Origin of the sequence: Bradyrhizobium sp. BRP56 (assembly GCF_020194035.1) — a bacterium.
GTDB classification, from domain to species: domain Bacteria; phylum Pseudomonadota; class Alphaproteobacteria; order Rhizobiales; family Xanthobacteraceae; genus Bradyrhizobium; species Bradyrhizobium australafricanum.
Genome location: NZ_JADYVV010000042.1, coordinates 1 through 55022 on the forward strand (window position 1 = coordinate 1; position 55022 = coordinate 55022).

General features: G+C 65.5%; 58 protein-coding genes, 1 tRNA gene and 1 pseudogene (1 of these 60 running past the window's edge). 30 read left to right on the forward strand and 30 right to left on the reverse strand.

Annotated elements, in window-relative coordinates; genetic code table 11:
• The 5 genes and pseudogenes from I6F38_RS26500 to I6F38_RS26520 form a co-directional block, all read left to right on the forward strand.
• Positions 1–187, forward strand: a pseudogene (locus tag I6F38_RS26500) (transposase); the annotation flags it as partial.
• A gap of 173 nt (positions 188–360) precedes the next feature.
• A complete protein-coding gene (locus tag I6F38_RS26505) occupies positions 361–597 on the forward strand; it encodes a hypothetical protein (protein WP_038377734.1) in 237 nt (78 codons plus the stop codon).
• Between the two features lie 11 nt (positions 598–608).
• The gene (locus I6F38_RS26510) at positions 609–797 is read left to right on the forward strand and encodes a zf-TFIIB domain-containing protein (RefSeq protein WP_225162449.1); all 189 of its coding nucleotides are present in this window, start codon (positions 609–611) and stop codon (positions 795–797) included.
• A 113-nt stretch (positions 798–910) separates the two neighbouring features.
• Positions 911–3823, forward strand: a complete 2913-nt coding sequence (gene uvrB / locus I6F38_RS26515; RefSeq protein ID WP_225162407.1) for an excinuclease ABC subunit UvrB — start codon at positions 911–913, stop codon at positions 3821–3823.
• 3 nt (positions 3824–3826) lie between these two features.
• Positions 3827–4243, forward strand: coding sequence for a pyridoxamine 5'-phosphate oxidase family protein (locus I6F38_RS26520; protein ID WP_225162408.1), 417 nt, complete (start codon positions 3827–3829; stop codon positions 4241–4243).
• Between the two features lie 27 nt (positions 4244–4270).
• On the opposite strand, the gene I6F38_RS26525 is transcribed toward I6F38_RS26520, so the two are convergent.
• The 4 genes from I6F38_RS26525 to I6F38_RS26540 all read right to left on the reverse strand — a co-directional run bounded on the left by I6F38_RS26525 (position 4271) and on the right by I6F38_RS26540 (position 7120).
• Positions 4271–4771: an N-acetyltransferase gene (locus tag I6F38_RS26525; RefSeq protein WP_225162409.1), complete on the reverse strand. Its 501-nt coding sequence runs from the start codon at positions 4769–4771 to the stop codon at positions 4271–4273.
• A 269-nt stretch (positions 4772–5040) separates the two neighbouring features.
• Positions 5041–5235: a hypothetical protein gene (locus I6F38_RS26530; RefSeq protein ID WP_038387371.1), complete on the reverse strand. Its 195-nt coding sequence runs from the start codon at positions 5233–5235 to the stop codon at positions 5041–5043.
• A 113-nt stretch (positions 5236–5348) separates the two neighbouring features.
• The gene (locus I6F38_RS26535; protein ID WP_225162410.1) at positions 5349–5582 is read right to left on the reverse strand and encodes a hypothetical protein; all 234 of its coding nucleotides are present in this window, start codon (positions 5580–5582) and stop codon (positions 5349–5351) included.
• Between the two features lie 419 nt (positions 5583–6001).
• Positions 6002–7120, reverse strand: a complete 1119-nt coding sequence (locus I6F38_RS26540) for an alpha/beta fold hydrolase (RefSeq protein WP_225162411.1) — start codon at positions 7118–7120, stop codon at positions 6002–6004.
• Between the two features lie 313 nt (positions 7121–7433).
• Between I6F38_RS26540 and I6F38_RS26545 the strand changes: the two genes are divergently transcribed.
• From I6F38_RS26545 to I6F38_RS26570, 6 genes are all read left to right on the forward strand, one after another.
• A complete protein-coding gene (locus I6F38_RS26545; protein WP_057019035.1) occupies positions 7434–7904 on the forward strand; it encodes a nuclear transport factor 2 family protein in 471 nt (156 codons plus the stop codon).
• Positions 7905–7964: 60 nt separating this feature from the next.
• Positions 7965–8225, forward strand: a complete 261-nt coding sequence (locus I6F38_RS26550) for a hypothetical protein (protein WP_137479000.1) — start codon at positions 7965–7967, stop codon at positions 8223–8225.
• A gap of 284 nt (positions 8226–8509) precedes the next feature.
• Positions 8510–8944, forward strand: a complete 435-nt coding sequence (locus I6F38_RS26555; RefSeq protein ID WP_026193357.1) for a nuclear transport factor 2 family protein — start codon at positions 8510–8512, stop codon at positions 8942–8944.
• Between the two features lie 213 nt (positions 8945–9157).
• A complete protein-coding gene (locus I6F38_RS26560; protein ID WP_225162412.1) occupies positions 9158–10099 on the forward strand; it encodes a hypothetical protein in 942 nt (313 codons plus the stop codon).
• A gap of 155 nt (positions 10100–10254) precedes the next feature.
• The gene (locus I6F38_RS26565; RefSeq protein ID WP_050382841.1) at positions 10255–10677 is read left to right on the forward strand and encodes a hypothetical protein; all 423 of its coding nucleotides are present in this window, start codon (positions 10255–10257) and stop codon (positions 10675–10677) included.
• Between the two features lie 227 nt (positions 10678–10904).
• Positions 10905–11045, forward strand: a complete 141-nt coding sequence (locus I6F38_RS26570) for a hypothetical protein (protein WP_225162413.1) — start codon at positions 10905–10907, stop codon at positions 11043–11045.
• A gap of 208 nt (positions 11046–11253) precedes the next feature.
• Here the strand turns inward: I6F38_RS26570 and I6F38_RS26575 are convergent, their stop codons facing one another.
• From I6F38_RS26575 to I6F38_RS26585, 3 genes are all read right to left on the reverse strand, one after another.
• On the reverse strand, positions 11254–11397 hold the full coding sequence (locus tag I6F38_RS26575; protein WP_016841369.1) for a hypothetical protein: 144 nt from the start codon (positions 11395–11397) through the stop codon (positions 11254–11256).
• A gap of 172 nt (positions 11398–11569) precedes the next feature.
• The gene (locus I6F38_RS26580; RefSeq protein WP_225162414.1) at positions 11570–12052 is read right to left on the reverse strand and encodes a MaoC family dehydratase; all 483 of its coding nucleotides are present in this window, start codon (positions 12050–12052) and stop codon (positions 11570–11572) included.
• A gap of 8 nt (positions 12053–12060) precedes the next feature.
• Positions 12061–12519 carry a MaoC family dehydratase gene (locus tag I6F38_RS26585; protein ID WP_225162415.1) on the reverse strand — a complete coding sequence of 153 codons (459 nt, stop codon included), beginning with the start codon at positions 12517–12519 and terminating at the stop codon, positions 12061–12063.
• A 316-nt stretch (positions 12520–12835) separates the two neighbouring features.
• On the opposite strand from I6F38_RS26585, the gene I6F38_RS26590 reads away from it, so the two are divergent.
• Positions 12836–13132 (forward strand): DUF4282 domain-containing protein, encoded by a 297-nt coding sequence (locus tag I6F38_RS26590; protein WP_028340592.1) that lies wholly within the window; start codon positions 12836–12838, stop codon positions 13130–13132.
• A gap of 153 nt (positions 13133–13285) precedes the next feature.
• Positions 13286–13432, forward strand: a complete 147-nt coding sequence (locus tag I6F38_RS26595) for a hypothetical protein (RefSeq protein ID WP_162832441.1) — start codon at positions 13286–13288, stop codon at positions 13430–13432.
• A gap of 187 nt (positions 13433–13619) precedes the next feature.
• On the opposite strand, the gene I6F38_RS26600 is transcribed toward I6F38_RS26595, so the two are convergent.
• A complete protein-coding gene (locus I6F38_RS26600) occupies positions 13620–14300 on the reverse strand; it encodes a ParA family protein (RefSeq protein WP_028336032.1) in 681 nt (226 codons plus the stop codon).
• Between the two features lie 34 nt (positions 14301–14334).
• Between I6F38_RS26600 and I6F38_RS44070 the strand changes: the two genes are divergently transcribed.
• Positions 14335–14469, forward strand: coding sequence for a hypothetical protein (locus I6F38_RS44070; RefSeq protein WP_276573515.1), 135 nt, complete (start codon positions 14335–14337; stop codon positions 14467–14469).
• Positions 14470–14482: 13 nt separating this feature from the next.
• Here the strand turns inward: I6F38_RS44070 and I6F38_RS26605 are convergent, their stop codons facing one another.
• The 5 genes from I6F38_RS26605 to I6F38_RS26625 form a co-directional block, all read right to left on the reverse strand.
• Positions 14483–14800, reverse strand: a complete 318-nt coding sequence (locus I6F38_RS26605; protein ID WP_016841357.1) for a hypothetical protein — start codon at positions 14798–14800, stop codon at positions 14483–14485.
• A gap of 222 nt (positions 14801–15022) precedes the next feature.
• On the reverse strand, positions 15023–15352 hold the full coding sequence (locus I6F38_RS26610) for a hypothetical protein (RefSeq protein ID WP_225162416.1): 330 nt from the start codon (positions 15350–15352) through the stop codon (positions 15023–15025).
• Between the two features lie 164 nt (positions 15353–15516).
• Positions 15517–15593, reverse strand: a tRNA-His gene (locus I6F38_RS26615).
• A gap of 188 nt (positions 15594–15781) precedes the next feature.
• A complete protein-coding gene (locus tag I6F38_RS26620; RefSeq protein ID WP_225162417.1) occupies positions 15782–16216 on the reverse strand; it encodes a phasin in 435 nt (144 codons plus the stop codon).
• A gap of 271 nt (positions 16217–16487) precedes the next feature.
• Positions 16488–16886 (reverse strand): phasin family protein, encoded by a 399-nt coding sequence (locus tag I6F38_RS26625; RefSeq protein WP_092085090.1) that lies wholly within the window; start codon positions 16884–16886, stop codon positions 16488–16490.
• Between the two features lie 355 nt (positions 16887–17241).
• Here I6F38_RS26625 and I6F38_RS26630 point away from each other — a divergent pair, with 355 nt between their 5' ends.
• Entirely contained in the window at positions 17242–21150 is a 3909-nt protein-coding gene (locus tag I6F38_RS26630; RefSeq protein WP_225162418.1) for a PAS domain-containing protein, read from the forward strand.
• A gap of 162 nt (positions 21151–21312) precedes the next feature.
• The gene (locus I6F38_RS26635; RefSeq protein ID WP_225162419.1) at positions 21313–22140 is read left to right on the forward strand and encodes a metallophosphoesterase; all 828 of its coding nucleotides are present in this window, start codon (positions 21313–21315) and stop codon (positions 22138–22140) included.
• On the opposite strand, the gene I6F38_RS26640 is transcribed toward I6F38_RS26635, so the two are convergent.
• Positions 22079–22564, reverse strand: coding sequence for a cyclic nucleotide-binding domain-containing protein (locus I6F38_RS26640; protein WP_225162420.1), 486 nt, complete (start codon positions 22562–22564; stop codon positions 22079–22081). The genes I6F38_RS26635 and I6F38_RS26640 overlap by 62 nt on opposite strands.
• A gap of 131 nt (positions 22565–22695) precedes the next feature.
• Positions 22696–23490 (reverse strand): alpha/beta fold hydrolase, encoded by a 795-nt coding sequence (locus I6F38_RS26645; protein ID WP_225162421.1) that lies wholly within the window; start codon positions 23488–23490, stop codon positions 22696–22698.
• Positions 23491–23644: 154 nt separating this feature from the next.
• On the opposite strand from I6F38_RS26645, the gene I6F38_RS26650 reads away from it, so the two are divergent.
• The 3 genes from I6F38_RS26650 (at position 23645) to I6F38_RS26660 (ending at position 27270) form a co-directional block, all read left to right on the forward strand.
• Positions 23645–24298: a GntR family transcriptional regulator gene (locus tag I6F38_RS26650; protein ID WP_075969134.1), complete on the forward strand. Its 654-nt coding sequence runs from the start codon at positions 23645–23647 to the stop codon at positions 24296–24298.
• A complete protein-coding gene (locus tag I6F38_RS26655; protein WP_225162422.1) occupies positions 24295–25824 on the forward strand; it encodes an aldehyde dehydrogenase in 1530 nt (509 codons plus the stop codon). The genes I6F38_RS26650 and I6F38_RS26655 overlap by 4 nt, the downstream gene beginning before the upstream one ends.
• A 78-nt stretch (positions 25825–25902) precedes the next feature.
• Positions 25903–27270, forward strand: coding sequence for an MFS transporter (locus tag I6F38_RS26660; RefSeq protein WP_028336020.1), 1368 nt, complete (start codon positions 25903–25905; stop codon positions 27268–27270).
• Positions 27271–27328: 58 nt separating this feature from the next.
• Here the strand turns inward: I6F38_RS26660 and I6F38_RS26665 are convergent, their stop codons facing one another.
• The 6 genes from I6F38_RS26665 to I6F38_RS26690 form a co-directional block, all read right to left on the reverse strand.
• On the reverse strand, positions 27329–28312 hold the full coding sequence (locus tag I6F38_RS26665) for a carbon-nitrogen hydrolase family protein (protein WP_225162423.1): 984 nt from the start codon (positions 28310–28312) through the stop codon (positions 27329–27331).
• A gap of 13 nt (positions 28313–28325) precedes the next feature.
• The gene (locus tag I6F38_RS26670) at positions 28326–28853 is read right to left on the reverse strand and encodes a tautomerase family protein (RefSeq protein WP_057019026.1); all 528 of its coding nucleotides are present in this window, start codon (positions 28851–28853) and stop codon (positions 28326–28328) included.
• A gap of 103 nt (positions 28854–28956) precedes the next feature.
• Positions 28957–29964, reverse strand: coding sequence for a helix-turn-helix domain-containing protein (locus I6F38_RS26675; RefSeq protein ID WP_225162424.1), 1008 nt, complete (start codon positions 29962–29964; stop codon positions 28957–28959).
• A 350-nt stretch (positions 29965–30314) separates the two neighbouring features.
• Complete coding sequence (locus I6F38_RS26680) at positions 30315–30959, reverse strand: GNAT family N-acetyltransferase (RefSeq protein WP_225162425.1); 645 nt, start codon at positions 30957–30959, stop codon at positions 30315–30317.
• Position 30960: 1 nt separating this feature from the next.
• The gene (locus I6F38_RS26685; protein ID WP_018268725.1) at positions 30961–31611 is read right to left on the reverse strand and encodes a 3-oxoacid CoA-transferase subunit B; all 651 of its coding nucleotides are present in this window, start codon (positions 31609–31611) and stop codon (positions 30961–30963) included.
• A gap of 24 nt (positions 31612–31635) precedes the next feature.
• Positions 31636–32343, reverse strand: a complete 708-nt coding sequence (locus tag I6F38_RS26690; protein ID WP_016842309.1) for a CoA transferase subunit A — start codon at positions 32341–32343, stop codon at positions 31636–31638.
• A gap of 244 nt (positions 32344–32587) precedes the next feature.
• On the opposite strand from I6F38_RS26690, the gene I6F38_RS26695 reads away from it, so the two are divergent.
• The 4 genes from I6F38_RS26695 to I6F38_RS26710 all read left to right on the forward strand — a co-directional run bounded on the left by I6F38_RS26695 (position 32588) and on the right by I6F38_RS26710 (position 38009).
• Positions 32588–34552, forward strand: a complete 1965-nt coding sequence (locus I6F38_RS26695) for an AsmA family protein (RefSeq protein ID WP_069280107.1) — start codon at positions 32588–32590, stop codon at positions 34550–34552.
• 160 nt (positions 34553–34712) lie between these two features.
• Positions 34713–36098: an ABC transporter substrate-binding protein gene (locus I6F38_RS26700; RefSeq protein WP_225162426.1), complete on the forward strand. Its 1386-nt coding sequence runs from the start codon at positions 34713–34715 to the stop codon at positions 36096–36098.
• 193 nt (positions 36099–36291) lie between these two features.
• A complete protein-coding gene (locus I6F38_RS26705) occupies positions 36292–37161 on the forward strand; it encodes a sugar ABC transporter permease (RefSeq protein WP_092085065.1) in 870 nt (289 codons plus the stop codon).
• On the forward strand, positions 37158–38009 hold the full coding sequence (locus I6F38_RS26710) for a carbohydrate ABC transporter permease (protein ID WP_016843362.1): 852 nt from the start codon (positions 37158–37160) through the stop codon (positions 38007–38009). The genes I6F38_RS26705 and I6F38_RS26710 overlap by 4 nt, the downstream gene beginning before the upstream one ends.
• Before the next feature lie 114 nt (positions 38010–38123).
• On the opposite strand, the gene I6F38_RS26715 is transcribed toward I6F38_RS26710, so the two are convergent.
• From I6F38_RS26715 to I6F38_RS26725, 3 genes are read right to left on the reverse strand one after another with little or no spacing between them, the layout of a single operon-like run.
• Positions 38124–38939, reverse strand: coding sequence for an ABC transporter permease subunit (locus I6F38_RS26715; RefSeq protein ID WP_225162427.1), 816 nt, complete (start codon positions 38937–38939; stop codon positions 38124–38126).
• On the reverse strand, positions 38939–39853 hold the full coding sequence (locus tag I6F38_RS26720; RefSeq protein WP_225162428.1) for an ABC transporter permease subunit: 915 nt from the start codon (positions 39851–39853) through the stop codon (positions 38939–38941). The genes I6F38_RS26715 and I6F38_RS26720 overlap by 1 nt, the downstream gene beginning before the upstream one ends.
• Positions 39850–40950: an ABC transporter ATP-binding protein gene (locus I6F38_RS26725; RefSeq protein ID WP_225162450.1), complete on the reverse strand. Its 1101-nt coding sequence runs from the start codon at positions 40948–40950 to the stop codon at positions 39850–39852. Before I6F38_RS26725 ends, I6F38_RS26720 begins: the two co-directional genes overlap by 4 nt.
• Positions 40951–41245: 295 nt before the next feature.
• Here I6F38_RS26725 and I6F38_RS26730 point away from each other — a divergent pair, with 295 nt between their 5' ends.
• Positions 41246–42475: a tetratricopeptide repeat protein gene (locus I6F38_RS26730; protein ID WP_225162451.1), complete on the forward strand. Its 1230-nt coding sequence runs from the start codon at positions 41246–41248 to the stop codon at positions 42473–42475.
• A 157-nt stretch (positions 42476–42632) separates the two neighbouring features.
• On the opposite strand, the gene I6F38_RS26735 is transcribed toward I6F38_RS26730, so the two are convergent.
• From I6F38_RS26735 to I6F38_RS26745, 3 genes are all read right to left on the reverse strand, one after another.
• Entirely contained in the window at positions 42633–44099 is a 1467-nt protein-coding gene (locus tag I6F38_RS26735; RefSeq protein WP_225162429.1) for a glycerol-3-phosphate dehydrogenase, read from the reverse strand.
• A 325-nt stretch (positions 44100–44424) separates the two neighbouring features.
• Positions 44425–45948: an ABC-F family ATP-binding cassette domain-containing protein gene (locus I6F38_RS26740; protein WP_225162430.1), complete on the reverse strand. Its 1524-nt coding sequence runs from the start codon at positions 45946–45948 to the stop codon at positions 44425–44427.
• A gap of 354 nt (positions 45949–46302) precedes the next feature.
• Positions 46303–48990 carry an EAL domain-containing protein gene (locus I6F38_RS26745; protein ID WP_225162431.1) on the reverse strand — a complete coding sequence of 896 codons (2688 nt, stop codon included), beginning with the start codon at positions 48988–48990 and terminating at the stop codon, positions 46303–46305.
• 274 nt (positions 48991–49264) lie between these two features.
• Between I6F38_RS26745 and I6F38_RS26750 the strand changes: the two genes are divergently transcribed.
• Positions 49265–50368 (forward strand): NAD(P)/FAD-dependent oxidoreductase, encoded by a 1104-nt coding sequence (locus I6F38_RS26750; RefSeq protein ID WP_225162432.1) that lies wholly within the window; start codon positions 49265–49267, stop codon positions 50366–50368.
• A 96-nt stretch (positions 50369–50464) separates the two neighbouring features.
• Here the strand turns inward: I6F38_RS26750 and I6F38_RS26755 are convergent, their stop codons facing one another.
• Positions 50465–50650 carry a DUF465 domain-containing protein gene (locus I6F38_RS26755; protein ID WP_016847370.1) on the reverse strand — a complete coding sequence of 62 codons (186 nt, stop codon included), beginning with the start codon at positions 50648–50650 and terminating at the stop codon, positions 50465–50467.
• A gap of 240 nt (positions 50651–50890) precedes the next feature.
• On the opposite strand from I6F38_RS26755, the gene I6F38_RS26760 reads away from it, so the two are divergent.
• From I6F38_RS26760 to I6F38_RS26770, 3 genes are all read left to right on the forward strand, one after another.
• A complete protein-coding gene (locus tag I6F38_RS26760) occupies positions 50891–51097 on the forward strand; it encodes a DUF465 domain-containing protein (RefSeq protein WP_016847372.1) in 207 nt (68 codons plus the stop codon).
• A gap of 196 nt (positions 51098–51293) precedes the next feature.
• Entirely contained in the window at positions 51294–51503 is a 210-nt protein-coding gene (locus I6F38_RS26765) for a hypothetical protein (protein WP_028336001.1), read from the forward strand.
• Between the two features lie 30 nt (positions 51504–51533).
• Positions 51534–51785: a hypothetical protein gene (locus I6F38_RS26770; RefSeq protein WP_225162433.1), complete on the forward strand. Its 252-nt coding sequence runs from the start codon at positions 51534–51536 to the stop codon at positions 51783–51785.
• On the opposite strand, the gene I6F38_RS26775 is transcribed toward I6F38_RS26770, so the two are convergent.
• Positions 51780–52505 carry a GGDEF domain-containing protein gene (locus I6F38_RS26775; protein ID WP_225162434.1) on the reverse strand — a complete coding sequence of 242 codons (726 nt, stop codon included), beginning with the start codon at positions 52503–52505 and terminating at the stop codon, positions 51780–51782. The two genes, I6F38_RS26770 and I6F38_RS26775, sit on opposite strands and share 6 nt — an antisense overlap.
• A 145-nt stretch (positions 52506–52650) precedes the next feature.
• On the opposite strand from I6F38_RS26775, the gene purE reads away from it, so the two are divergent.
• Together purE and I6F38_RS26785 are read left to right on the forward strand one after the other, a co-directional pair.
• Positions 52651–53139 carry a 5-(carboxyamino)imidazole ribonucleotide mutase gene (gene purE, locus I6F38_RS26780; protein ID WP_028335999.1) on the forward strand — a complete coding sequence of 163 codons (489 nt, stop codon included), beginning with the start codon at positions 52651–52653 and terminating at the stop codon, positions 53137–53139.
• Positions 53136–54242, forward strand: coding sequence for a 5-(carboxyamino)imidazole ribonucleotide synthase (locus tag I6F38_RS26785; protein ID WP_225162435.1), 1107 nt, complete (start codon positions 53136–53138; stop codon positions 54240–54242). Before purE ends, I6F38_RS26785 begins: the two co-directional genes overlap by 4 nt.
• A gap of 157 nt (positions 54243–54399) precedes the next feature.
• Here I6F38_RS26785 and aqpZ read toward each other — a convergent pair whose 3' ends face one another.
• On the reverse strand, positions 54400–55022 hold the 3' portion of the coding sequence (gene aqpZ, locus I6F38_RS26790; protein ID WP_057019013.1) for an aquaporin Z. 100 nt of this gene lie beyond the right edge of the window; 623 of the gene's 723 nt are visible here — the last part of the coding sequence; its start codon lies beyond the right edge, outside the window; the stop codon is at positions 54400–54402.

A 55022-nucleotide genomic window follows, 5' to 3' on the forward strand; every position in this document is an offset into this window, starting at 1 on the left:
AGGCAAAACCGCGCGCCAACAGAACCCGCATTCAAAGGGATCGCTCGCCTTCGCCGCATGGGTCATCGCTCGTCTTGGCGGCTGGACCGGTTACTATGACAAACCCGGCCCAAAAACCATGCGCCGGGGCCTCGACGACTTCCAGCGCATCAAATACGGCTCGACCCTGAGACTCCAAAATGTGTGAATCGGAGAGCCGCACGCGGGGCGAGGTGAAGCGGAGCTCGCTGCTCGAAGCAAAGTCGACTTTTTCTCCCGGTTCCTTTGCTGGGCGGAAATAAACCCGGCGAGTTGTGAACTGCTTCACATTTAGCGCAACGCGCTCGTGCTTCCTATGAAAAGGGCGTTTCGAGGTCGCACATGATTTACAGCGGTTTTGAGATCAAGTCGTTCGAAGTGGGGAAGGGGCAATGGCACGCCAGGGTTCAACGGGTCGATCAAAGGCCGGTCGTCATCGATGGCATGCTGTTTCCGACGCTCGACATCGGCTTTGCGTGGTCCGATCCGGATGCGGCGATCGCCGACGCGAAGCGGGCTATCGACCGGTTCCCGCAACGCTATGGCATGACAATGCCGGCGGCCGAAGCGTCGGCGTGACCGGCAACGTCGTGGTTGCCGTCCCGCAATGCGAGCCGGATCCGGTCTGGCCGGCGCAGGTCCGCACCAGCTGCCCGGAATGCGCCGCATCGCTTTCGCTGCTGCGCGTGATCCCCGGCCGCGCCGCCGAATACTGGACCATGCGCTGCGACGGCTGCGGCGGGATCCATCTCGACATCGTCGACCTGCCGCGGGCCTGAACTCCGCGACCGCGCGCCCCTGCTGACACCCTGCTGTCAGCAACCTCGCCCGCGCAGCTATCCGGCCGCCGTTTGCCCTTTTCTCGCTGCCGGACTCGTCCCATATTCGGGGCATGGCGAAGACACCGAACACTCCGAAAAAGCCCGGCAAAACCCCCAAATCCAAAGCACACCGGCCCGAGGTCCTCCCGATCGGGCCCGCGCTTGCCGAATTGCTTAATCCCGCGATCAACCGCGGCGATGCCGGCATGGGTTCGGGCACCGGCCTGCAGCCGCCGCCGGACAATTCCTGGGACCGCCGCGCCGGCGGCGAGGCCGCGGCGCATCGCGCGCGGGCGTCGACGCGCGAGACCAGCGAGGACGTCGCAAGGCGCGATACTTCGGGCCTCGGCGAGGCCCCGCAGGCCAATTACGGCACCTCGGCCACCATCCCGACCCTCGATCCGGAACTGGCGCGGCAGCTCGGCCTGCCGACCGCCGAGGACGACGAGGAGGCCCTGGCGCGGCCGCCGCGCAGCAAGATGGAGGCGCTCGGCGTCAAGGCGACCGCCGACGCGCTGGAGAACCTGATCCGCGACGGCCGCCCGGAGTTCCGCAAGGACGACGGCTCGATGCGGGTGTGGACCCCGCACCGCCCGCCGCGCCCGGAGAAATCCGAAGGCGGCGTGCGCTTCGAGATCAAGTCCGACTATCAGCCGAAGGGCGACCAGCCGACCGCGATCGCCGAACTGGTCGAGGGCATCGACCGCAACGACCGCACCCAGGTGCTGCTCGGCGTCACCGGTTCGGGCAAGACCTACACCATGGCCAAGGTGATCGAGGCGACGCAGCGTCCGGCGCTGATCCTGGCGCCGAACAAGACGCTGGCCGCCCAGCTCTATGGCGAGTTCAAGAACTTCTTCCCCGACAACGCCGTCGAGTATTTCGTCAGCTATTACGACTACTACCAGCCGGAAGCCTACGTCCCGCGCACCGACACCTATATCGAGAAGGATTCCTCGATCAACGAGCAGATCGACCGCATGCGCCACTCGGCGACGCGCGCGCTGCTCGAGCGCGACGACGTCATCATCGTCGCTTCGGTGTCCTGCATCTATGGTATCGGCTCGGTCGAGACCTACACCGCGATGACCTTCGCGCTGAAGAAGGGCGAGCGCATCGATCAGCGGCAGCTCATCGCCGACCTCGTTGCTCTCCAGTACAAGCGCACCCAGGCCGACTTCACCCGCGGCACCTTCCGCGTCCGCGGCGACGTCATCGACATCTTCCCGGCGCACTATGAGGACCGCGCCTGGCGGGTGAACCTGTTCGGCGACACCATCGAGACGATCGAGGAGTTCGATCCGCTCACCGGCCACAAGCAGGACGAGCTCGAATTCATCAAGATGTACGCCAATTCGCACTATGTGACGCCGCGCCCGACGCTGGTGCAGGCGATTAAGTCGATCAAATCAGAATTGAAGATGCGCCTCGACCAGCTCAACGACCAGGGCCGCCTCTTGGAGGCACAGCGACTCGAGCAGCGCACCACCTTCGATCTCGAGATGATGGAGGCGACCGGAAGCTGCGCCGGCATCGAGAACTATTCGCGCTATCTCACCGGGCGCCGCCCCGGCGAACCGCCGCCGACGCTGTTCGAATATGTGCCGGACAACGCGCTGATCTTCGCCGACGAGAGCCACGTCACCGTGCCGCAGATCGGCGCCATGTTCCGCGGCGACTTCCGCCGCAAGGCGACGCTCGCCGAATACGGCTTCCGCCTGCCCTCCTGCATGGACAACCGGCCGCTCCGCTTCGAGGAGTGGGACATGATGCGGCCGCAGACGGTGGCGGTGTCGGCGACGCCGAGCGGCTGGGAGCTGAACGAAAGCGGCGGCGTGTTCGTCGAGCAGGTGATCCGTCCGACCGGCCTCATCGACCCGCCGGTCGACATCCGCCCTGCCCGCACCCAGGTCGACGATCTCGTCGGCGAGGTGCGCGCGACGGCGGCAGCCGGCTATCGCTCGCTGATCACGGTGCTCACCAAGCGCATGGCGGAGGACCTCACCGAATATCTGCATGAGCAGGGCATCCGCGTCCGCTACATGCACTCTGATATCGACACCATCGAGCGCATCGAGATCATCCGCGATCTCCGACTCGGCGCATTCGACGCGCTGGTCGGCATCAACCTGTTGCGCGAGGGCCTCGACATTCCCGAATGCGCGCTGGTCGCGATCCTCGATGCCGACAAGGAAGGCTTTCTGCGCAGCGAGACCTCGCTGATCCAGACCATCGGCCGCGCCGCGCGCAACGTCGACGGCAAGGTGATCCTCTATGCCGACAGCATGACCGGCTCGATGGAGCGCGCGATGGCCGAGACCACGCGGCGCCGCGAGAAGCAGGTCGAGTACAACGAGGCCAACGGCATCACGCCGGAGAGCGTGAAGAAGTCGATCGGCGACATCCTCAACTCCGTCTACGAACGCGACCACGTGCTGGTCGAGATCGGCGACGGCGGCATGGCCGATGACGTGATCTCGATCGGGCATAATTTCGAGGCCGTGCTGAGCGATCTCGAAACGCGGATGCGCGAGGCCGCGGCCGATTTGAACTTCGAGGAGGCCGCGCGACTGCGCGACGAGGTCAAGCGGCTGCGCGCCACCGAGATGGCCGTGGTCGACGACCCCACCGCCAAGCAGCGCAACGTGCAGAAGCAGGCCGGCGCCTATGCCGGCACCCGAAAATACGGCGACGCCGCCAACCTGCCGGTCGGCGCATTGAAGAACAAGTCGGCGCAGACCTCGCTCAAGGCAAGCCGCGGCGGCAAGGCGGGCTCGCGCGTCCACAAGCCCGATCTCGACGAGATGCACGGCCCGGAATCGTTGCCCTTCCGCCCCAGCGGCGCGCTGCCGGCAAAGCCGTTCGGCACCACGAGCCGCATCATCCAGCCGACCGACTCGCGGCAGTCGGGGCCGGAGTTCGGCCCGTCGCCGCGGTCGAGCGGCGGCGCGCCAGGGAAACGGGGCGGGTGGAAGAAAAGGTAGATCATGACGCGCGCCGAGCTGCTCGCCTTCCTGCGGATGCATCGTCTCGCGGTGGTCAGCACGGTTCACAATGGCGCGCCCCAGGCGGCGGTCGTCGGGATCGCGGTCAGCGACGATCTTGAGATCATCTTCGACACGCTGACCACCTCGCGCAAATACCAGAACCTCCGCGCCGATCCGCGCGCGGCGCTGGTGATCGGCTGGGACGCCGAGCAGACCGCGCAGGTCGAGGGCGTCGCAGACTTCCCGAGCGGCGCGGAGCTCATCGCCTGCAAGCAGGTGTATTTCGCGGCGTGGCCCGACGGGCCGGAGCGCGAGACATGGCCGAACATCGGCTATGTGCGGATACGGCCGAACTGGGCCCGGTTCAGCGATTTTGGCGCGGTGCCGGCGCGGATCGAGGAAATGACGCTGCCGTAAGTCACGTCGTCTTGAGGCGGTACCTGATCACGTCACATCGAACGCCGCATGGTACTTCACATCCCCCTTCGGCGGATCGCCCTTCAGCACCAGCCGCTGAAAGTACGGGCTGGGCTCGCCGCCATAGGTCAGCGCGGGATCGCTGACAAAGCCGAAGCGGCTATAATAGGCGGGATCGCCGAGCAGGACGCAGCAGTCGGCATTCAGCGTCACGAGACGAGCAAGTCCGTCGCGGATCAGCGCGCCGCCGCTTCCGCGCCGTTGCAGGTCGGGTGCGACCGAGACCGGGCCGAGGCCGTACCAGCGTCCGGCTACGCCATCGATCTGCACCGGCGAGAACGCGATGTGGCCGGCGATGCTGCCGTCGTCGGATACAGCCACCAGCGAAATCGTCAGCGCGTCGGCCGCGCGCAGCGCCTCGACGATGCGGGCTTCGGTGCCGCTGCTGTGCGGCGCATTCGCGAAGGCGGCCGCCGTGATGCGGCTGATCGCGGCGGCGTCTTCGGGGCGTTCGTCCCTGATCTGCATGCTCGCAGATAAGGCCGATCGGCAACAGCGCGCAAGGGAAGCGCAAAGCTCGGGCCAATCATGTCGCGAGAATGCGGAAGTATGACGCACCGGCCGAACCACATATTCGGAAGTCGTCCTGGCGAAAGCCAGGACCCATTACCACCGGCTTTGGTTGTCGGCAGGACCGCGGCCCCAGTGTCGCGCAACAATTCGCATTTGGGGTAATGGGTCCTGGCTTTCGCCAGGACGACGCCTGAGGATGTGGCGCCGCCTCGCGCCCGCGCGCCCTACCCCGATCGCTTGTTGCTGGTGTTCTGGATCAGATTGCCGTGCGCGGCCTGCTCGCGGATGTTGTGCTTCTCGTCGTCGCGATGGCCCTTGGTGGTGTCGATGGGAACGCTGGGGGTGCTGCCGGGGCCCTTGTGGCTCTTGTTGTCGTCGGGAACGGGCTGGATGGTCTTTGTCTTTGGTTTCGTCATCATCGTCTCCGTTACGCATGGAGACAACGCGGCCGGTGCGGGCGGCGTTCCCGGAACGAGACTTCGTTCCAGGAACGTGGCTTCCACGTTCCCGGAGCGTGGCTTCACAACTGACCCTACAGCTTCTCCTGCTGCGCGGGCTGTGACTGCGGCTGCTGCTGGCGCTGCTGCTTGGCGTGATGGCGGCCGTAGAGGCACCCGGCGGCGGCGCCGAGCATGCCGTGATGGCCGGCATAATGACCGGCGACGCCGCCGACGATCGCGCCCTTGATGCAACCCTTGGCGTCGGCCGGTGACGCCGCGGCAAACGCGCTGACGGCAATGACGGACGCGAGAACAATCGATTTCATGATGCGGCTCCAATGCAATGCTGCCGCATCAACGGCGAAGCGGCACCGCCGGTTCCGGGAAGACGAAGCGGTTCACCATCGACCCCTCCGCCGGCAAGGCGGCGCCGTCGGATTGGCTGTTGTCGAACGCACCGCGACAGCGAGCCGGCGCGATTTCACCGGCCGGCCCCGGAGGAGCTCAAGGCCTCGTGGCCGGCGTCGACGCCGGCTCACCGTCGCGCGGTGCGCGCTCGCATGATTTATTTGGAGACAACCAGGGCGGCGACGGCAAGCGGCATGGTGTTTCTCATACGGAACTCCTGATTGCGGATGCGTCGCCCACGCCGAACCAACCGGGCGCGCGGGCGGAGGTTTCATTAACTCGCGGACAGCTGCCCGCCGCGTGCTCCACGTCTGCGAGACGCGGCCGACTCAGCCGATCAGTTCAGTTTCTTGCCGCCGTCGGTCACGCCGTCGAGGAACACCCCGGTTTCGCGGTTGAGAAACTCGACATCCGCCGGGAAGAAGCCGCCGGCCGAAGCGTGGCCGGTCACGGTGCCCGGGCTGATCGTCTTGATGGTCACGCCGGGAATGTTCTTAGCTATCTGGTTCGGCTCGAATTCGGGATTGAGCAGGTCCTTGGTGCCGGTGAGGATCAGCGTCTTCGCCTTGATCGACGCCAGCGCCTTCGCGGTGTCGCCGCCGAACCCGGCCGTGGTGCCGACATCGTGCCGGTCATAGGCCCAGCTCTGGTAGATCCAGTCGTTGGCGTCGAACAGCTTCCACAGCGCGGTCTCCTGCTCGGCCATCCAGGGCAGGACGTCGGGGCCGGACTTGAACTGCGCCGCATACATGTCGGGCGTGCGCGCCGCGAGCAGCGCGACGATATCGCGGAACAGCTTGAGGCCCTTCTCCGGCGGCGCCTCGTAATTGCCGTCCTTCCACGCGGGATCGTTCATGATCGCCTTGCGCGAGGCCTCCATCACCGCGACCGACCAGGCCGGCGTCTTCGCGAGCGGCACCATCGCAACCAGCGCGTCCATGAAGTCCGGATGGCTGACGCCCCATTGCAGCGCCTGCATGCCGCCCATCGAGGGGCCGACCACGGCGACGACATGGTCGATGCCGAGCTTCTCCCTCATCAGCCGGTACTGCGATTCCACCATGTCGCGGATCGCGAATTTCGGGAACTGCATCCGCGGCTGCGCCTTCGAATTGCTCGGCGACGTGGTCAGCCCGTTGCCGATCGCATCGGTGCAGACGATGAAGTACTTGTCGGGGTCGAGCGCCTTGCCGGGGCCGATCATGAAATCGAGCCGGTGATGATTGCCCGAGATCGCGGTCACCATCAGGATGGCGTTCGACTTCTTCGCGTTCAGCGTGCCGTGGGTGACGTAGGAGATCGAGAAATCCTTGATCGCCTCGCCGCTCTCGAGCTTCAGGTCGCCTTCATTGTAGAGCTGGTGGGCAGGCTGCTGCGGCGTGTGCGCGAAGGCGGGCGGGATCGCCGGGCATGCCAGCAGCGACAGGATCGCGGCGAAGTGGGTGATGCGCTTCATTGGTCTCTCCCCATCGGGGGCGGCTCTGTTCGGCCGCCTTCCGCCGCGAAGCATACGGGCCGGCGGCGCCGCGGCAAGGCCGCGGGCGCGAAGATTTAAGCGGCGCAGACGCGGAATAAACCGCCGCCTGCACCGCGACAGCCGCCCGTCGTCGCATTGCGCGAACCGGCGCGCCGCATGCATTTTGTGCCACAATGCACGCGCTGGTTGCCGAACCTAATCGCGTCTCGCGCGTCAAACATATGTTGTTTGATTGTGGAATGCTCCGGTTCACAATGCCGGGCCAGAGCGAGTCGGACCGGCGGAGTCGATCATGGGCGAGGATTTGAACCGGCAGCGCGTCTTGAACTTCCTCGACGTCTATTATGCCGGTGGCATCGAGGGCGCGCTCGATCGCTGCAGCGACGACGTCGCGTTTCTCGCCAACGCCCCGATCGACATTCTTCCGCATATGGGCCAGCACCGCGGCAAGGCCGCGCTGCGCCAGATGTGGACCACGATCCACGAGCGCTATTCGGACATGCGCTACGAGGCGCCGATCGTGGTGACCCAGGGCGACAGGGTCGCCGCGCAGCTGCGCGTGTTCTTCCGCAAGCGCAACAATGCCCGCGTGGTGCAGTTCGACGTCGCGGTGTTCTACACGCTACGCGACGGCAAGATCACCGAGATCCGCGAGATCATCGACACCTTCGACCTCGTCCAGCAGGTGTTGGAGCGCGACGTCGCGGCGGCGCTGACCGGGCACGACGACATCGTGCAGGCAAATTCGCAACGCCGGCGTTGAACCTCGACGGCCCGGCGCTGACTTATTACTGGGCTTGTTGCGGTCGGGGCTGAAATCACCATGAAAGTCGCATTGCTCGCTGTGCTTGGCTTGGCGCTGGGCGCCCTTGGCGGCGCCGCCTTCGGCATCGGAGCCGGGCTTAGCTGGATCGGATTGGCCAGAACCTCTGGTATCGACAGCGGAACACTGGTGTTTTTCACCTTCATGCCGCTCGGCGCCGCGATCGGCGGCATCGGCGGCGCGCTGCTGTTCGCGGTGGTGGCGATCCGCGACGCCGAGATCGTGATCGAGCGGCAACCGGTGCGGCAGCGCGACCGCTGAATTGCGGCGACCGGAGCGTTTTCGCGCGAAGCCTGCTCCGCACGTGGTGCGGGGTGGATGCCGGTTCGCATCAAAAAAGCGCGTCAGAACCAGAATCCAGAGGTCGGCGGTCACATTCCGGTAAAATTCCGCGCAATTGTGCATTGCAAAAAAGTCATTTGCGTTTTTGCCGTTCCGCACTATTTCAGGCCGCAATAGCGATGTGCAGCAACCTGGCAAGGCGTCGGCGCTGACCCCCTGCCATCCGTTTGCGTTTGAAAATCCAGTTTCAGGACAAGGCCAAAATGACAGAGCATAGTCTCTGGCGTTTTTCGCGCGCATTGCATCGCGCGATCAACGAACGCCAGCTTGCAGATATCGAGCCGCTGCTCGACGACGAGGTCGAATGGTCCATCTATGGGCCGATCGACCTGTTTTCCTTTTTCGGCGCGCGCCGCGGCAAGGCCGCAGTGCTCGAGGTGATCCGGCAGATCGGCGAGAACCTCAGGGTTCACCGCTTCGACCGGGAACAGATCATGCTCGGCGTGGATTCCGCAGCCTCGATGCTGCGCTATTCGCTGACGGCACTCGACTCCAACAAGCCGATCTCGCTCCGGATCGCGCATTTCGCGCAGTTCAGGGCCGGCAAGCTGACGAGCTTCCGCGTGCTGGTCGACAGTTTCGACCTCGTCGAGCAGACCGTCGGCTACCCGATCCATCTGCCGCGCATCGCGGTCTGACGGCTTTTCGATTTCACGCCTTCGTCATGTCCGGGGCCCCTGCCCCGGCAGCGGCGGCCTGTTTTGCCAGCCCCGAACGGCCGCGCTCGGGACGCGCCGCGCGTTTGTCCCGGACATGACGATCACGCGTTGATCACTTGCTTTCAGAGCGCCGATGCCACAATTTTGCGCCACGGCAATGCATGCTGCGGCTCTGGAATTTGCAGGCTGGGAATGACTTTCACATTACGATTTGGCTGGGCAAGGCTGCAGGTGCTGGCAGCCGGCTTCAGCCTGGCGATGGCGCTGCCGGCCGCCGCGCAAACCCCGCCATGGCAGATCGCTCCCGCCGCCCAGGATACCGCAGCTGATAACGCCGAGGCTGCGGCCGACGAGGAGCCGCCGGCGGCCAATGCCAATGACGCCGACATCCTGAAGGACATCGACGAGAGCAAGCTCGACTGGAGCCAGCTCGACACCGATTCCACCAGCCTGCCCACGCTGGCGCCGAAGCGTGCGGCGAGGCCCGCCAGCGTCGCCGGCAAGGATCCATCCTGGTCGACCAACAACAAAGCCAACGGCTCGTCGGCGGTGTCGGTCAAGCAGTCGATCTCGCCATTCCTCGACACCCGCATCGGCGCCGACATGACGGTCGCAAGGCAAGGCACCATGACGACGTCGGAGCAATTGTCGGAGCGGCTCGCCAATGGCGGCAGCCTGCCGCAGTCCGGCGGCTCGGCCTGGGCCGCGATCTCGACCGGCGGCGTGGCCTCGATCTGGGACAAGACCTCGGTCGAGGCGCGGGTCGATCCCTCCGCCGACCAGAGCAAGGTCGGCACCTCCTTGAGCAAGTCGGTGCCGCTGTCGGAGCAATATTCGCTGACGCTGCAGAACGGCTACAACCTCATCCAGCAGGGCGTGGTCCCGGTGCCCGGCATCATCAGCCACCCCTCGCGCAGCTACGACACCGATCAGTCGGCGAGCCTGTCCGTTAACGACACCGGCACCAGCATCACCGCAGGCCAGACGCTGTCGACCTCCGACGACAGATGGCTGCGCCGGATCGGCGCCGAGCAGAAGCTGTTCGACGGCGTTACCGTCTCCGGCTCGGTCGGCGAGACCTCCCAGGGCACCACCAACAAGAGCATCAGCGCCGGCCACAAGCGCTCATGGTGAACGGTCTGTTAGCTCTATCGCGCTAAATGATCAGGCATTGCCGCAACTTGGCCCAGATGCGGTCAAATTCGGCGGCACTGATAGGTCCGTAACTTCATCAATTCGTCGTGCGGGGGACAAGCCGCGCTTCGCCATTGCGAACAAGGGGAAAGCCGATGAACGCCACCAACCGTACCGAGGAAACCGAAGTCGAAACGACGTCCGAGGTCGACACCAACCTCGCCGCCGTCTCGGAAGTCGAAGCCGGCATCCGCGACTTCGTGCGCAACGATATCGCCTATCTGCGCCGGCCGGTGGCGAGCCCGGAGACCGCGCCGACCGACACCAACACCGATGCCACCGTCAGCAACGTCAACTCGCTGATCCAGCGCGTCGCCGGCACCTCGCTCGCCGAGATCGAGAAGCTGATCGGCGAGCTCGAGAGCCTGCGTGACCTGCTGCATGCCGAGGGCCAGCGCGTCCAGCGCGAGATCTCCGGCTATGCCCAGCTCAGCCAGGCCGCGATGAAGTCGACGCGCATGATCGCCGACAACGTCTCGCAGTGGAAGCGCGCCGCCGACGGCCTGCGCAACAGCTGATACAACTCAGTTTCCCAAACTGATCGCCGCCGCCTCCTGAACGGGGGGCGGCGGCTTCGCTTTGCGGCCTGATTCAGCGCAGAACGATTCGTTATTCAGCGCGGTGTAAACTCCGCGACGTCAATTTTTGCAGAAACCGATTTGAACTTGGGATGTCGAGCCCGCGTCCAATCCGGAATTCGCGTTCGGACCGCGCCCTGCCCGGGCATCCATTTGGAGACGAAGTCATGCAGAGCGTCCGGCCGGATAACGCCGCCGATCCGATTCCGCTGCGCCAGCCGCATCAGGGCATCGGCACGATCATGATCCGCTTCATCGGCATATTGGCAGCCGCGACGGTCGTGATGGTGCTGATCTGGAATCGTTAGAGCATGAACCGGAAAAGTGCGAAGCGGTTTTCCGAGAAGATCATGCTCAAACAAAGAGCTAAAGCGCGATGACGATTCAACCTAATCTCATCGCGCTTTAGACTGAAGCTTGGAAGAAATGTGACGCAGCCTGCCGACAGATCACATTGAAAAGCGCAAATGCACGCCACCTGCGCTCCCTCGAGCGCCGGCAGTTACAGACGGTCAATCAGCGGTCGATGCTCGCGGTGGTCTCGAAGGAATAATTGCCGTCGGCAAAGCCCTTCACGACCATTCCGGTGGCCAGCATCACCACAACCGTTACCGTCGCGAAGATAATGCCGACGAGTTTCAGCGCGCTGCGATCTGCCATGGTATCCCCAGTCATTCTTGCCAGATGTCCGTGCCCTCAAACCATAAGGCAGGGACAAAGGTTCAGAATGCGTTAGCAAAAACTGAGTTCCACGCAACGCACAACTGCGTCGGCAGCAGAAGTCATCCGCTAACCATGGCGTCCGGGCAACATCAGAGGCGCGCGGGCAACATCAGGAACCGGGATTCCGCCGCGGCACGAAAGCGGTGGCGAGGAACGAGAACACCACCTCGTTGCACTGATTGACGCCGGTGTTGCGGGCCTGAAGGATGCCCCATTCGGGCCGCTTTTCGGACGTGCGCTTGGTCTCGACCTGGTTGGTGAAGCTGATGGTATCGCCTGCCAGCACCGGGCGGATCCAGCGCAGTTCGCGGAAGCCCGGCGAGGGCCCCCAGACCGCGATCTGTTCGCCGCGCGCGGCGGCTTCCGCGGCGAGCCGCTTGCCATCGGCGACGAGCAGCTTCATGCAGACGCTGGCGACATGCCAGCCCGATGCGGCGAGCCCGCCGAACAGCGAGTTGCGCCCCTCCTCCTCGTCGAGATGGAAGCGCTGCGGATCGAACTGCGCGGCGAACCGCTTGATGTCCTCAGGCGTGAAGGTGAAGGAGCCGAACTCGCGCCGCGCGCCGATCTCGATATCTTCAAAAAAGCGCATGACCTCTCCTATGCGCTCGCGCCGTCGCGGCGGCTGATGATGATCGGCGACTCCATTTCGCACAGCATCTCGCCGCGCGCGTTGCGGATGGTGCCCTTGAAGGTGACGATGCCGGTCTCGGGCCGGCTCTTCGAGACGCGCGCCTCGACGACGTCGACATCCAGCGTCAAATCGTCGCCCGGACGCAGCGGCGCCACCCAGCGCATCTCGTTGACCCCGGGCGAGCCGAGCGAGGCGGTGCGGCGGATGAAGCCGTCGAACAGCATCCGCATCATCAGCGAGCCGAGATGCCAGCCCGAGCCCGACAGGCCGCGGAGCATGGATTTCTTCGCCGCCTCCTCGTCGAGATGCATCGGCTGCGGGTCGAATTCGGCGGCAAAGGCGAGGATTTCCTCGCGTGAAACGTGGCGCGGGCCGAACGTGCCGAAGCGGCCGGGCTTGAAGTCTTCGAAGGTCAGCGTGGTCATTGGGTGAGGATATGCCGGAGGGAAGCCCGATTGTGGCCGTTATTTGCGGCAATCACAACCGGCCCACTCGCATAGCTCGCCCCTGGACTGCCGGCGCCCGGTCCGGGGCTCGCGCAGGCGAGATGGTTTGGGGTTCTGCGGTATCGATCCCTCTGGTCGCGGAGGCGCCTGGCGCCGTGCCGAACCATTGGCCGGCGAAAGCCTCGTCCCGACGGACGCCTGCGGCGCAGGCTCCCGGGATGAAGTGATCACGCCGGCGGTGACGCAGTAGGATGCATGCGACGCGAATCATATTCGGCTGGCCGGGAGAACCATGATGTTCGATTTCCAGGATCTGTTTCAGTGGGACCGCTTCATCACGCCCACGATCATCAAGACGTTCTACTGGCTGGTGATCGCGGTCATCGTGCTGTTCGGGATCTCCGGCATCCTGTGGAGCCTCACGGCGATGGCGATCAGCCCGTTCGTCGGATTCATCCAGTTGCTCGCGTCGATCGCCAGCGTCTTCGTCGGCATCGTGTTCTCGCGCATCGCCGCCGAGTTCATCCTGATCGTATTCCGGATCAACGAGCATCTCGGCGCAATCCGCGATCGGGACGGAGCAATGCACTGAAGCGAACGGCACCCCGGCCGAACGCGACCGACCGGCGGGGCTGTGGTTAATCCGAAGTAGCACCCGCGCGCAAATGCCCGCGAAATTCCGACCGGGATCTTAAATCCGCTCGCGTACAGCCTTCCGCATTGCCAAGACCAACGCGGGGGCGTCGTGAATTCGAGGAATGGGTTTGTTGCCGTGAGGCCGGGTGCCGAGCCGGGCTTTACGACCGAGGATATTTTATGGGCTGTCGGCATCTGGTCGGTGATCCTGACCCTGGCGCCGGTGATCGTGTTCTATCTGCTGATGGTGGCGTGAGGGCTGCCGCCGAATTGGTCATTCCGGGATGGTGCGAAGCACCAGACCGCAGATGCGCAATTGCGCATCGGGGAATCTCGAGATTCCGGGTTCGATGCTGCGCATCGCCCCGGAATGACGTTCCATCAATCGACAAAAAACGCGCGAGTGCCGCGCGTTCTTTCCATTTCGAACGTAAGCGGCGTTGTTACGCCGCTTGCTTGTGCATCGTACCGGACGCCGACGCCGTGCCGCGGATCGCCTTGATCGAGCGTTCGATCGCGGCCCACAGTCGATTGATCTCGGCGGCAGCGCGGCCTTCCGCATAATATTCGCGGGCGCCTTCGCCCTGGCCGAGCGCCATCAGAAGATCGGCGCGGTTGGTGATCTGGCCGCTCCACACCGGTGCGCGGAATTTCGCCAGCGCCTCGCGCGCGATCGCGACGATGCGGCTTTCAGCGCCGTCACGCTGCGCGGGCGCGCCGTTGATCACGACGGCATAGGGCTTGCGCATCGAGCGGCAGGTCTGGATGGTTTCCTGCACGGCGTTGACGTCGAACACGCCGGGCCGCGCCGGAATGATCACCATCGTGGCGTTCTTGATGGAGTCGTCGACCACGGCCGAGAGGTTCGGCGGCGTGTCGATGAACACCCACTCGATGCCGTCACGCTTGGCCTGGGCAATGATCCCGCTGACCGAGTTCACTGCCGTCTTGATCGCCGGCTCGTTGGTGCCGCGCAGCTTGTGCCAGAGAGTCAGCGAGCCCTGCGGATCGGCATCGATCAGCAGACAGGGCTTCGTTGCCTTGTGCACTTGCGCGGCGAGGTGAGCAGCCAGGGTACTTTTTCCCGAGCCCCCCTTACGCGAAGCGAAAACAATCACGTTCATACGTTGGCCTCCAGATTGACCCCAGGAGGCGAAAATGAATCAGCACGCTGATTCGCGAAAGAAAAAATTTCTTGCAATCCGCAAAGTGGCCAAGATTACCGGTGCGTTTTGCTTTTTGAGTCACACCGAATTTATGACGCAACCGCAAATGGAAGCGCTAAGCGTTTGATTTGACTCAGGGCCTAGCGTTTTCCGGCAGCTTTTGCGCGCTCGCGCTCGATCCACTTGCGCTCGATCCAGCCGAGCAATTGCGCGGTCGGTTTCTGCAGGAACGGAACGTCCTGCGCGAACAAAAGGAGTCCGAGCGGCAGCATCCAGAGTCCGAGCACCGGCAGGAAGCTGAAGATGCCGCCGATGATGAGGAGGATCGCGAGCGGAATCCGCACATAGCGCGACGACGGCTTGCGCAGCCACGCGACGAAGCGCGCCGGCTTTTCCGGCAGCTTGGCTTCGAACCAGGCGAAGTGTCGATCGATCTCTTGCTTGTAGTATTCGCTCACGCGTCCCACTCCGTCCGTTCCACAGGCGGAACGGATTTGGCAAACCACACAAGCCCAACAGATGATGCTGCGTGACAGCGTCACAAGGCGTCAGTCTGTCGCGCATGACCGACTTGAAATCGCAGCCAGGCGATCTAATGCGCATTTTCGCGCGAAGCGCACGATTGCGCGACGACACGCGTCAAGCTGGTGACCCCTCGCCTGCGCGCGATGAGAGCCAGGTCAGTGGGCCGGCTTCTTCGCCTTGTGCGATTTGGAGACCTTCCGTTTGGCAGGCCGCCGCTCCACGCGCTCGCTCGCCTCGCGCGGCTCGGGACCCGCGCGGAAGAATACGCGGCAGGCCGGCGAGAGCTGCGCCTTGTTCCTGATCATGCAGGCCGTGATGCGATCAACGTCGGGAATCTCGGGGCTGCAAAGCCGGAACGCGTCGGGCGTACAGGCCTGCTGCTGGTCCGGCGTATAGGCCTCACTTCGGCCCGGCAGCAGCAGCGCTGCAAGGGCGACGGATGATATCAACGCAAACGAAAAACTCCTTGAACCGGCGATCCCCATGCATCCCCCCAAAGGTGTCACTAGGCGTCGTTAAGGCGTCGTGTCAGTCAGTTTGGGTGACGGGACAGAGAAGTGCAAGCGGACGCGATGACACGCCGGGCGACAAGGGCGAGCGACCTTGCTATGGTCTGATCTTGCGATGTCGCGCTGAGTGATCTTGCGGATGGTACAGTTGGGTGGGCTCGAACCACCGACCTCCTGTTCCACAGACAGGCGCTCTAACCAACTGAGCTACAACTGCATCCTGACGCGCGGCCCGCTCAAGCGGGGCGGCGATTTCGGGCGGAAACTAGGTGCAACGCCGCGCTTTGGCAAGGCCGTAACGCGCCAATTTCCGCTGTTATGTCGGGCCGTTCGACGGCCGTGTCCAGCAAAAAGGCCCGGACCGCTTCGGCCCGGGCCTTTCGCTGGTCTCCCAAACGGCGGCGATCAGGCGGCCGGCTTGTAGAACTTCGAGGCGCTGGCCTTGATCGGCTCGGCGGTCTCGCTGGCGACCTTCTGGCCGAGCTCGGCCAGTTCCTTGGCCTGCGCGGTGTAGGTCTCGAACTGCTTGCGGGCGTGCGACGTCCACAGCTCGACCGCTTCGGTCGGCGACTTCACGCTGAACAGCTCCTGGGCGAAGTCGAGCGAGGAGGTGGTGTTGGCCTTGAAGAACTCGATCAGCTTGGCCGAATACTCGCTGGCGCCCTTGCTCACCGAGGTGAACACGGCTTCGACCGTCGAGTTGTGGGTCTCGGCAGCATCCTTGAACTTGGCGTAGCTGTCGCGGGCCTGCAGAACGCCCTTCTCGGCGAACGCGCGCATCTGCTCGGGAACTTCAAACGGAATGATCGAGGCGGAAAACGGATCGGACGGCTTGGTCATACGTGTAATCCTTCGCAACGGGTGAGTAGATGTGACCATTGCGGACGTCCCGGAGCCCATCAGGCCGGGAGCGCTGAAATGGATCACGCTGCCTTGATTCACGGGAGTGCCCTTCGTCGGGCGCGCCTAATAAACACCCATATCATGTCAATTTTGTGCAACGCAACGTAAGATCGCGTGCGACGCCACATTTTTTATCTGGCGGAACAAAAGATTACCGCGGCCGACCGAGGCTGAACGCGCCGGGGTCGGCCGCGGCCAATGCGCCTCGTCAGTTCTTCGGCTTGACCGCGTCCATCGCGGCCCGGCTGACGGCCTGGCCCATCTCGCTGGCCTGCTCGGCGAGCGAGCGCATCTGGCCCTGCACATATTCGCTGTGCAGCCGCATCACGTCGCTGAGGTCCTTGGCCTTGAGCAGCGCCTCGGCGTAGTCCAGCGACGACTGCACGTTCTTTTCGGCATAGGACAGCGCCTTGGTCGAAAGATCCTTGGCGCCGGCGCGCACCGTGGCGTTGCGCTCCTCGATCTTGCCGGCGGTGTCCTTGGCGTTGGTCACGAATTGCTCGAACGCCTTGCGCGCCTGCTCAAAACTCGCCTCCGCCATCGACCGCATATCCTTGGGAATCTCGAACTTGGGGATCTCGAAATGGTCACGCCCGTTGTCGCTCATGGTCGCTCTCCCTCGCTTGCTGATCGGCCCGCCGCTTGGCCCTGCGGGCCCAGGGCAAGATAGACGGCAGAATATATCGTGGCACTGCAATCGCAGGTGTGACGCGGCGCCGCCCGGTTCCGCATCGCGCGGCTCGCAGCAACCTCTCTTTAGCCCGACAACGCCAAACGGCTGTGGATCGTTCAGCCAAGTTAACGTTATCCCGGCTTAAGGCTGGGCAGTTTCGCTGCGGACATGGACCTGCCGTTCCCCAGTTGCGATACTAACCTTCTGTTAAGGCTGTCGTCCTGCGGCTGCCGGGCCTTCGGCTGAGCTTAAGGAAGAAAGCCAAACCCATGCGGTCAAATCTTGCGTGATGAGTGACGCGGAATTCCAGATCCAGGCGCTCGGCGATGTCAGGCTGGCGGATCATGCGACGGGCGCCCTGCCGGCATGGCTGTGGGCGGCCGACGGCGCGCGGATTCTCTGGGCCAATCCGGTCGGCGCGCAGGTATTCGGTGCCGCCAACGGCGCCGAGCTGGCGAAGCGCGGCTTCGGCCCGGCCGATCCGCACCGCCGCCAGGTCGCGCGGCTCGGCCACAGCCTGAACGCCAATGGCGCGGTCCGCCTGGAGCGGCTGCGCGGCTTCGGCGCTGCGCCCGGCATGCTTGCGACCTGCGGCTGCGCCCGCATCGACCTGCCGGACGGCAGCCACGGCATCCTGATGACCGCGCTCAACGCGACCGGCCGCGGCATGCCGCTCGCGGAACGCCTGCAGCGCCTGCTGCACGGCTTGCCGCGTCCAGCCGCCGCCTTCACCAGCGACGGACTGCTGGTCGCAACCAATGAGGCGGCGCGTGTGCTGCCCGGCCTGCACGACCTCACCGAAGCCGGTCTCGATGCCGCGCGCGATGAGGCGCTGGCGCAGGGCCGCGCGGCGGCGAGCGTTGCGATCGGCCGCGTCGTGCTGCAGCGGATCGGCCGCGGCGCCGATCGCGCGCTGGTCGCGTTGATCAAGCCGGCGCCGCATCTCGCCGCAAAGCCGGCGGCGCCGATCGTGCCCGAGCAAGTTGAGCCGGAGACGGCTGCGCCCGAAGCACCGGCTCCCGCAGCGCCAGCGCAGCAAAAGGCCATCGCCGTGGAGTCGCCGCCAGCACCTGCAGTTGTCGAACAAGCCGTTGCGCATGACGAAGCTCCCACGACGGCCTGCGCAGCACCGATCGCCTTCACACTGTTCGACGCGCTGGATCCGCAGTTGGAAGAGCGCGTCACAATCGAGCCGCTCGTCAGCGCGGCCAAATCCAAACCTGAGAATGCTGCTCCATCTGCCGCGGCAGCAGAGGCGGCGCACGTAGAGGCGCCCGTCGAGACCGCAGCTCTCGACACCACGCAAGACGAAACACCTGCCGCCGAGGAACCTCTGTCGGAAGCACTGATCGAAGTGCCGGACCCGGACGGCGCGCAGATCGAAGAGCCTACGCCTCTTGCCCCGCCACTTGCGTCGGCAGAACTCACGCATTCAGAGCCGACGCCCGTCGAGACCGCACCTCTCGACACCACGCCCGACGAAAGCCCCGCCGTCGAGGAGCCGGTGTCGGAAGCGTTGATCGAAGTGCCCACAGAGACGCACGCCGAAGAGTCCGTGCCGGAGTCCGCGCCTGATCTCGCAGAGACGGCCAACGCGCCGGAAACATCAGCGCCGCCGGCCGATCCCGCCCCCTCGCCCTATGCGATCGCGGATGCGCCCACGCCTGCGCCCGTCGCCGAACCGGAGCCCGCGACACTGGCGCCGGTGCCACCGCCATCCTGGCTCGACGAGCCGTTGCCGGTGCGGCGGCATCCGCTGCGCTTCATGTGGCAGATGGACCATGAGGCCCGCTTCTCACTCGGCTCCGATGAATTCACCCGCCTGATCGGCCTGCACACCGCGGCGGGCTTCGGCCGGCTGTGGAGCGATATCGCCGAGAGTTTTGGCCTCGATCCCGAAGGCCGCGTCATGCAGGCGTTCGCCAGCCATGACACCTGGAGCGGCATCACGCTGCACTGGCCGGTCGACGCCGGCGGCCGGCTGCCGGTCGAACTGTCCGGCCTGCCGGTGTTCGATCGTGCCAGGAATTTCGCCGGCTATCGCGGCTTTGGTGTGTGTCGCGACCTCGACGGGCTTGCGCGACTCGCCGCATTGCGCCGCTATGAGTTCTTCAGCGGCACGATCGGGCCGCAATCGCTGTCGGCCGATGTCGCACCGGCGCCGCGCACCGTTGCGCCGCCCGGGCCCGCCGCGCCACAGGACAATCCTCCGCCGCACGCGGAGCCGCCGCCCGACACGACCGCAGCAGCACCACCCGAGGAATTGACCGAACCGACAGCCGCAGAGACTTCACACCGAGCCGATCCGGATCACGCCGTGGAAACGCACGAGGAAACGCACGAAGTGCGTCACGACCCGCCACCGAATGTGGTGCCGTTCCGTCCCGCCGGCGACACCCGGCCGCCATCGCTGACGCCGGTCGAGAACAACGCCTTCAACGAGCTCGCCCGTCAATTGTCGGCGCGGCTCGAGAACGAGGCCGGCCTCGCCGCGACCACGAACGACAGCGTGCTGGCCGAGCCGGTCGGCGAAGCGCCGCCCGCAAGCGAACCGCCGCAGCAAGCAGAGACGGCGCCGCAAGAGGCGGTCGCGCAGCTGGAGACGCCGGCGGAAACACCAAAGGCCAGCTGGCTCGCTGCGGCGGAGCCGGCGCCGCGCGCCGACTCCCGGCGCGACCGCGCGCTGCTCGATCTGTTGCCGGTCGGCATCCTGATCTACCGCCTCGACCGCCTGCTCTATGCCAACCACGCCTTCCTCTCGCGCATGGGCCATGACAGCCTGCACGCGCTGGAGGCCGTCGGCGGTCTCGACGCGCTCTATGTCGAGCCCGGCGTCTCGCAGGCGAGCAGCACGTCGGGCACCGGCACGCCGGTGACGATCTCCGCGAACCAGAGCACCGAGCACGGCGCGCAGTCAGTGTCCGCCGAAGCGCGGCTGCACACCATCACCTGGGACGACGATTCCGCGCTGGCGCTGATCTTCTCGCGCACGCTGGACGAGGATGCCGCGATCGCCGCCGCGCTGTCCGAGCCAGAGCCTGCGGCGGCCGCCGAGCCGCTGCTTGCGCCGGCTGAGCCGCAGGCCGGCCACGCCGACGCCGAGGAGCTCGGCGCGATCCTCGACACCGCGGCCGAAGGCATCATCATGTTCGATGCCGAGGGCAACATCCATTCCTGCAACCGCAGCGCCGAGGCGCTGTTCGGCTATGACGGCGACGAGTTCGTCACCCGCAAGCTCGCCGATCTGTTCGCGCCGGAAAGCCAGCACGGCATCTTCGACTATCTTGCCAGCCTGAAATCGGCCGGCGTCGCCAGCCTGCTCGACCATGGCCGCGAGACGCTCGGCCGCGTCCGCCAGGGCGGCATCATCCCGCTGTCGGTGACGATGGGCCGCACCCGCGCCGATGGACCGAACTTCTTCGCGGTGTTCCGTGATCTCTCGCAAACGAAAAAGAGCGAGGGCGAATTGCGCGAGGCGCGGCGGCTCGCCGAACGCGCCGCCAACGCCAAGTCCGACATGCTGGCGCGGATCAGCCACGAGCTGCGCACGCCGCTCAACGCCATCATCGGCTTTGCCGAGGTGATGATCGGCGAGCGCTTCGGCGCGCTCGGCAACGAGCGCTATGTCGAATACATGAAGGACATCCGCGCCTCCGGCGAGCGGGTGATCGCGATCGTCAACGATTTGCTCGATCTGTCGCGGATCGAGACCGGCAAGCTCGACCTCGCCTTCGCCAGCCAGAACCTCAACGAAATGGTGGAGAGCTGCGTCGCAGTGATGCAGCCGCAGGCCAACCGCGAGCGCATCATCATCCGCACCTCGCTCGCCCACACGCTGCCGCCTGTGGTCGCTGACGCCCGCGCGCTGCGCCAGATCACGCTGAACCTGATCGGCAACTCGATCCATCTCGCCAATGCCGGCGGCCAAGTGATCGTCTCGACCGCGCTGTCGGATTTCGGCGAGGTGATGCTGCGCGTGCGCGACACCGGGCAGAGTCTCAACGACAACGAGGTCGCCGCCGCGCTGGAGCCGTTCCGCGCCCCGACGCCTTCAGATCAGGCCGGCTCCGGCGGCGTCAGCCTGTCGCTGACCAAGGCGCTGGTCGAAGCCAATCGCGCCAAATTCCAGATCCGGACCGGCGGCCGCACCGGCACGCTGATCGAGGTGACCTTCGCTCACGCCGCAGCGCGGGCGTGAGCCGCGATCCGCCCTTCGCGCTGTTGCCGGCCGATTCCAGGACACTGCGAACATCTGTCGCGTCGGACCCGCGCGGCGCGGCATAGATCTTGCTGCGATTCGGCTTGTTTGAATTCATTGCCGTGCGGCCCCGCCCATTTTCCGGGCATTCGGATTTCACCGATGCGCTGTCTTGTCGTCGCCGATCTGCATTACTCGTTGCCGCAGTTCGACTGGCTGCTGGCGGCGGCACCGCAATTCGATCTGGTGATCTTCGCCGGCGATGCGCTCAACCTCGGCTCGGCGGTCGATTTCCGCGCCCAGATCGTCGTCGTCACGAAATACCTGTCGCGGCTCGCCGATCTCACGCGGGTGATCTTCTGCTCGGGCAATCACGACCTCGACGAGCGCAACCCGGAGGGCGAGAAGATCGCGCGCTGGGTCGCCGGCATCCGGGAATTCGGCGTCGCCTGCGACGGCGACAATCTGACCATCGGCGACACGCTGTTCACGGTGTGCCCGTGGTGGGACGGCCCGCTGGTCAAGGCACGGATCGACGAGCAGCTTCGCGCCGCGGCCGCGGTGCCGCACCGCCGCTGGGTCTGGGTCCATCACGCCCCGCCGGCGGATTCGCCGACCAGCTGGGGCGGCAAGCGCTTCTTCGGCGACGCCGAGCTGCTCGGCTGGATCGCGCGCCACCATCCGGCGATGGTGATCTCGGGCCATGTGCATCAGTCGCCGTTCATCCAGAGCGGCTCGTGGTTCGACCGGATCGGAGCGAGCTGGGTGTTCAACACCGGCCTGCAGCCCGGCCGTCCCCCGGTCTACATCGTGCTCGATCTCGCGCAGGACAAGGCGTTCTGGCTCGCGGCCGGCGACGCGCAGATGATCGACCTCAAGGCGCCGCTGTCGCGGCCGGCGGCTCCTGTGCACGAGGCGCCGGACTGGCTCATATCCTTGGATCGGATTGCCGATCCGAGCCTGGCGCGACCTGCATCGGCGGCAGGTTGATCATGCTCTGCAGCACCTCGCCGACCATCGCCAGATGGGTGCCGTGATCGGCATATTGATGCATCAGGTCGGCGAGATAGGTCGTGGCGACATGAAGCCGTTGCGCCAGCAGCTGCGCGATCAGCAGCGCCACCGCCGGCTGCTCGCGCAGGAACGACGCCGCATCGTCGAACTCGTACAGGACGCAATCAGCGGCCGTGCGCACCTTGGCGCTGTGCGCCCGGTCGAGCAGCACGCTCATCTCGCCGAACACCGCGCCGGGCTCGTCGATGACGGCCACCAGGCTGTCGCCCTTCACGACTTCCACCTTGCCCTCGAGCAGCACGAACAGATGACCGATCTTGCCGCCCTCCTCGATGAAATCCGTGCCGGCCGGCAAGCTGCGCCTGCGACCGCCGGTGCAGTGATCAAGGATCGCTCGCATGTTTCATCTCCGTCTCCAGTCAGACTAGGCAGAGATGTTGTCGCGTCAAACGGCATTAGCTGGGCGTTCTGCCCAAATTGTCGGCACGCCGCCGCGTGACCCGCGGCGCGATCCAGCCGTTTGTGCGTGCCTCAGGTGGGCGCGTTATGCTTGATCGCCAGGAAATCGCCGATCGTATCGAGGAACAGTTTTGGCGATTGCAGTTGCGGGACATGCGCACATCCCGGAATGACCCTCAGCTTGGCTCTCGGCAGGCCGCCTGCCAATTCGTATGACATCGGCGGCGGCGTCGCCTCGTCATATTCGCCGACCACGACGAGTGTCGGTACGGTCACGCTGCGTAGTTCGGCACGAAGATCGAGGTTCGCCAGCGCGTCACAGGCCGCGCAGAACACGTTGAGATCGGTGCGCAGGAATGCGTCGCGGCGATCCTGCATCAGCGCGGGATGCTGTGCCTGGAAATCCGGTGCGAACAGCCGGCGCATTGCAATGTCGGTGATCGCGGCGAGCCCCTTCTCACGTGAAACCCTGGCCATGTTGCGAAACGCCTCGCGGCCCGGCTCGGAGAATGCCGCACCGCTGTCGGCGAGGATCAGCCGGCTCGCGATCGCCGGGTGGCGGATTGCCATCTGCAGCGCGACGACCCCGCCATAACCATTGCCGAGCACGATGGCCGGCGCGCCATCAGCCGCGTCATGCACCGCGTCCGCCATCCGGTCGGCAATCGCGGCAAGGCCACCCTCAACCGCGCTCGACCGACCAAATCCCGGTAGTTCCGGCACGATGGTCCGAAACGAGCGGGCAAGCTCCGGCACGATCGCATCGAAGCTCGCGCGATCCGACAGCAGCGAGTGAAACAGGACCAGCGGCGGCCCCTCGCCCGACTGGGCTGCGTTGACTGTGCGGTTGGCCAAAAGCCTGTCCATCGTCGCTCTCTTTCAAATCGCGCCCGAAATTCGCGCATTTGGGCTCCGAAGCGCCCCTGCGGACGATTGATAAATCAAATCACCCGGATTTCAAGGATTTCAGCTTGACGTGATATTTCACAAACTGCATTTTACCGGGCAGGAGATCCAAAAAATGATCCTTCTCCGCGAGAATATCTACGAAAACCTGCGATCTGATATTTTATCGTGTCAGCTTGCTCCCGGTGATGAAATACGAGAGCAGGATCTGGCGGAGCGTTACGCCGTCAGCCGGCAGCCGGTCCGGGACGCCTTGCTGCGGCTCGAGCGCGAGCACCTCGTGACGGTGCAGCCCCGCCAGGGCTACCGGGTCAATCCGATCTCGCTGTCCGACGCCCGCGATCTGCTGCGCTTCCGCCTTGCGCTCGAACCGGCCTGCGTCGCCGAAGCAATCGAGAGCGCGCCCGACAGCATCCTGAAATCACTCGATGAATTCCGCCGCTTCTCCGGCAGCCATGAGGACTTCATCACCTACAATCGGGGCTTCCACTCGGCGCTGGCGCACGCATCGGGCAACCGCCGCATGGCGACCACGCTCTGCGACCTGATCGGCCAGGCCGACCGGCTGGTGCGCGTCAGCGTCTCCAATCTGAAGGGCCACGACCCGGCGAAGCTCGTGGCCGAGCATGTCGCATTGATCGACGCCATGCAGCAGCGCGAGGCACGCACCGCGGCCCGCATCATCAAGGCTCACATCGCGGCGACCGAAAAGCGCGTGCTGCCGGCACTCAAGCGCAACGCCGTCATCGTCGAAGAGAGGTCATCATGAACATTCCGTCGAAGCCCGCGACGATCGACGTCGAGATCCACGGCAACTTCATCGACGGACGCGAGGTCGAGGCCGGAGACGGCGAGATGCTCGACGTCCGCAATCCCGCGACCGGCGACGTCATCGCCCGGATTCCGAATTCGACCGCCGCGGATATCGACCGTGCGATGAAGAGCGCGCGCGCCGCGTTCGAAGGCAAGGCGTGGGGCGGGATGGACACGAGGGCGCGCGCCCGGCTCGTCAACAGGCTCGCCGACGCGTTCGAAGCCAATCTCGACGCGCTGTATCGGCTGGAGACGTTGAACAACGGCCGTCCCGTCAACGAAACCCGCGCGCAGCTGTCGCGCCTGCCGGATTTCTTCCGCTACTTCGCCGGACTCGCGCTGTCGCGCCGTGATTCCGTCATTCCGGTCGAGGGCGCGTATCTGAACTACACCCTGCGCACGCCGATCGGAATCGTCGCCAACTGCACGCCCTTCAATCACCCGCTCATGATCTTGTGCAAGTCGCTTGCCGTCGTGCTGGCGACCGGATGCGTCACCGTGGTCAAGCCATCGGAATACACGCCGCTGACGACACTGAAGCTCGCCCAGATCTTCAGCGAGGCCGGACTGCCTCCCGGCGTCTTCAACATCGTGCTTGGCCTCGGCCAGAGCGCCGGCAAGATGCTCGCCGAGCATGGCGACATCAACAAGCTTGTGCTGACCGGCGGGACCGAACCAGGCCGCATCGCGGGCAGTGCGGCGGCGAAGGTGTTCGCGCACCAGACCATGGAGCTCGGTGGCAAGACGCCGGTGATGATATTCGACGATTTCGACGTCGACCGCGCCGTCAACTATGCCGCGTTCGGCGCCTTCATCGGCGCCGGCCAAACCTGCGTTTGCGCGTCGCGCCATATCGTGCAGGCCTCGATCTACGACGAGTTCGTCGAAAAGCTGCAGGCCAAGACCCGCACCATCCGCATTGGCGATCCGTTCGATCCGAACACGCAGCTTGGGCCGGTGATCTCGGCGCGCCAGCGCGACCGCGTTCTCAGCTACGCGCGCTACGGTCATGAAGACGGCGCGCGGCTGCTCACCGGCGGCGTGGCCGCAAAGGTCGCGGGCCACGACAACGGCTATTTCGTCGAACCGACCGTGTTCGCCGACGTCAAATCCGACATGCGGATCTTCCAGGAGGAGGTATTCGGTCCCTTCACCTCGGTGACCCCCTTCAAGGACGAGGCCGACGCGCTCCGGCTCGCCAACGATTCGCCCTTTGGCCTCGCCGCCGCCATTCGCACCCGCGACGTCGCGCGCGCGCATCGCGTGGCCGCCGCGGTCAAGGCCGGGATCGTCTGGATCAACGATCACCACCGGCTCGATCCGGCCTCGCCCTGGGGCGGCGTTGACGATTCCGGCATCGGCCGGGAATGCGGCACCGAAAGCTTCGACGACCATTTCAACACCAAGAGCGTGATGGTCGCGACCCACGAACAGCCGTTCGATTGGTACCGCGACACGGCCAGCCAGCGCCGGTTGAACTAGCCGCAGTCGAGCAAAGCGGCAAACCGCCCACAGATGGCGGGCCGTATCACCGAGGAAACAGTCAAGGGGAGAGCGCATATGTCGACATCGGTCAATGCCGGGAGCCGCCTCGATCGGCTACCGATCGGACCATTCCACCGCCGGATCATGATCCTGATCGGGATCGGAATGTTCTTCGACGGTTTCGACATCTATATCGCCGGCACCGTGCTCGGCGTGACGCTGAAAACCGGGTTCTCGACGCTCGCCCAAAACGCCGCGTTCATCTCCGCAACCTTCGTCGGCATGATGCTCGGATCTTTCGGCACCGGCTTCCTCGGCGACCGTTACGGACGGCGTTTCACCTACCAGTTCAATCTGCTGCTGTTCGGCATCGCGTCCCTGGCGGCGGCGTTTGCGCCAAACATGGCCTTTCTGATTGCCTGCCGTTTCGTGATGGGCGTCGGTCTCGGCGCCGAAAATGTTGTCGGCTATTCCACGATGACCGAGTTCGTGCCGGCCCGGAGCCGCGGCAAGTGGCTCGGCTTCACCGCCGTCTGCGTCGTGACCGGCCTGCCCATCGCGCTGCTGGTCGCATCGGTCGTCGTCCCGCAATTCGGCTGGCGCGCGATGTTCGTGCTGGGCGGCGTCGGCGCCTTGATCGTCTGGTACCTGCGCAAGTCGCTGCCGGAGTCGCCGCGCTGGCTGGAGGCGGTGGGACGCACCGCCGAGGCCGAGGCGCTGATGCAGGCGATCGAGAAGGAGGCTTCCCAGGGGCAGCCCTTGCCGGCCCCCGCGGCTGCAACGCCGGCACCGGTGTCGCCCGATCTCGCCACGCTGTTCACCGCGCCGCTGCTGTCCCGCATGATCGTCGGCGCGGTATGCCTGATTACCATCAATACGCTGCTCTACGGTTTCGTGACCTGGCTGCCGGTGTTCTTCATCAAGCAGGGCCTGTCCGTCGCGACCTCGTTCGGCTACTCGCTGCTGATGGCGCTTGGCGCGCCGATCGGCTCGGCGATCGGCGCCCTGACCGCCGACCGCTGGGGCCGCAAGCCCACGATCATCGGCGCGTCGCTGATCTCGATCATCCTCGGCGTCATCTATCCGATGATCTCGGATCCGTTCCTGCTGCCGGCCGTCGGCTTCGCGCTGACCGTGCCGATCTATGTCCTGGTCGCGCTGTTGTTCGGCATCTATATTCCCGAACTGTTCCCGACCGAGGTGCGGCTGCGGGCATCCGGCATCGTCAACACACTCGGTCGAGGTGCCACCATCGTGACACCATTCCTGGTCGTGATGCTGTTCGAAGCGCGCGGCGTCGCCGGCGTGATGGCCCTGATGATCGGACTGCTCATCGTGCAGATCATCACCGTATGGGCGCTCGGCATCGAGCCGCGGCACCGCAGCCTCGAGGAGCTCAAGGGCGAGGAATCACCATCCGCAATTCCGCAGGAAGCTTCGTGACACGGAGCGACCTTTCTCGCTACAGGCTTTGACGGCGCGGGTTGCCCGCGCCGTCGCGTCATTCCCACATCTCCGGCGTGACACGCCCGGCCAAGCCGCAGTCGATGACCCGCTCCTGCGGATTGCGGTCGACGATCAGCCGCAGCAGGTCGGGGCGCGAATAATGGCCGCCGATATCGCACAGCGCCTTGGCGGCGAGCACGGCCTCCCGCGAGCCGTCCGCGATCAGGATGGTCTCGCCCTGCGCCGGACCCGCGATGACCTCGCCGCGCGGATCGATGATGACGCTGTCACCGCTGTACTCGATCGTCGAGAGTTCGCGGTAACGTTCCGGCGTGATTTCGTGCGAGCGCATGCCGCCGACCGCGATGACGTAGCAGCCGGCTTGCGAGGCGAACGCGCGCGACAGCAACAACTGCCGCGGCCAGAGCGGCGTCGGCGACGGTGGCGCCACCGCGGGCTCCCGCCCCGGCCACGCCGCGACGTGGATCTGCGTTCCCTGCGCGGCCAGCGCATAGCCGGGCAGCATCGTGTTGTGCTCCCAGCAATTGAGGCCGCTGATCCGGCCATAGGGCCGCTCATGCACGCGCAGACCCGCCGCATCGCCATCGGCCCACACCGAGCGCTCGTTGAAGGTGGGCTTGAGCTTGCGATGGCGGCCGAGCAGCCGTCCCTCGCGACCGATGAACAGCAGCGTGCAGTAGACCGTGCCCTTGGTCACGGCATCGCGTTCGGCGACGCCGATCACGACATCGATGCCGGCGGCCTCGGCGGCGGCGCAGAGCCGATCGGTCGTGGGCGAGGGAATCTCGACCGCGTTGTCGAGATATTCGGCCATCGCGCGAAACGTGTTCGGCCTGGTCGGCGCGTGACAGAAGAAGGGATAGCCGGGCAGCCAGGTCTCGCCGAAGGCGGCGATCGTCGCGCCCATGGCGCCGGCCTCGCCGATCAGGCGGCAGGCCTTCTCCAGCGAGGCGTCGCGATCGAATGGCACCGCGGCGGCCTGGACCGCCGCGAGTCTGAAATGCGTGTCGGATGTCATGGTTGTGCCCGCGTCAGTCGACGCCCTTGCGGGCAGCGTCGAGCGCGCCCGCAAGCAACTCCAGCGCCTTGACGCGCCGCCGTCGCGCCAGACGCGCCTCGCCGACCTTGCGCTCGTGCTCGCCGGCGATGAAGGCCTGGATGTCCGGCAGCGGACGAATGACGCCGCGGCTGCCCCACTGGCCGTCGGGGATCTCTGTCGGAAACACCCAGACCTGCGGCGCCACGTCCTCGAACGAACCGCCGGCGGCGCGTACCACCGCATCGGTCACGTCCTTCACCAAGGCCGCGCGCGAGGCTTCGGTGTACTGCCCCTCGGGGACCGTCGGGACGATGCGAAATCGTGGCGATGGCGACGGCCGGCCCGCCACATAAACGGCGGCCGGCCGATGCAGGAAGACAACGGTGACGCCTTGCGCAACCTTGTTCGCCGGATCGAACCCCTCGTGGCCGATCAGGATATCGCCGAGCTCCTTGATGAGCCGCGCTTCCGCTTCCGGCTTCAGGGCTCCTTCGGGAATTGTCACGTCGATCATCGGCATTGAGGCGACCTCCTGTTGTTGACAGGACGAGGTCTATGCGCGGCGTACTCCCGGCAGCAGTGGCAGTATCGCCATTCTTAGGGCAAATTCGGACACGGCGTTCTCAGCTCGCGGCGACCCTGCGCACGAACCGGCGCTGGTATTCACGGGGCGAGAGCCCGGTTTCGCGCTTGAACAGACGACGGAAGGTCGACAGATCGTTGTAGCCGACGCGCGCGCTGACCGCGTCGAGCTTCAGCCGCGTGGTTTCGATCAGGCGCTTGGCCACGTCGACCCGCAGCGCTTGCAGATATTGCAAGGGCGCCTCGCCGACCGCCAGCTTGAAGCGGCGGTTCAACGTCCGCTCGCTGACCGAAAGGTCGCGGGCCAGTCTGGCGAGACTGAAGCCCTGTTGCAGCGACTTCTCCATCATGCTCTGCGCCCGCGCAACCAGCGCGTCGGAGTGCTGCGTGTCGCGCGCGCGGCTGGCATAGGGTGCCTGCGAGATGCGATTGCTGTCGATCAGCATCAGCTTGCCGGTCTCCGCGGCCACGTCGGCACCGGCGAACTTCTCGACCAGCCGAAGCGCGAGATTGAGCGAGGTGGTCACCGCGCCCGAGCAGACAATGCGGTTCTGCTCGGTGAGGATCTCGGCGACGCGCAGATCCACCGCCGGGTAGCGCATCGCGAATGTCCGCCCCTTCGCCCAATGGGTGGTCGCAACCCTGCCGTCGAGCAGGCCGGCCTCGGCGAGGATGAAGCTGCCGGTGCAATAGGACGCGAGCAGGGTACCGCGCTCATGCTGCCGCCGCAGCGCCGCGAGCAGCGGCTCGACGGTATCGAGCCGGGCGAAGAAACGTTCGATATCGCCGACGAACGGTCCCGGGATCACCACCGCGTCCGCCGAAGACCGCGCGCCGATCGGTCCATCGACGCCGATGATCTGGCCTGACGCCGTCTGGACCGGCCGGCCATTCAATGATTCGACGCGCCACCGCAGCTGTGACGGCTTGCCGCTGTGACGTCGCGGCCGCCGCGTCGTCACCGAATTGGCGGCCGTGAACACGTCGACAATCCCCGCCACACCCGAAGCGAGGATGCCGTCATAGACCCAGATCCGGATAAGTGGCATGGCCCGTGTCCGATTTTGCACAACATGGCGCAATTCTGCCATTGCATGGACGACCGGACAAGCCGGCGAGGGCGACGGGCGCCGAATGCGCCGCGCCGTGTGGCTGCCCGACGGGAAACTCAGCAAAAACCTGTCAACTCGGACAAACCATGTCGCGAAAATGCGGGCGTATGACTCACAAACCGTGCCGCACACTCACTGTCGTCCCGGCGAAGGCCGGGACCCATAACCACCGATGCGAATTGTCATGCGCGATTGCAACGACGAGTCCTGCCTGCGACATCCGCCGCGGCGTATGGGTCCCGGCCTTCGCCGGGACGACAGATGTATATGTGGGCCGTGCGCCCTGTTCACATCGCCCGCGCAAATCTGCGAAAGCCCGGCGCGCCGGTCAGTGCTTCGAAGGCGGCGTCGCGCTTCTCTTCGGCGAAGGTGAAGCCGGCCCTGGCGTAGCAACGTTCGGCGGCGTCGTTGCCGATCAGGAACGAGATCGAGGCCTGCGTGTAACCGGCCGCCTTGCCGTCGGCGAGTGCGCGGCGGATCAAGTCCTGCACCAGGCCGCCGCCGCGATGGGACGCTTGTCGGGCGACATGCTCGATCAGCCAATCGCCCTCGCCGCCCTGCACCCAGCAGTTACGGGCATAGCCGCCGCGCGCGACGATGGCATCGGCATCCATGCCGGTCTCCGCTGCGACTTCCTCGATCGCCGCACGTGCCGCGACGACGGTTCCGGATGCCGGCATCGCGCACAGCGCGGCGGCCGGCACGCCATCGACTTCAGCAATCAGGAAATGGGCGACGTGATACCATGACCGCACCCGCGCCACGGCGAGCCGCGTCATGAACGCCAGGCATTCCGCCTCGCCCCGGTCGAGCGCGATGTCGAACCAGCCACGCGGCAATGGGCCGCGCTGCGCGGCCAGGACGATGCGGGCGATGAAGCCGGCGTCGTCGGATCGTGCGGGACGGATCGACGATCCTCCCGCGCCGATCATCTCAGGTGTTCTTCAGCGCGACGCGGAATTCGGCCTCGGTCTTGGCCTTGACCTCGTCGAGCGTGACGCCGTCGGCAAGCTCGATCAGCGCCATGCCGTCCTTGCCGTGCTTGTCGATGGTGAACACCGCAAGATCGGTGACGACCATGTCGACCACGCGCTCGCCGGTCAGCGGCAGGTTGCACTGCTTGAGCAGCTTCGGGCCGTCCTTGGCGGAATGCTCCATCACGACCACGACGCGCTTGACGCCGGCGACGAGGTCCATGGCGCCGCCCATGCCCTTCACCATCTTGCCGGGGATCATCCAGTTGGCGAGGTCGCCGTTCTGCGCCACCTGCATGGCGCCGAGGATCGACAGATCGATATGGCCGCCGCGCACCATGCCGAAGGAATCGGCCGACGAGAAATAGCTGGTCGAGGGCAGCTCGCTCACCGTCTGCTTGCCGGCGTTGATCAGGTCGGCGTCGACCTCGTCCTCATAGGGGAACGGGCCCATGCCGAGCATGCCGTTCTCGCTCTGCAGGCTGACGTCGATGCCGTCGGGGATGTAGTTCGAGACCAGCGTCGGGATGCCGATGCCGAGATTGACGTAATAGCCGTCGCGCAATTCCTTGGCGGCGCGGGCGGCCATCTGTTCACGGGTCCAGGCCATGTGGCTCTCCTGAAGAAATGGGTTTTAAGCGGCGGGCCGCGGACGGGTGTTGCGGAACTCGATCCGCTTCTTGCCGGTCCCGACTTCGACGATGCGTTTGACGAAGATGCCGGGGGTGTGGATGTGGTCCGGATCGATCTCGCCGGCCGGCACCAGGTGCTCGACCTCGGCGACGGTGACCTTCGCGGCGGTCGCCATCATCGGGTTAAAGTTGCGCGCGGTCTTGCGGTAGACCAGGTTGCCGGCGGTGTCGCCCTTCCAGGCATGGACGATGGCGACGTCGGCGAACAGGCCGCGCTCCATGATGTACTTCTCGCCGTCGAATTCCTTCACTTCCTTGCCCTCGGCGATCAGCGTGCCGACGCCGGTCTTGGTGTAGAAGGCCGGGATTCCGGCGCCGCCGGCGCGGATGCGCTCGGCCAGCGTGCCCTGCGGGTTGAACTCGAGCTCGAGCTCGCCGGCGAGATACTGCTGGGCGAACAGCTTGTTCTCGCCGACATAGGACGAGATCATCTTCTTGATCTGGCGGGTCTCCAGCAGCCGGCTGAGGCCGATGCCGTCGACGCCGGCATTGTTGGAGACGACGGTGAGGCCCTTGACGCCGGACTCGCGGATCGCGTCGGACAGGGTCTCGGCGATGCCGCAGAGGCCGAAGCCGCCCGACATGATCATCATGCCGTCCTTGAGGAGACCATCGAGTGCCGATTTGGCGTCGGGATAAACTTTGTTCATGCAGCGAATACCTGATGGAGGGCGCGGAACGGCTGTGGCAAAGCGGATTATTAGGCGAAATCTTCGCAATGCGTCAATCACGGCCCGGTGCGGCGACGGGCGGCGGCCCGCGGCAGCAACATGGCCTTGAAAGCGACAAGAAAACCCTTCAAGTTGCGTGGGTTGGCAGGGGCCTCCGGCGAGAGCCCGCTGTGTTCGACGACGACCCGACAAAATTCAACCCGACCCGGATATGTCATTGACGATGGCCCAAGGAATTAAGCGCCTGGGGATGCCGATCGCGGCGCTTTTCGGCCTGGCACTGGTCGGGCTGGTCGGAACGTCGTGGTTCCTCAACCGGGACGCGCTGCAGCGCGCGGTGGAGGCGCAGATCCGCGCCGTGACCGGGCTCGAGCTCGTCGTCAACGGCCCGATCGACGTCTCGGTTTTTCCGGGCAGCTACGTCTCCTTTCATAATGTCGGGCTGAAGGGCGCCGATACCATCGGTCCCGCCCTCCAGGTCGACGTGCTGACCGCCAATCTGCGCCTGCTGCCGCTGTTGCTGCGGCGGTTCGAGATTGCCGACGTCATGATGCTCCGTCCGCATATCCATGTGGTCCGCGACGGCGCCGGCGAGAGCAACTGGACGCCGTTCGTCGAGACCATCGCCAAGGCGATGACGCCCGGCGCCGAGAACCAGGTGTCGTTCTCCGAAATCCGGATCCAGGACGGCGAGCTGAACTACCAGGACGGCACCAACAACATCTCCGAGCAGCTCGGCGATATCGACCTGTCGCTGGCCTGGCCCTCGATCTCGCGCTCCTTTGCCGCAACCGGCCAGTTCGACTGGCGCGGCGAGCGCGTCGACGGCTCGATCAGCGCCAGCGACTTCGTCGCGCTGCTGTCGGGTGACCGCTCCGGCCTGAAGGCGCGGCTCGCCAGCGCGCCGCTGAAGGTTGCTTTCGACGGAACCGTCGCCAACCGCACCAGCCTGATGATGGAAGGCGTCGCCACCATGGACTCACCGTCGCTGCGCAACGCGTTGCGCTGGATGGGACAGGCCCCGCCCGGCGGCGGTGGCGGCTTCGGCCGCTTCGCGCTGAAGGCCCGCGCCAATGTGGTCGGCGGCTCGGTCGCGCTCACCAATGTCAATGTCGAGCTCGACGGCAACGTCGCCGAGGGCGTGATGACCTACGCCAATAACGGCCGGCAGACGCTGCAGGCGACGCTTGCCGCCGGCAATCTCGATTTCACGCCTTACATCTCGACGTTCCGCCTGCTGGCCAGCGGCCAGCGCGACTGGAACAGGCAGCTGTTCGACCTGTCCTCGCTGTCGTCGACCGATCTCGACATGCGCCTGTCGGCGGCCAAGGTCACGGTCGGCCCGTCCAAGCTCGGCCGCACCGCATTCGGCGCCAATCTGCGCGGCGGCGCGCTGGCGCTCAGCGTCGGCGAGGCGCAGATGTATGGCGGCATCGCCAAGGGCTCGTTCGCGATCGCGCGCTCGGATGCGGTCGCCGACGTCAGGGCGCAATTCCAGTTCACCGATGTCGATCTGCAGGCCTGCGCCAGCGAATTGTTCGGCATCAACAAGCTGTCCGGCCGCGGCAACCTCAACGTCTCGCTGACGGCCTCTGGCTCGAGCCCGTTCGGGCTCGCGTCGTCGCTCGACGGCACCGCGACGCTGAACGGGCATGACGGCGCGATCGCGGGCTTCAATGTCGAGCAGCTCTTGAAGCGGCTGGAGAAGCGGCCGCTGTCCGGCGGCGGCAATTTCCGCTCCGGCTCGACGCCCTACGACAATCTCAGCATCTCGGTGAAATTCGCCGACGGCGTCGCGACCGCTGACGACATTCATGTCGAAAGCCCCACGGCGAAGATCACGCTGACCGGCACGGCCTCGGTGCCGTCGCGCGAATACGATCTGAAGGGCGTCGCCAGCCTGACCTCGGCATCGGCCGGCGGCAACGGTTTCGATCTGCCCTTCGTGATCCAGGGGCCGTGGGACGATCCGCTGATCTTCCCCGATCCGGAAAGCCTGATCCGCCGCTCGCCGGCCTCCGCCCCGCTGCTCGATGCGGTGAAGGATCGCAAGACCCGCGACGCGGTGCGCTCGGTGATCGAGCGCTTCACCGGCGGCGCCGCACGGCCCGCGGCCGCGCCCGATGCTGCGGCAGGCGCGCCCGGTAGCGCACCGGCAGCGTCGGCCGAGAATGCGAAGTCGAACTGATCGAATCCATTCACTTTGCGCATCGATGCACCGGGACCGATCCACGCGCTCGCCGCAAACCCCTACGCAAGTCGGCGGCGCGACATCTTTATCGGGTCACGGGCATGCGCTAGTGTTTTCTCCAACCGGTTAAAAAGCCGGCCTCATGAGGGAGAACAACGTGAGATCCAAGGTTATCGGTGCGCTATCAATTGCGGTCGCCGCGGTCGGCCTGTTCGCCGCAACTGCACCCGCTCTCGCCCAGGGCAAGACGATCACCGTCTGGTGGGGCAAGGGATTTTACAAATCCGAAGACGACGCGCTGCTCGAGACGATCAAGAAATTCGAAGCCAAGACCGGTATCAAGGTCGAACTGTCGCAATACGCGATCCAGGACATGATTCCGAAGACGGTCGCCGCGCTCGATTCCGGCACCGTGCCCGACGTCGCCTATTCCGACTCCTACGACGTGCAGGCGCAGGGCAAATGGGCCTATGAAGGCAAGCTCGAAGATCTCTCCGACATCCTGCTGCCGATGAAGGATGCGTTCGCGCCGAACACGCTGGAGACGGCGCTGCTCTACAACGACGTCGCCAAGAAGAAGGCCTATTACGGCTTCCCCCTGAAGCAGCAGAGCATGCACGTCCAGATCTGGGGCGACATGCTCGAGAAGGCCGGCTTCAAGGCCGCCGACATCCCGACCAAATGGGAGGATTACTGGTCGTTCTGGTGCGACAAGGTGCAGCCGGCGATCCGCAAGGCGACCGGCCAGCGCATCTACGGCGTCGGCCAGCCGATGGGCGTGGAATCCACCGACTCGTTCCAGTCGTTCTACACCTTCATGGACGCCTATCACGTCAAGCTGGTCGACGACGACGGCAAGCTCCTGGTCGACGATCCCAAGGTGCGCGACGGGTTGATCCACGCGCTGAAGGACTACACCGACACCTACATCAAGGCCTGCTCGCCGCCCTCCTCCACGACCTGGAAGGACCCGGACAACAACGTCGCGTTCCACAACAAGACGATCGTGATGACCCACAACTTCACGATCTCGATCGCGGCGAAGTGGTTCGAGGATTCCACCAACCCGGCGCTGACCGACGCGCAGCGCGCCGCCGGCAAGCAGGCCTATGAGCAGGACATCATCACCGCGTCCTTCCCGAAGGCGCCGGACGGATCGACGATCCGCTACCGCTCCGACGTCAAGACCGGGCTGATCTTCGCCAACGCGAAGAACAAGGCGGAAGGCAAGCAGTTCATTTCCTTCCTGATGCAGGAAGACAATTTGCGGCCCTATGTCGAGGGCGCGCTCGGCCGCTGGTTCCCGGTGACCAAGGCAAGCCAGGCGAGCCCGTTCTGGCAGGCTGACCGGCATCGCAAGGCGGTCTACAATCAGTTCACCGGCGGCACCGCGCCGTTCGACTTTACCAAGAACTGGAAGTTCACCATCCTGAACAACGAGAACGTCTGGGCCAAGGCCATGAACCGCGTCGTCAGCGAGAAGGTGCCGGTGGACAAGGCCGTCGACGAACTGATCGCCCGCATCAAGCAGGTCGCGGGGTAAGGCAACCGATGATGGTCGCCGCGAGCGTATGCTTTGTCGTCCCTGCGAAAGCAGGGACCCATACGCCGCGGCGGTCGTTTTGAAAGAAGCTGGTCATCGGCAATAACGAAAGCTGGTGGTTATGGGTCCCTGCTTTCGCAGGGACGACAAGTAGGCGTAGGCGCAAGCGGTAGCTTGCTCAAAGAGTAACCGAATGGCGATCACACTCTCCGCATCCGATGTCCCCTCGCCGCCGTTGTCGGCGCGGCTGTCGCCGCCGCAGGTCTGGGGCATCGTGCTGCTCGCGCCCTATCTGCTCGTCTTCCTCGCCTTCGTGGTCTATCCGGTCGGCTACGGCCTGTGGCTGGCGCGCCATCCGGCGAGCTATGTCGCGCTCTATCACGACCCGATCTTCGCGCGCGCGGCGGTCAACACGCTGATCTTCCTGGTCATCGGCATCAACATCAAGATGCTGATCGCATTGTTCCTGTCCGGCTTCTTCGCCCAGCAGCGGCCGTGGATCAGGTGGCTGTCTGTCATCTTCATCCTGCCCTGGGCGGTACCCTCGATCCCGACCATCCTGTCGGTGCGCTTCATGCTCAATCCGGAATGGGGCGTGGTCAACCAGCTGATCTTCAAGTTCACCGGCGACGACGGCCCGAACTGGCTGAACGATCCCTCGGTCGCATTGGCGATGGCGATCGGCGTGCACATCTGGAAGTCGCTGCCGTTCTGGACGCTGATCCTGCTGACCGGGCGGCTCGCCATCTCGCACGATCTGTACGAGGCCTCCGACGTCGACGGCGCCAATTGGTGGCAGAAATTCCGCTACATCACCTGGCCGTCGATGCAGACGCTCTACGTCACCTGCACGCTGCTCTCGATGATCTGGACGCTCGGCGACTTCAACAGCGTCTATTTGCTCACCGGCGGCGGGCCCGCCGACCTCACCCACGTGCTGTCGACCCTCGGCATCCGCTATCTGCGCCTCGACCAGCTCTCGCTGGCGATGGCCTCGATCGTCTGCGCGATGCCGTTCGTGCTGCCGCTGGTCTATTACATGATGAAACGGTTGTCGCGATGAAGCTGCCCACCCTCCGCGAAGTCGGCACCGAAGCCAAGCTGCTCCTGATCGGCATCCCGGTCTTCATCTGGACCATGATCCCGATCTACCACATGTTCGTGTTCGCGATCTCGCCCAAGGAGGACGCGTTCTCCGGCAAGCTGTGGCCTACGCATCCGACGCTGCACAATTTCGAGATCGTGTTCAACCAGCAGCACTACTTCCTGCGCGACTTCTGGATCCAGTTCTGGAATTCGACCGTGATCGCGCTCGCGGTCGGCGCGCTGACGCTGTTCGTCGCCACAGCCGCCGCGTTCTCGATCTCGCGGCTGCGCGTGCCGGGCGGCCGCGCCGTCATGAACATGGCGCTGTTCACCTACTTCATTCCGGCCGCGTTCCTCGCCGTGCCGATGTACCGCACCATGGGCAATTACGGCCTGCTGAACAATCACTGGTCGCTGATCCTCGCGATGGTGACGATCGCCGCGCCCTACGCGATCTGGGTCCTGAAGCAGGCCTCCGACAAGCTGCCGGTCGAGCTCGACGAGGCCGCGACGATGGACGGCGCCACCACGCTGCAGCTGTTCCGCCTGGTCTATGTGCCCTTGATGATGCCGTCGCTGGTCGCGGTCGGCACCTACGCGATCCTGCTCGCGTGGAACGAATATCTCTACGCCTTCCTGCTGCTGTCGAAGGACACCGACATCACGCTGCCGGTCGCGCTCGGCAACTTCCTTGCCGCGGACGACTCGCCATGGGAGCTCCTGATGACCACCGGCTTCATCTACGCATTGCCGCCGGCTGCGGTCTATTACGCCTTCAAGCGCTACATGGTGGGCGGATTGACCGCCGGCGCCGTCAAGTCGTGACGCGCTGTCATTCCGGGATGGTGCGCTAGCACCAGACCTCAGATGCGCAATTGCGCATCGGGGAATCTCGAGATTCCGGGTTCGATGTTTCACATCGCCCCGGAATGACGGAAACTACAGCGGCGCGGCGCTCTCGCCGCGCGCGCTCGACAGTTTCGAGGCGAACGAGGCGATCACGATGATCACGGCGATCAGTGCGATCACCAGCGTGCAGATCGCGTTGATCTCGGGCTTCACGCCGAGCCGGACCTCGGAATAGATCCGGATCGGCAGCGTCGCCGAGCCCGGGCCGGTGGTGAAGCTCGCGATCACGACGTCGTCGAGCGACAGCGTGAAGGCCAGCATCCAGCCGGCCACGATCGCCGGCACGATCAGCGGCAGCGTCACCAGGAGGAACGCCCGGACCGGATTGCAGCCGAGGTCCATCGCTGCCTCCTCCAGGCTGCGATCGAGCGTGGCGAGGCGCGACTGCACCACGACGGTGACGAAGCACATCGTCAGCGTGGTGTGGGCGATCGTCACCGTCCAGAAGCCGCGCTCGGCATTCAGCGCCACGAACAAGAGCAGCAGCGACAGGCCGGAGATCACCTCGGGCATAACCAGCGGCGAATACAGCATGCCGGAGAACAGCGCCCGCCCCCGGAACCGCTCACCCCGCGCCAGCCCGACCGCCGCCAGCGTGCCCAGCAGCGTCGCCAGCGTCGCCGACACCGCGGCGACCGACAGGCTCATCCACGCCGCCTCCAGCATGGCGCGGTCGCCAAAGAACTCGCGGTACCAGCGCAGCGACCAGCCGCCCCACACCGTCACCAGCCGCGAGGCGTTGAACGAGTAGATCACGAGGATGACGATCGGCAGATAGAGGAAGGCCAGCCCGAGCGCCAGCGACGTCATGTTGAAGCGGGTGAGCCTGGTGACGGGGCGCGCCATCAGCGGTTCGCCTCGAGCTGACGCCGCTGCAGGCGGTCGTAGAGCACGAGCGGCGGCACCAGCAGCAGCAACAGCGCGATCGCGGCGGCTGACGCCACCGGCCAATCCTTGTTGGTGAAGAACTCGAGCCACAGCGTCTGCCCGATCATCAGCGAGTTGGAGCCGGCGAGCAGATCGGGGATCACGAACTCGCCGACAATCGGAATGAAGCAGAGCAGCGCGCCGGCGCCGACGCCGGGCAGCGACAGCGGGAATGTCACCAGCCAGAACGCCTGCAACGGCGAGGCGCCGAGATCGCCCGCTGCCTCCAGCAGCGACGCGTCCATCCTGGAGAGCGTTGCATAGAGCGGCAGGATCATGAACGGCAGATAGGAATAGACGATGCCGAGATACATCGCGCTGTCGGTCGACAGCCAGACCACCGGCGCGGACACGATGTGCAGCGCCAGCAGAACCTGGTTGAGCAGGCCGTCATGTTGCAGGATGTTGATCCAGGCATAGATGCGGATCAGGAACGAGGTCCAGAACGGCACGATGACCAGCATCATCGCCACGCCCTGCCAACGCTGCGGCAGTCGCGCCATGCCGTAGGCAATGGGATAACCGATCAGGAGCAGGATCAGCGTCGCGGTCACCGCGACGACGAGGCTGCGCAGATAGGACAGGATGTAGAGATTGTCCGAGATCAGCAGGCGGAAATTGTCGAACGACAATTGCGCGAACGCCGCGGCCAGCGCGGCGCGGCCTTCGGTGAAATCGAACACCGGCGTATAGGGCGGCTGCGCGATCGCGGTCTGCGACAGGCTGATCTTCAGCACGAAGCCGAACGGCACCAGGAAGAACAGCACCATCCACAGATAGGGCGCGATCGCGGCAAACCGCGCCGGCCGGGCGAAGATGCGGCGCGCGCTCATTGCTCGAGCACCAGGCAATCGTCGGCGGTGAACCATGCCACCACGCGCTGGCCGGCGAGATAGGCATCGACATCGAGCCGCGCGGTGTTGGCCATCGACGAGCGCACCACCGCGCCCGTCTCCAGCTTCACCCGGTAGCTCGTCACGCCGCCGAGATAGTTGACGTCGGTGACGACGCCCTCCAGCCGGTTGATCGCCTGCGACGCGCCGCCGTCCGTTGCCGGCGCGCGGCGCGACAGCTTCACCTTCTCGGGGCGGATCGCGACGGCGACGACCCGCTTGGTCACCGGCGGCCACAGCTCGCTGACCGCGAGGGTGCCTGCATCAGCCGTCGCGACCGTCAGGCGCCCGTTCTCGCGGGACGTGACCTCGCCGTTGAACAGATTGATGTCGCCGACGAACTCGGCGATCCAGCGCGAGGCCGGCGCCTCGTAGAGATTGCGCGGGGTGGCAACCTGGACCAGACGGCCGGCATCCATCACCCCGATGCGGCCGGCCATCGTCATCGCCTCCTCCTGATCGTGGGTGACGATGATGAAGGTCATGCCGAGCCGACGCTGCAGCTCCATCAATTCGGCCTGCGTGCTCTCGCGCAGCTTCTTGTCGAGCGCGGCGAGCGGCTCGTCGAGCAGCAGCACCTGCGGGCGCCGCGCCAGCGAGCGCGCCAGCGCGACGCGCTGCCGCTGTCCGCCGGAGAGCTGGTCGGGCTTGCGCTTCTCCATCCCCTCGAGCTTGACGAGCGCGACCATCTCGGCGACGCGGGCCGCGATGTCGGCGCGCGCCATGCCGGCACGCTTCAGACCGAAGGCGATGTTGTCGCGCACCGACAGATGCGGGAACAGCGCGTAGTTCTGGAACATCATGTTGACGGGCCGCTCATGCGGCAGCACCTGGGCAATGTCGCTGCCGCCAAGCAGGATGCGGCCCTCGTCCGGCGTCTCGAAGCCGGCGAGCATGCGCAGCAGCGTGGTCTTGCCGCAGCCGCTCGGGCCGAGCAGCGCGAAGAATTCGCCGGCGCGGATATCGAGCGAGAGCTTGTCGACCGCGCGGAAATTGCCGAACGACTTGGCGACACCCTCGATCCGCAGCAGCGGCATGTCCGAGACGGCCGGTTCAGGCAACGGCCTTGCCGCCTCCGCACTCGCTTCGCCCGATGTCACGTCCGTCAGCCCCGATTCCCCGTAAGGTCCGATTCTGGCGGCAAGCTAGCGGCGGATCGCCACCGGCTCAACCGCCTCAAGAACATCTCCCGCAATATTGTCGGCGTCCGCGCCTCTGCTAGACTTCGCAGCCAAATTCGAGGGGCAACCGATGATTCACGACCGCTACGGCCTGCCGCTGACGACGAGCTCGGACCGCGCCGCCGCTTATTATGTCGACGGCGTCGATCGCATGCTGGCGGCGCTGCACGGCGCCGATGCGGCGTTCGAGGCCGCGATCGCCGAGGACCCCGATTTCGCGACGGCCCATGTCGGCCGTGCCCGCGTGCACCAGCTCAACATGGAAGGCGCCAAGGCCCGCGCCAAGGCGGCCGATGCACGGCAGCTGGCCGCGGCCGCAAGCCCGCGCGAGCGCCAGCACATCGAGATCATCGCGTCTGTGATCGAGGGCCAAGGCAAGAAGGCGATGGCCGCGGCCGAGCAGCATCTCAGCGAATATCCGCGCGATGCGCAGGTGCTGTCGCTGTTGCTCGGCGCCTTCGGCCTCTATGCGTTCTCCGGCCGGCCCGATCATGACGCCGCGCGGCTTGCCGTCTGCGAGCGTTACGCCGGCGACTATGGCGACGATTGGTGGTTCCTCACCTATCTCGGCTGGTCGAAGACCGAGGCCGGCGATGTCGTGTCCGGCCGCGCCATCACCGAGCGCGGCTATGCGCTGAAGCCGGAGAACGCCGGCGCCGCGCACGCGGTCGCGCATGCGTTGTTCGAGCAGGGCGACGCGGCGGAAGGCCGCAGCTTCCTTTCCGCCTGGCTACCGGCGAATGATCGCACCAGTTTCCTGCAGGGCCATCTCGCCTGGCACCTGGCCTTGATTGCGATCGAGGAAGGCGATGCCGACAGCGCGCTCGACATTTACGAGCAGCACATCAAGCCGGCGGGCCGGCCCTATCCGCCGCTCAATATCTTCACCGACACGGCCTCGCTGCTGTGGCGGCTGACGGTCGCCGGCAAGACCGGTCTCGAGCAGCACTGGAAAGAGGTCGCCACCTATGGCGACGGCTACTTCCCGAAGGCCGGCGCGCATTTCGCCGACGTGCACCACGCGCTGGTCGCAGCCACGACCAACAACGACGCGCTCGAGGCGCGGCTGGTCGAGATGGCCACGCGCGACGCCGACGGCAGGCTGGCGCCCGGCCCCGCGGCGATCGGGCTCGGCCGCGGGATCGCGGCCTTCGCCGCCGGCGATCACCACGACGCCGTGCGCATCCTTGCGCCGCTGATGCCCGAACTGGTGCGGATCGGCGGCAGCCATGCGCAACGCGAATTGTGGGAGGACACATTTATCGTCGCATGCCTGCGCGCCGGCCAGGGCCGGCAGGCAACGAGCCTGATCTCGGAGCGGCTGCATCGCCGTCCGTCCCGGCGCGACCTCGCCTGGTCACAGGAGGCTGCCCGGCAATAGCCGCTGCTCGAGCTCTCCTCCTTCCCCCTGAAAGGGGGAAGGTCGGGATGGGGGTCCGGCCGCATACGACGGTGCGTGCGGAGAGAGCAGATCCCCACCCGCTTTGCTCTGCGAGCAAAGCGACCTCCCCTTTGCAAGGGGAGGTTTGAGAGCTGCGCTAATCCATCTTCGCCATGAACGCCGCGAGCGCGTCGCGATCGGCTTGCGGCATGATCAGCCCGAGCTTGGAGCGGCGCCACAGGATATCGTCGGCAAAGCGCGCCCATTCCTTGCGCATGAGGTAGCGCACCTCGGCGCCGGTCAGTTCGGGTCCGAACGCCGGGCCAAGATCGGCCTTCTCTTTGGCGTCGCCCAGAACATCCCTGACGTTCAGCCCATAGGCGGCCACCAGCCGCCGCGCCTGCGCCTCGCCGAGGAAGTGCCAGCGGTCGCGGGCGATGTCGACCTCGGTCTCGAAGCGCTGCCACGCGAACTCGCCGCCCGGCAGCGGCGCCGTTGCGGTCCAGCGCGGCGTCATCGGATAAAACCGCGTGAACTCCGACACTGCCCGCTCGGCGCGGCGCCGCGCGGTGGTGACGTCGCCGCCGAAGGTCGTGAGCAGCGGCGCCTTGCCGCGCCTGATATCGAGCAGCGCTGCGCCATCGCTCATGTGCCGGCGCGCGGGCACGAGCACGGAATTGGCACCGGAGACGGTCCGCAGCACATCGACTGGAGCGATCTGTTCGCGAAAGTAGCGATTGGCGGCGTCGCAGAGATAGGCCTCCTCGCGCACACCAATTGCGACCACCGCCGGATCACCCTTGAAGGGATGACTGACGCTGCCGATCAGGGTGAAGTCGCGCTCGTAGGGACTGGCGAAGATCAACCGGCCGTCAGGGTTCTGAAACACATAGACGTTGTCGCAGTCGAACAGGCGGCGCACCACGATCTGGCTGATCTGCACGGTCGCAAGCTGCGGCGCGGGCACGCGCAGCACGATGTCGGCGACCGAAGCGGTCCACGCGCCGGTCGCGTTGACCAGCGCCCGCGCCGTGATCGCCCGCCGGTAGCCGCGGTCGATCGCGACCAGCCGCCAGGTCTCGCCGCGCTCGGCCCGGGTCACGCGCGCGCCGGTGCGGATATCGGCGCCGCGCGCTGCGGCATCGACGGCGGTGAGCACGACGAGCCGGGAATCGTCGACGACGCAGTCGGAGTATTCGAACGCGGTTCCGAACGGCCGCTTCAGCGCATTGCCGACGGGATGGTGGGTGACATCGAGCGTTGCCGAGCGCGGCAGACCGCTGCGCGAGGTCAGCCGCTCGTAGAGCAGCAGCAACGACCGCAACTGCCACGGCGGCCGCTCCTCGGCATGAGCAGGGATCACGAAGCGCACCGGCCGCACCAGATGCGGCGCAATGCGCAGCAACACGTCGCGTTCCCTCAGCGCCCGGCGGACGCGGAAGAACTCCCGCCGTTCCAGCCCGGCCAGATCGCCATGGACCAGCCGCGGCGAAGCCTGCGATGCGCCGGAACCGAGATCGCCCTGCTCCAGCAGGATCACGCGCAGGCCGCGGCCGGCGGCATCACGAGCAATGCTCGTGCCGTTCAGGCCACCGCCGATGATCGCGACGTCGTAGTCCGCCATGCGCAACGCCTATCGCATTTCAATGCGAACAAAAGACGGGTTCGCACGAAAAATGCGTCAAGGCGCGGCGCTGGACTACATGATGTCCGGGTGAATCACGGCACACTCACCTTCCCGCTTGCGGGGGCGATCGTACGTTTGCACGATTTCGGAATATTGGAATAATGCCCCTGAGTTGCCCGACATGTCAAGTGGCCTGCTCGAACGCCGGCCGCCGCCGGCTACTTTGCATGGGGTTGTTTTCGATATTTTGGCAGCGCTCCTCCTGCGACGGCCCCGCAAGCGGGAGAGGCACACCGTCTTCGCGACGGCTATCCATCACGCGCTAATCCGCACCGGCCGCAGCAAAGAACTGTTCCGGTCCATCGACCTCGATCAGCTTCCTGCCTTCGATCACCCAGAACCGGTTGGCCACCGTGCGCACGAACTGGCGGTCGTGCGACACCAGGAGGCAGCTGGCCTGCTGTTCCATCAACTCGTCCTCCAGCGTCTCCTGGCCCTCGATGTCGAGGTGGTTGGTCGGCTCGTCGAGCAGATAGAAGTTCGGCTGGGTGAGCCGCAGCACCAGCATGCCGAGGCGGGCCTTCTGCCCGCCCGACAGCCGCCCGATCGGTCGGCCCTGCATCTCGATCGAGAGCCCGGCACCGGCGAGCAGGCCGCGCGCCCGCTGATCGCCGACCTCGAAGCGCCGCGTCAGCATGCGCATCGGCGTGTCGCTATCGGCGAGATCGGCCAGCGCCTGGTCGCAATAGCCAAGCACCAATGACTCGGTAGCCCGGATCTCGGCCGGTGCCGCTGCGGCATTCTCGATCGCCAGCCGCAGCGCCGCGACAAAGCGGGTCTTGCCGGCGCCATTCGGCCCGAGCAGCGCAATCCGGTCGCCCTTGCAGATGAACTGCTGGCCGGTCCTGAACAACAGCCTGCCGTCGGGTGTGGCGATCCCGGCGTTGTTCAGCCTGATCAGGACCCTGGCATGGGTGTCGCGGTTGGCGAGCCGGATCGTTCCGGCCGAGCGTTCCAGATGCGCGGGCTTCGCCGTCTCCTCCAGTCTCTCGGCGCGCTGCTTCAATTGCCTGGTCTTCGACAGCAGAAGGTCGCTGCCGGAATTGATGCCGAGGTTGTTGAGCTTCGCGGCCTGCTGCCGGAGCTGCCGCACGGCCTTCATGTCGCGTTGATAGCGCCGCTCGTCCGAGGCATCGAATTCGTCGAGCGCGGTACGCGCCGCGGTGTAGGGCAGCGAGAACAGCTGCGACCGCTCCGGGCGCAGGAACAGCGTCCGGTTGGTCGTCGCATCGAGAAAGGCGCGATCGTGGCTTGCGATCACCACCGGCATCTCGCGCGGCAGCGCGTTCAGCCAGCCCTCGAGCCGGCCGATCTTCGCGAGGTCGAGATGGTTGGTCGGCTCGTCGAGCAGCAACACGTCGGGCTCGGTCACCAGCACGCGGGCGAGCACCGCAAGCCGCAACCATCCGCCGCTCAGCTGCTTCAGCGGTCTCGTCCACAGCTCCTCCGGCACCTCGAGCGATTGCAAGGCGACGTCGACCCGCCAGCCCTCGCTGGCGCGCTGCTCGCCGGGAAGCGCCTCGAGCACGGCGGCATGGAACGGCGTATCCAGCAGTCTTGGCGGCGCATCCTGCTCGACATGGCCGACGGTCAGTCCGCGCGCGCGGGTGATGTCGCCCTCGTTGGGCTCCATGCGGCCGGCGATACAGCGCAGCAGCGTGGACTTGCCGCGGCCATTGGCGGCCACCAGCCCGATGCGGTCGCCGGCATTGACGACGAAATTCAGTTCGGAAAACAGCGGCGCGTTCAGCGTCACGCCGAGATTGCGGACATTGATGAGGGTCACGATCGTTCTCTGGTCTTGCCGGCGATCACGACGACATCCAGAGGCATCCAGCCATCATAGGATGTGCGTGTCGAAGCGCGGCGAGGGATTGATGTGCAGGCGCGAACGCTCAAGCGTTCGACGCCGCACGGCCACGAAGGGCAGACCAGGAAGGATTTAGCGCGAGTTTCCGGTCAGCCCTGCAAACGCATCTGCAGGGCGTTGACGGGGCCACGCTTGAGGTGGGGATCGGTGTATCTCGCCACGACGCGGCCCTCCTTTCTCGGCTGAAATGATGTGGTGGGCCGAGATGTAGCCGGACGTGCAGCGGATGGCAAGCACAGCCGGCCGTGCCGGCCCGCCCATTCGGGGCAGTTACCCGGCTCTGCGCACGGTTTCGGCAAGCTGGTCGCCACCGACCAGCGCGGCAAATTGACCGATCGGGGCCGGCCTGCCGATCAGATAGCCCTGCACCGCGTCGCAGCCTTCTTCGGCGAGAAAGTCGAGCTGCGCCTCGGTCTCGACGCCTTCGGCGACGATCGACATTTCAAGGCCGTGGCCGAGATCGATCACCGCGCGCACGATCGCGGCCGATTGCGGGTTGCGGCCGAGATTGATGACGAAGGCGCGGTCGATCTTGATTTTGTCGAACGGAAACGCCTGCAGGTAGCTCAGCGAGGAATAGCCGCTGCCGAAATCGTCCATCGAGATGCGGACGCCGAGCGCCTTCAGCCGCCGCAGCAGCGACAGGCCGCGGTCGAAATCCTCGATCAGCACGCCCTCGGTGATTTCGAGCTCGAGCCGGTCCGGCGTGAGCCCGGTCTCGAGCAGGATCGAATGCACGAGGCCGACGAGGTCGCCATGGGTGAATTGCGCCGGCGACAGGTTCACCGCGACCTGCAGCGGGATCGCCCAGGAGGCGGCCTCCCGGCAGGCTTCGCGCAGAATCCATTCGCCCATCTCGACGATCAGGCCGCTTTCTTCCGCAAGCGGAATGAAGTCGCCGGGCGGCACGAAGCCGCGCACCGGATGGTGCCACCGCGCCAGCGCCTCGAAGCCGATGATCTGGCTGGCCGCCACGCTGCCGCCCGCGGCGGCCTGCGGCTGGTAGTAGAGCGACAATTCGCCATTCTTGATCGCGACCGACAGCTCCTGGTGCAGCACGCGGCGATCGCGAATCTGCTGGTCCATCTCCGGTTCGAAGATCGAGATCGTGCCGCGCGACTTCGCCTTGGCGCGAAACAGCGCCGCGCCGGAATTGGCCAGCAGCGACGCCGCGTCGGATCCGTTGTCCGGGAACACCGCGATCCCTGTGGTGAGGCCGGTCCGCACCGACTTGCCGTCGATCAGGAAATCCTGCCCGAGCGCCTCGGCGGCCTGCTCGGCCAGCGCGATGCCGGCGACCGGCTGCTTGCCGTCGATGATGAGGCCGAATTCGTCGCCGGACAGCCGCGCGACCACGCCGCCGCGTGCCACGGCCTGCAAGCGCTGCGCGACCTCGATCAGCACCTTGTCGCCCATCGCGTGGCCGTAGACGTCGTTGATCTCCTTCAGCCCGTCGAGATCGACGCAGAGCACGGCGAACTCCTCGTCGGTGCCGTCGCAGGCCTCGATCATCTGGGTCAGCGCCTGCAGGAAGGCGGCGCGGTTCGGCAGATCGGTCAGGCCGTCATGATAGGCCATGTGGGCCATCCGCGACTCGGTCTGGCGCCGGTCGGTGACGTCCTCATGGGTCTTGATCAGATATTGCGGCTCGCCGACATCGTCGAGCACGGTCATGCGGCGGGTCAGGAACAGCCGCAGGCCGTCCTTGGTCGAGATCGGATGCTCCTCGGCGATCATGCTGCGCTTCCTGATCGCGGCCTCGTCGCGGGCGATGATCAGCTTGGCTTCACGCGCATTGAAGATGTCGGACGCGGTCAGGCCGGCGGCGTCCTCGCGGCGGCGATTGAGGATCGTCTCGGCGCTTCGGTTGGCCAGGAGGTAGCGGCCGTCGCTGACCCGCTGCACGATCAGTGAGACCGGGATGTTGTCGACCACGAGCTCGAGGAACTTCTTGTTGTTCTCGAGCTCGCGCGACAGCGAGCGGCGATCGGTGACGTCCTCGAACAGTGCGATCAGGAATTCCGGCTCGCCGGCCTCATTGCGGGCGATCACGCGGTTGGAGGCGAGGATCCGCTTGTCCGAACCGCGTTCGACGAAGAATTCGCTGCGGTGATAGCCTTCCGCCGCGTTCAGCGCCGCGCGGTCGGCGGTGTCGATGCTGGCGGCGGTCTCGGGGCGGAAGATCTCGTCGGCGCGCTTGCCCACGATGTGATCGCGCGAGAAGCGCGAGAAGCGCTCGAATGCGCGGTTGGCGAAGATGTAGCGGCCGTCCTCGATGTTCTTGGCCGCGACGCAGACGGGAACATTGTCGAGCACCGATTCCAGGAATTGCGTGGTCGAGGCGAGCTTGCGCGACAGCTTGCGCTGGTCGGTGCAATCGAGATGGGTCGCGACCGAGCCGCCGTTCGGCAGCGGAAAATACTTCACCAGCACCGACCTGCCGCCGGGCAGCTCGGTAACCAGTCCCTCGGGCGCCGCGGCCTTGGCGAAGAAATCCTCGGCGCTGAGGTCGAGCACGCCGCGGTCGCGGCGCAGTTCCAGCAGCTCGACGCCGGTCATGTTGCGCCTGATGTCGGCGCGTGACAGGCCGTAGATGTCGAGATAGCGGTCGTTGCAGAACACGATGCGCTCCTGCGCATCGGTCATCACCACGCCCTGGTTCAAATGGTTGAGGGCCGACGAGACGAAGGCGTTGCGCCGCAATTGCGCGCGCTTGGCCTTGCGCAGCGCCGAGAGGATCCACAGCCCAACCGCGCCGAAAAAGGACGCTACCACCACGCTGCCGATCAGGAGCTCCCAGACCACGCCGGGATCGAGGCTGCCCAGATAGCTCGACGGCGCGAACGCGCCGGTGCCGGCCCGGGCTGCAGCGCACGGCGCGACGGCGGCGATCAGGCAGAGCACGGCCCTTGCCGGAATCGAATTCTTCCCGCCCGCCTGCACCTTCCTGCCAGCCATCGATCACCCGCGGATTTCCGGGGCGAGTGTCCGGCTCCGGCGGTTTGGATCGGGTAAACGCGTACTGATGCAACCGGAAAATGCTGACTTAATTTATGGCAATTGCCCTGACATGATTAATGCTCCACTAACAGGGCATGGCTTCCCAACTTTTTGAGATGGCCCAAGCACTTGCCTAATAAGCACTTGCCCAAAGCGGCCGGATCGGCTGAACGATGTTGGCGGCAGCGGTCAGGGCGTGGCCGGGCGGAAATTTTCGGACCTGAAGGACGAGATGGACAGGGTTGATTGCGTGATCGTCGGTGCGGGGGTGATCGGCCTCGCCGTGGCGCGGCGGCTGGCACAGGCCGGCCGCGAAGTGATTGTGCTCGAGGAGGCCGAGGGGATCGGCACGGTGACCTCGTCGCGAAACAGCGAGGTGATCCACGCCGGCATCTACTACCGCGCCGGCAGCCTGATGGCGCGGATGTGCGTCAGCGGCAAGCGGGCGCTCTACCGCTACTGCGCCGAGCACGGCATCCCGCACAAGAATTGCGGCAAGCTGATCGTGGCCACCACGCCCGCGGAGACCGAGAAGCTGCAGTCGATCCGCGCGCATGCCGAGGCCAACGGCGTCGACGACATGCAGCTGTTGTCCGGTGACGCGGCACGCGCCCTGGAGCCGGCGCTGAATTGCGACGCAGCGCTGCTGTCGCCCTCGACCGGGATCATCGACAGCCATGCTTACATGCTGGCGCTGCGCGGTGACGCCGAGGCGGCCGGGGCGGCGTTCGCCTTCCATACGCCGCTGCTCCACGCCAGGGCCACCGCCGACGGCTTCGAGATCGAGGCCGGCGGCGCGGCGCCGATGACGCTGGCCTGCGATCTCCTGGTCAATGCCGCCGGACTCGGCGCGACGGCAGTCGCGCGCAACGTCGAGGGCATGCCGATCGAATTGATTCCAACGGCCTATTTGGCCAAAGGCAACTATTTCAGTTGCAGCGCCAGGGCGCCGTTCTCGCGGCTGATCTACCCGGTGCCGGAACCCGGCGGGCTCGGCGTGCACCTGACGCTCGACATGGCCGGACAGGCGAGGTTCGGCCCCGACGTCCAATGGATCGATCACATCGATTACGCCGTCGACCCTGATCGGGCCGAGCGGTTCTATCCGGCGATCCGGAAATACTGGCCGGCCCTGCCTGACGGCGCGCTGATGCCGAGCTACTCGGGAATCCGCCCCAAGATCGTGCCGCCGGCGGTGGCGACCCAGGACTTCCTGATCCAGGGACCGGCCGATCACGGCGTCGCGGGCCTGATCAACCTGTTCGGGATTGAATCGCCCGGACTGACATCGTCCCTCGCGGTCGCCGACCATGTCGGCGAGCTAGCGGAACTCTGAGCAAATACAGTATGGCCGTCCGGGGGATGCGCGCGCACTTGGGCGTTCATCCCTCGGTGAAAGGCCAGGCTATTTGCTAATTTGCAGGGGGGCGGTCTAGTGGACCGTGTCGTCGGCGGACAGTCTCAACCGCTCGATTTGATCCTTGACCATCAACTTGCGGCGCTTCAGCTCGCAAATATGCAGGTCGTCTACAGAGGGGTGAACGAGCGCTTCGTGCAGTTCGTTCTCGAGTATTTTGTGTTTACGCTCCAACTCAATGAGATGGGCCTGTATTGCCATTGCGAACACTCCTCGGTGCGTTAAACCTCAGGTTCGATCCGGACCGCCGAGTGTACACGAGTGGACGGCGCTGTCGATGGGGGACGCGAAATGCCGCACGCACTCATTTCGGTTTATCTGTAACCAATCGTGACTATGGAACCGGTCCGGCTTGCGCGGCGCGCGTTCAAGGAGGATATTCCGGCGAGCGGCGACTTCCGCCGTAACAACCTCATCGTGCTTATCAGTTAATACACAACCATGAACGATCAGGATGAGCGCGAACTAATCGCCGAGCTCGCGCGGCTGCAACAAGAGCACCGCGACCTCGATGCCGCGATCGACGCGCTACACCAGTCGCCGGCGCCGGATCTGTTGATGCTGCAACGCTTGAAGAAGCGGAAGCTGCAACTGCGCGATCGCATCGCCTTCATCGAAGATCAGATCACGCCCGACATCATTGCCTGACGCGCGCCGCGGCGCGCGCCTTCGCGGTTCGGCGCTTTCGGTTCAGGCCGGGCGGCGGTTTTCCCCGTAATCCACAGCGCCTCACCGGCTTCACGTTCGCGGCAACGGAAGCAAGGCGTTCTCTCGGCGCTTGACTCCACATGAACAAAAAGAGAACATATCGGCCCAGCCGCCAGCCATCAGAGGGAGTTTCGCCATGTCCGCACCGCCGTCCCTGCCCGACAACAGCCGCTACGAGAAGGCCTGCGATCAGGCGATCGCGATGTGCGACGGCAACCTGCGCAGCACCATCAAGGCGCTGATCATGGCCAACGAATATCTGGAAGCCGAGCTTGAGGAATTGCAGGCAGCGATCACCGCCGGTTGCGTGCCGGCGCAGACCCGGGCGGCGAGCGATGCCGCCTGATCCTTGGCCTGATCTTCAGGGAGCACAGCGATGGCCGATGTAACCTATTACGTGGCACTGCCCTTCATGCAGGATGATGACGGCACGCCGGTCGCCGGCAATGCCGAGGAATGCCAGAGCTCGGCGGTCGCGCTGCGCCGCGCGGAGACCATGTCGCGGATGCCCGGCAGCATCGGCGCCGTCGCGTTCAGCCGCACCGGCAATCCTGCGATCGGCGAATTCGGCGATGCCAAGCTGTTGCGTGCTTACGGCAATGTGCCGGAGGATTTGAGCGCGTTATAATTCTCGGGATTCGTGGCGCCGCTGGGCCTTGCGCACGTACATCGCACGGTCGGCCTCATCGAGCACGCGATCGATATCCGAATGCGCGGTGAGGATCGCAACGCCCGCGGAGGCGCCTGCGGTGACCTGGCTGTTACGAAACATGAAGGTCAACCGATCGATCGCCTCTTCCAGCGCAGCCGCCTTGGCGCGGGCATCGATCTCGCTGAGATTCCACAGCAGCACGGCGAACTCGTCACCGCCGAGACGGCCGATCACATCGGAAGCGCGCACCTGATCCGATATCGCAGCAACGATCGCCTTCAGCACCTCGTCGCCCGCCGCGTGACCGAAGGCATCGTTGATCGGCTTGAGGCGATCGACGTCGAGCACGATCAGCGCACCGGAGGCCTGATAGCGCTTGATGAAGGAGAGCGAACGGGCGAGCTCGCGCTCGAATCCGCGCCGGTTGAAGATGTCGAGCAGGAAGTCGGTCTCGGCGGAGGCCTGCAGCTCCTCGATCCGGGCCTGCGCCCGCGCCAGCTGCGCCCGCAAGCTGCGGATGGTCGATTTGTCGCCGGATGCGACCGCGCCCCGCGTGGAAGCTCCGGTTCCAGCCCGTTTGGTGCCAGCCCGCTTGGCTGCAGTCTTGGCCGGCCTGGATTTGCGTGCGGCGGGCGCGCCTTTCCGTCGTTTCGCGGCCCCGGAGGCGGCCGACGTCGTCTTCTTCTTCATGCGCATCCTTGTTGAGGCCTGCTTATGAAGGCTTGCCGGGATTCACCAAGACAGGATAGTCCATTCTAACTCCCTTGCCACGCCTTGGATGACGCCCGGGCCGTCCCTATAATCGGCCTATGCTTTTGGATTCCTGCACAGAATTGAAGAGATGACCGCTCCGATCGCCATCATCATGGGAAGTCAGTCCGACTGGGAAACCATGCGCCATGCCGCCGAGACGCTGGCTGCGCTCGGCGTGGCCTGCGAAACGCGCATCGTTTCGGCCCACCGCACCCCGGATCGGCTCTATGCCTTTGCCAAGGGCGCCAAGGCAGCCGGCCACAAGGTGATCATTGCCGGCGCCGGCGGCGCCGCCCATTTGCCGGGCATGACGGCCGCGCTGACCGAGCTTCCGGTGTTCGGGGTTCCCGTCGAGTCGAAGGCGCTGTCAGGCGTCGATTCGCTCTATTCGATCGTGCAGATGCCGGCCGGCGTCCCGGTCGGGACGTTGGCGATCGGCAAGGCCGGCGCGATCAATGCCGCGTTGCTCGCGGCGAGCGTGCTCGCACTCAACGATCCGGCTCTGTCGGCCCGCCTTGCGGCCTGGCGCAAGCAGCAGACCGACGCGGTCAACGAGCATCCGGAGGGCGCGGCGTGACGGCTTCGAACGCAGTGAAGCTGAAGCCGGGCGACACCATTGGAATCCTCGGCGGCGGGCAATTGGGCCGGATGCTGGCGATGGCCGCGGCGCGCCTCGGGCTCCGCTGCCAGGTGTTTTCGCCGGATCCGGACTCCCCGGCGTTCGACGTGGTGCAGAACGCGACCTGCGCGGAATATGCCGACGTCGAGGCGCTCGAACTGTTCGCCAACGACGTCGACGTCGTCACCTATGAATTCGAGAATGTCCCGGCCGCGACCGCGATGGTGCTCGCCGCGCGGCGCCCGGTGCTGCCGGCCTACAAAATCCTGGAGACCACGCAGGACCGGCTGATCGAGAAGGATTTCATCAGCAAGCTCGGCATCGGCACCGCCGACTACGCCGACGTGTCCTCGGTCGACACGCTGCGCACGGCAATCGAACGCATCGGCCTGCCCGCGGTGATCAAGACCCGCCGCTTCGGCTATGACGGCAAGGGCCAGGCCATCATCCGCGACGGCGACGATCTCGAGCAGGCCTGGCAGGACCTCGGCACCAAGTCGGCCATCCTCGAGGCCTTCGTGCCGTTTGAGCGCGAGATCTCGGTGATCGCGGCCCGCTCCGCGTCCGGCGAAGTCGAATGCTTCGACGTCACCGAGAACGAGCATCGTGACCACATCCTGAAAATTTCCCGCGCGCCGGCCGCAATCCCCGATGAGCTTGCCGCACAGGCGCGCGCGATCGCCGAAAAGATCGCCTCGGCGCTCGACTATGTCGGCGTGCTCGCGGTGGAGATGTTCGCGGTGCCCGGCAACGGCAGCAAGGCGACGGTGCTGGTCAATGAGATCGCGCCGCGCGTGCACAATTCCGGTCACTGGACGCTCGACGGCGCCTCGATCTCACAGTTCGAGCAGCACATCCGCGCGATCGCCGGCTGGCCGCTGGGCAAGCCGGTGCGCCACGGCGACGTCGTCATGACCAACCTGATCGGCGACGACATCCTGAGCTACGAGCAGTGGCTCACCGTTCCCGGCGCCACAGTGCATCTGTACGGCAAGGGCACGCCGCGCCCCGGCCGCAAGATGGGACACGTCACCGAAGTGACGCCGGCCCGCAAGGGATAATTCCACACGCGGCCGATAGCCGCCTTCGTCGCATCGATGGAAATGGGATCATTAGAGCAACGGTTCTGATTGAATCAGAACCGATGCTCTGGAATTTTGTTTACCCGTTTTCTTCACGCGAACCGGCGTCCACTTCGCTCGAAAACGCTCTCGCCGATCACGCCGTCTTCGCGCCGGCGACGATGCCGGTCGGCTCGTCGCTGAGCCAGCGATAGATCACGCCGCCGAGCGCACCGCCGATCAGGGGTGCGACCCAGAACAGCCAGAGCTGCCCCAGCGCCCAGCCGCCGACGAACAGCGCCGGCCCGGTGCTGCGCGCCGGATTCACCGAGGTGTTGGTGACGGGAATGCTGACGAGATGGATCATCACCAGCGCGAGGCCGATGGCAAGCGGTGCGAAGCCGGCGGGTGCCTTGCCATGGGTCGATCCCATGATGATGAACAGGAACATCATGGTCATCACCACCTCGGTGATGAAGCACACCACCATGTTGTACTGGCCGGGTGAGTGCGCGTCATAGCCGTTGGAGGCAAAGCCCTTGCTGACATCGAAGCCGGGCGCGCCGCTCGCGATCACATAGAGCAGCCAGGCCGCGATGATCGCGCCCACGACCTGCGCGATGATGTAGGGCAGCACCTGACCGCCCGGGAAACGCCCACCCGCGGCGAGCCCGACCGTCACGGCCGGGTTGAGGTGGCAACCCGAGATATGGCCGATCGCATAGGCCATGGTCACCACGCTCAGCCCGAAGGCCAGTGACACGCCGACCAGGCCGATCC

Coding starts and splice junctions, on each gene's coding strand:
- I6F38_RS26535 (WP_225162410.1), bottom strand. CDS start 5,582: ATGAAATCGATTGTTCTCGCGTCCGTCATTGCCGTCAGCGCGTTTGCC.
- I6F38_RS26600 (WP_028336032.1), bottom strand. CDS start 14,300: ATGAACGTGATTGTTTTCGCTTCGCGTAAGGGGGGCTCGGGAAAAAGT.
- I6F38_RS26625 (WP_092085090.1), bottom strand. CDS start 16,886: ATGAGCGACAACGGGCGTGACCATTTCGAGATCCCCAAGTTCGAGATT.
- I6F38_RS26675 (WP_225162424.1), bottom strand. CDS start 29,964: ATGCCACTTATCCGGATCTGGGTCTATGACGGCATCCTCGCTTCGGGT.
- I6F38_RS26710 (WP_016843362.1), top strand. CDS start 37,158: ATGAAGCTGCCCACCCTCCGCGAAGTCGGCACCGAAGCCAAGCTGCTC.
- I6F38_RS26590 (WP_028340592.1), top strand. CDS start 12,836: ATGTTCGATTTCCAGGATCTGTTTCAGTGGGACCGCTTCATCACGCCC.
- I6F38_RS26770 (WP_225162433.1), top strand. CDS start 51,534: ATGGCCGATGTAACCTATTACGTGGCACTGCCCTTCATGCAGGATGAT.
- I6F38_RS26620 (WP_225162417.1), bottom strand. CDS start 16,216: ATGACCAAGCCGTCCGATCCGTTTTCCGCCTCGATCATTCCGTTTGAA.
- I6F38_RS26665 (WP_225162423.1), bottom strand. CDS start 28,312: ATGACATCCGACACGCATTTCAGACTCGCGGCGGTCCAGGCCGCCGCG.
- I6F38_RS26685 (WP_018268725.1), bottom strand. CDS start 31,611: ATGGCCTGGACCCGTGAACAGATGGCCGCCCGCGCCGCCAAGGAATTG.
- I6F38_RS26580 (WP_225162414.1), bottom strand. CDS start 12,052: ATGCGCTTTTTTGAAGATATCGAGATCGGCGCGCGGCGCGAGTTCGGC.
- I6F38_RS26650 (WP_075969134.1), top strand. CDS start 23,645: ATGATCCTTCTCCGCGAGAATATCTACGAAAACCTGCGATCTGATATT.
- I6F38_RS26555 (WP_026193357.1), top strand. CDS start 8,510: ATGACAGAGCATAGTCTCTGGCGTTTTTCGCGCGCATTGCATCGCGCG.
- I6F38_RS26575 (WP_016841369.1), bottom strand. CDS start 11,397: ATGGCAGATCGCAGCGCGCTGAAACTCGTCGGCATTATCTTCGCGACG.
- I6F38_RS26655 (WP_225162422.1), top strand. CDS start 24,295: ATGAACATTCCGTCGAAGCCCGCGACGATCGACGTCGAGATCCACGGC.
- I6F38_RS26735 (WP_225162429.1), bottom strand. CDS start 44,099: ATGGCGGACTACGACGTCGCGATCATCGGCGGTGGCCTGAACGGCACG.
- I6F38_RS26765 (WP_028336001.1), top strand. CDS start 51,294: ATGTCCGCACCGCCGTCCCTGCCCGACAACAGCCGCTACGAGAAGGCC.
- I6F38_RS26745 (WP_225162431.1), bottom strand. CDS start 48,990: ATGGCTGGCAGGAAGGTGCAGGCGGGCGGGAAGAATTCGATTCCGGCA.
- I6F38_RS26560 (WP_225162412.1), top strand. CDS start 9,158: ATGACTTTCACATTACGATTTGGCTGGGCAAGGCTGCAGGTGCTGGCA.
- I6F38_RS26585 (WP_225162415.1), bottom strand. CDS start 12,519: ATGACCACGCTGACCTTCGAAGACTTCAAGCCCGGCCGCTTCGGCACG.
- I6F38_RS26570 (WP_225162413.1), top strand. CDS start 10,905: ATGCAGAGCGTCCGGCCGGATAACGCCGCCGATCCGATTCCGCTGCGC.
- uvrB (WP_225162407.1), top strand. CDS start 911: ATGGCGAAGACACCGAACACTCCGAAAAAGCCCGGCAAAACCCCCAAA.
- I6F38_RS26505 (WP_038377734.1), top strand. CDS start 361: ATGATTTACAGCGGTTTTGAGATCAAGTCGTTCGAAGTGGGGAAGGGG.
- I6F38_RS26550 (WP_137479000.1), top strand. CDS start 7,965: ATGAAAGTCGCATTGCTCGCTGTGCTTGGCTTGGCGCTGGGCGCCCTT.
- I6F38_RS26525 (WP_225162409.1), bottom strand. CDS start 4,771: ATGCAGATCAGGGACGAACGCCCCGAAGACGCCGCCGCGATCAGCCGC.
- I6F38_RS26730 (WP_225162451.1), top strand. CDS start 41,246: ATGCTGGCGGCGCTGCACGGCGCCGATGCGGCGTTCGAGGCCGCGATC.
- purE (WP_028335999.1), top strand. CDS start 52,651: ATGACCGCTCCGATCGCCATCATCATGGGAAGTCAGTCCGACTGGGAA.
- I6F38_RS26715 (WP_225162427.1), bottom strand. CDS start 38,939: ATGGCGCGCCCCGTCACCAGGCTCACCCGCTTCAACATGACGTCGCTG.
- I6F38_RS26540 (WP_225162411.1), bottom strand. CDS start 7,120: ATGAAGCGCATCACCCACTTCGCCGCGATCCTGTCGCTGCTGGCATGC.
- I6F38_RS26520 (WP_225162408.1), top strand. CDS start 3,827: ATGACGCGCGCCGAGCTGCTCGCCTTCCTGCGGATGCATCGTCTCGCG.
- I6F38_RS26545 (WP_057019035.1), top strand. CDS start 7,434: ATGGGCGAGGATTTGAACCGGCAGCGCGTCTTGAACTTCCTCGACGTC.
- I6F38_RS26630 (WP_225162418.1), top strand. CDS start 17,242: ATGAGTGACGCGGAATTCCAGATCCAGGCGCTCGGCGATGTCAGGCTG.
- I6F38_RS44070 (WP_276573515.1), top strand. CDS start 14,335: ATGAATCAGCACGCTGATTCGCGAAAGAAAAAATTTCTTGCAATCCGC.
- I6F38_RS26640 (WP_225162420.1), bottom strand. CDS start 22,564: ATGCGAGCGATCCTTGATCACTGCACCGGCGGTCGCAGGCGCAGCTTG.
- I6F38_RS26750 (WP_225162432.1), top strand. CDS start 49,265: ATGGACAGGGTTGATTGCGTGATCGTCGGTGCGGGGGTGATCGGCCTC.
- I6F38_RS26690 (WP_016842309.1), bottom strand. CDS start 32,343: ATGAACAAAGTTTATCCCGACGCCAAATCGGCACTCGATGGTCTCCTC.
- I6F38_RS26775 (WP_225162434.1), bottom strand. CDS start 52,505: ATGCGCATGAAGAAGAAGACGACGTCGGCCGCCTCCGGGGCCGCGAAA.
- I6F38_RS26725 (WP_225162450.1), bottom strand. CDS start 40,950: ATGCCGCTGCTGCGGATCGAGGGTGTCGCCAAGTCGTTCGGCAATTTC.
- I6F38_RS26680 (WP_225162425.1), bottom strand. CDS start 30,959: ATGATCGGCGCGGGAGGATCGTCGATCCGTCCCGCACGATCCGACGAC.
- I6F38_RS26760 (WP_016847372.1), top strand. CDS start 50,891: ATGAACGATCAGGATGAGCGCGAACTAATCGCCGAGCTCGCGCGGCTG.
- I6F38_RS26720 (WP_225162428.1), bottom strand. CDS start 39,853: ATGAGCGCGCGCCGCATCTTCGCCCGGCCGGCGCGGTTTGCCGCGATC.
- I6F38_RS26695 (WP_069280107.1), top strand. CDS start 32,588: ATGGCCCAAGGAATTAAGCGCCTGGGGATGCCGATCGCGGCGCTTTTC.
- I6F38_RS26705 (WP_092085065.1), top strand. CDS start 36,292: ATGGCGATCACACTCTCCGCATCCGATGTCCCCTCGCCGCCGTTGTCG.
- I6F38_RS26660 (WP_028336020.1), top strand. CDS start 25,903: ATGTCGACATCGGTCAATGCCGGGAGCCGCCTCGATCGGCTACCGATC.
- I6F38_RS26755 (WP_016847370.1), bottom strand. CDS start 50,650: ATGGCAATACAGGCCCATCTCATTGAGTTGGAGCGTAAACACAAAATA.
- I6F38_RS26645 (WP_225162421.1), bottom strand. CDS start 23,490: ATGGACAGGCTTTTGGCCAACCGCACAGTCAACGCAGCCCAGTCGGGC.
- I6F38_RS26610 (WP_225162416.1), bottom strand. CDS start 15,352: ATGGGGATCGCCGGTTCAAGGAGTTTTTCGTTTGCGTTGATATCATCC.
- I6F38_RS26670 (WP_057019026.1), bottom strand. CDS start 28,853: ATGCCGATGATCGACGTGACAATTCCCGAAGGAGCCCTGAAGCCGGAA.
- I6F38_RS26530 (WP_038387371.1), bottom strand. CDS start 5,235: ATGATGACGAAACCAAAGACAAAGACCATCCAGCCCGTTCCCGACGAC.
- I6F38_RS26565 (WP_050382841.1), top strand. CDS start 10,255: ATGAACGCCACCAACCGTACCGAGGAAACCGAAGTCGAAACGACGTCC.
- I6F38_RS26635 (WP_225162419.1), top strand. CDS start 21,313: ATGCGCTGTCTTGTCGTCGCCGATCTGCATTACTCGTTGCCGCAGTTC.